Origin of the sequence: Pseudomonas fluorescens HK44 (assembly GCF_000217955.3) — a bacterium.
GTDB classification, from domain to species: domain Bacteria; phylum Pseudomonadota; class Gammaproteobacteria; order Pseudomonadales; family Pseudomonadaceae; genus Aquipseudomonas; species Aquipseudomonas fluorescens_AQ.
The window spans coordinates 114,669-172,339 of sequence record NZ_AFOY02000027.1; the positions used below are offsets into that span (position 1 = coordinate 114,669).

The following is a 57,671-nucleotide window of genomic DNA, read 5'->3' on the forward strand; positions in this document are numbered from 1 at the left end:
GAAACGCTGAGTATCGTCCGGTATGTCAAAGAACACTCGCAACCCAAAGCCGCATAAGCCGTTGCGGGACCCCGCCCTTCGCCAGCTGACGAAGGATAAGTTGATTGCAATCACCGGCGATGGTCTTAGGACCACCGCTCGGTGGCAAGCGGCAGTGATGCGCGCCATCAGCGAACTCATGCAATACAGCGATAGCGCCCACGAAGAAAACCAGGACCTGCGTATTCCCTTCGCCAAAGCACTCCATGACCTCTATGCAGGACAGAAGTCCGACGCCGAGTTGACGGAAATGGTGTTGCTGATGCTGGAAGTGGAAACCGCGCCTTTTCTTGGTAAGGGGGCCTAGGCGGGAGTGTGGTTTTTTCCAAACCCCAGAAACAACAAAGCCCCTGCATTTCTGCAGGGGCTTCGTTTTGTATGGTGCGGCACCAGACATAACTTAGAGTTGTTGCGACTACCGCTGAAGTTGGTGTGGTTATTGTTTTGATTCGCTGATCTGATATGGAGTGGTATCTTGGGCGTTATTAAAAAGTGATTGTTTTATAATATAAATCAAAATAATCGCTACAGGAAAAGAGAAAAATCTATCCATGTATGCTGGGAAGATAATCAGATGCAAAATAACAAATGCCAAGGATGCTGCGGAGACAAGGCATAAATCATTAAATTTTTTGCGCGCCATAAAGTTTCGGCAAAAAAATGCAAAGCCCATAGAGTAAACCAAAAGGTGGGGGTGGCTTAAAAAGGCCAAAGCTCCGCGAGCATATGCCTTTATGTAGTCAATCAGGTTGTTAGATAGCGCCATGCTGGCGGGGTATGGGTCAATACCTATCAAGGTGAAATTAAATATAGTCAGGAATCCATAATTGCCATTGATTTTATTTATTGCAAAATACAAGATCAAAGAAGCAATAAAGGAAATGATGGACCATAATTTTGAAAGGGAGTTAAAGCTAACTAAAGCAGCAAAAAATGAAAATAATACAAAATCAGTTCTTGCAAGAGGTAGAAGTGTAGCAAAAACAATCGCTAGCGGATTTCTCCTCAAAAAAAAGAAAATAAACGCCAGCGCTATGAAGCAGGCGGTGGAATCAGGGGTTGAGTATCGTGAAATATCAAAGATGCCCGAAAAAATAATTATTAAAGGAAGAAATATCTGAGGGATTTTTTGGTTAAAAAGTATTCCGGATATCGCAAGCACACTAAAAGAAGCAAAAAAATGCGCTCACTAAATATGTCGAAGATGAGTACGAGAATCCGAGATAATTAACAGCTTTCATTGCGAACAAATACATGGTTCTTATAGAGTAAAATGGTATTTGCTCTTCTAGCGAGGAGGGATTCTTGTACGTTATTGATTTGTATTTATCGTATGGTGAGTTACCCGTTAAGTATGAAAAAGTATCTGGGCTAACTTCTGTAGATAGGTCTTTAAATACTATTCTTGTTAACTCGCTCTCGTCGTTCCCATCAGATTTATATGCGGAAGCAACGTACCCGATTATATCCCAGTTGTAATAAGGTTTTTTATTCCTGTCGCTAAAACGGTGAAAAAGCAAATGGTAATTATCATGAAATTTATGTAATTAACCATATTGCCTGGAAAGAGAGCTTTGGTTTTATTTTCGATATTCATGCTCACCTACTTTTCCCCCGAAAAAAATCGCACCGATTCCTACTGCAAACCAAAGTGTTGCCAAACGAATTAAAACTGTCGCGGCAATTGCATTGGCACTAGGCATGCCTTTCCACACCAGCAGTGCGACCATCACTGCTTCGGCGCCACCTAGGCCGCCCGGCATAAAACTTAGCGCGCCAGCGAGCATAGAAAGCGCATAGACAAAAACTGCAAAAGTCAGCGGTATATCTGCTCCCATCCAGTTCAATATCCAGTGAAAGGCCAGTGCTTCAGCACTCCAGGCAAGCACGCTCAATAGTGTTGACCCTAGTAGCAGACCTAGACGATGGCATCTCTGTGCTTCCAGCAGCACATTGAATAGGTGGCGTAAAAGCCCGACGAGCTTCCCGCCCTGTTCAGGTACAAAGTGCGCGAGCTGCTCAATTAATCGGCGCTGCGAAAGTACCGCGAAACCCACCGCCACCAGTGCAACACCCACCACAATAATTGAACGCGCATCTGGATACAGGCTGAGTCCGAATAGCGTCATTAGCACTACCGCAAGCAGGTCAGACAGGCGCTCACTGAAGAAGGCCGCGAAACTCTGCGTGTATGGCACCCCCCAGCGCTTAAGCAAGACGCCGCGTAGGGCTTCACCAGCTTTGCCGGGCGTAATGGTCAGGGCAAAACCAGAAAGATAGATCTGCAAGCTGGCCTTCCATGGTACGACATGCCCCAAGGCCTTGAGGTAACCCTGCCAGCGCAGGAAGCGCAGGCCGTAGTTGGCCAGTGACATCAGCAGGGCAATGGCGATGCCGAGTGCTCCGACTTTGCCAATTGCACTGCTGACCTCCTGCCAGCCGCCCCATAGGGAAAAGCCCAGATAGCCCAGTGCGGAAAATACCACCGAAAGAATGACGGCCCGATACCGCCAACCTGACAGATAAAGGCCTTCGTTCACAGGTTAAGTCTCTTGAAGATCGGTTGCGGAATACTGCGAATGATCAGCATGATCAGTGCCCAGAAGCCCGGAGCGTAGAGAGTGCCAACCTTGAGCTCGATCCCTTTGACGATACGCAGGGCGACCTGCTCCGGCTTGGCCACCAACGGTGCCGGCAGCGGCAGGCCCTGGGTCATAGGGGTATCGACGAAGCCAGGCTTGATATCAATGACATGCACGCCGACCTTGAACAGCCGGGCTCGCAGTCCTTCACAGAAGGTGGAAACAGCGGCCTTGGCGGTACCGTACAGGTAGTTGGAAGGCCTTCCCCGATCACCGGCCACCGAGGAAATTACCGCCAGGGTACCGCAATGCTGGATCTCGAACTGATTGGCGAGATGGGTCAGCAGAGCAATAACCGAGGTGCCATTGTTGGCAAACTCCTGAAGGGCCACACCGGCATCCAGTTCACAGGCTTTCTGGTCGGGAAGGGTGCCATGGGCAATCAGAGCGATGTCGATCTGCTGCAAAGCGCTCAAGCAACTCTCCAGCATCGCTGGGTGTGCGGCAACGTCGGTGGCGTCCATGCTATGCAAGGTCACTGCTTTGGCACCGCGAACTCGCAGATCGGCCGCCGTCTGCTCCAGTTTCTCATTGTTGCGAGCAACCAGGAAAAACTCACTTCCTTGTGCGGCCCACAGGCGTGCGCAAGCCGTAGCAATGGCGGAGGTAGCGCCAATAATCAGAATTCGTTTCATGCGGCGACTCGTTTCCAGAAGCGGGACATTAGGGACGGATCACGCAGTACTTCCAATTGCTCCCAGGCCGGGTAGGCCTGCCGGAAGTCACTGCCACTCATGTGGGCATCCTTGGCTGGGTACAGCCGGCCACCGGCCTCGCGCACAATGGCGTCCAGGCGGGCGAACAGCGGTGCCAGGTCGGTTTTCTGTGGAAAATCCAGGGCTAGCGAGGTGCCGGGCAAAGGGAAGGACAGTAGGCCGGGTGAGGCAATCTCGCCACAGCGCTTGAGTACTGCAAGGAAAGATCCCTGGCCGGAATCGGCTATGACACCCAGCAGTTCGCGCATGGACACCTCGGCCACAGCATCAGGAATCACGCACTGGTACTGCTGGAAGCCCTTGCGTCCGTAGATACGGTTCCAGTGAAGAAGGCGATCCAGCGGGTAAAAAAACGGCTCGTAGCTCTCCCATTTGCGTGTACGTGTCGTGGGATGAATCCGCCAGTACGCTTCATTGAACGCGCGCAGGGACAGATTGTTGATCAGGGAAACTGGAGGGGTCAAAGGTACGCACAGTTTCGGTCGCGCATCCACGTCCAGTGAGCCATAACGGGCATGATCGCCGACGATAAACACACCGCGGCCCGCTTGAGCACCCTTGGCCATGCAGTCGATCCAGGCCACGCTGTATTCGTGCTGATGATCCAGCTCAGCGGACAAGGCGAAGAACTCGGACAGGTTGTCGAAACGCACCACGGTACTGTCGATCTGGCTGGAGCGAATAGGGATCAGCTGGATTTCCGCCCAGGTGATCACGCCTGTCAGCCCCAGGCCACCGATGCTGGCGGCATACAGCTCGAAATTTTCGCTCTTCGAACAGGTCCGCAATTCCTGGCCATGACGCAACAAACCAAAGCTACGAACATGGTTGCCGAAAGTGCCTCGCAGATGATGGTTCTTGCCATGGACATCATTAGCAATAGCGCCGCCCAAGGTGGCGAACTGCGTACCGGGGGTGACCGAGAGAAACCAGCCCTGAGGAATTGCAGCAGCCAGGATTTCGGCCAGGGTTACACCCGCCTCAGCCTGTACCGTGCCATGCTGCCAATCAACCTGCATGAAACGATCCTGAGTGCGCATGTGCAGTACCTGGTCACTGGCGGCCAGGCAACTGTCGCCGTAACTACGGCCATTGCCATACGGTAGGGTGCTGCCATGAGAGGTGACGACTCGCCTCAACAGGTCGGGTGTGTCGCTACGCCAGCTGCAAGCATGTGCATCCTGCGGGGCGCGGGGGTAGCGCCCCCAGGAGTCAAGGGGGGCACTCATGTCGCGACCCAGAACACAGCGCAAAACAGCACACCGACAATCAGACTGACACGGTCACGGACGGCGAATACCACTGGATCGTCATGCATTTCCCCGCGATAAGTCAGCATCCAGACACGGGTAATCCAAAATAGTAGCAGCGGACAGGCCAGCCAGATCACTTGGGGATTGAGATAAAGCCCTGTCGTATCTTGCCCATGGATATACAAAGCCAACACCATCACCGACAGGTAACCAGACGAGGCACCCAGCGACGAGATCATTTCTAGATCACCCGGATAGTAACCACGGCCACGGGTTTTCTCGGTTTCCCCCTTGCTGCGTGCCTCGCGCAATTCGGCGTAGCGTTTAACCAGCGCCAGACTGAGGAAGATGAACATCGAGAAGGCTAGTATCCAGAAGGTCAGTTCAAGTCCGCAAGCTGCCGCACCGGCGATGATGCGCACGGTATAGAGCATAGCCAGCGCGATGGCATCGATTGCCATATACCGTTTCAACGACATCGAATAGGCCAGGGTCAGGATGTAGTAGGCAACCAGCACTCCAGCAAATTGCCAGGGCAACAATAAGGCTGCACCATCAAATGCCATGACCAGCAAGACAGGGAAGGCTATCAACCCTGACTTGATCGACAAGCGCCCCGCCGCAAATGGACGATTGCGCTTGGAGTGGTGATGACGATCATCCGCCAGATCGAGCAAATCATTGAGCAGATAGACGCTGGAAGCACACAGCCCGAAGAACAGGAAGGCTAGTAGACCTTGCCACAGCAGTAAAGGATTGGTTATCTGATGCGCAGCCAGCAAAGGCACGAAAATCAGCGTATTTTTCATCCATTGGTGCAGGCGCAGCGCCTTAAACCAATCCTTTATTCCTGATGGATTGGAACGAATAACCTGTTCGACATTACCCTGCTTTTGCGCCCGACGCTCCACACCTGGCTCAGGATTGACCACATAAGCGTGCCGGGCTGCAGCCCAGACTGGAATGTCGTCATGAGAGTTACCGGCGTAATCAAATCCCTTCTCTCCATAATGCTCGACCAGCAGATCACGCTTGCGATGCGCTGACAGGTTTCGCTCGGCATTGGTAGCCAGTACCTCGTCGAACAGTTGTAGGTGATCGGCGATACGCTTGGCCAGCGTATAGTGACTGGCTGTTGCCAAAATAATGGAGCGGCCTTTGCTTCGTTCCGCTTTGATCAGCGCGATGATTTCAGGGTCATAGGGCAAAAGACTGACATCAATATCTGTCGCATGAGCTAAGCCTTCTTTCAAGGCGGTCTTGCCTTTGGCCAGCCAACCAAGCGGTTTAAATAGGCTTAAAGGCTTATGCCTGACAAAGGCCATACCGGTTTCCAGGAGCAGGTTGGAACGCAGTAGGGTGCCGTCGAGATCGACAACGAAAGGGAGGGCAACGGGCGTAAATTCAGTCATAAGAACTCTTCCCAGAGGGCTGATCCAGCGAAGTTGACCCATAAAAACAACATAGCAGGTAAAGCAGGTTTCGGCTGACAATATAGCGCTCTGGCGGCACAGGTTATGGCAAAAAGCTACCGGTGGTCGGGCATTTAAGCGCAATCAGCTCACCGCACGCTCTCGGACAGCGGTAGCCGCTGCCGAAGGCTGCGCTCGACCGCAACACGGGCGCAAAATCTCAAGTCCGTAGAAGGCCCGGCGGACCTTGGCGCAGTCTGCGGCAGCGGCATCTTAGGTTGACTGAATTCGGTAGTGGGGCATCCTCTTCCTTAACTGGACTTGGTAGCAACCAGTGCATCACGATCCGGTCTCCGGTAGGCCCCCCCACTCTCTCTATGCGCGGGCATTGGCGATCAACCTTGTCGAAATTGTAGATCGTCGCGGTTTTCTTTCAGTGCGAGAGAAGGAAGAAATTTTGGCCGCCCGACAAACCGCTCCTATGCAGGTTTCCAGGGTGATCAAGGAAATGAGGCTTTCCAAGTGCAGCCTCGCGCATGATGCTTTGCAGGTAGTTTTGTACCCTTAAAGCGACGTCAATTGTGCCGCGCTTCTGGATCGCTTCCAGAGGTTGCATCAGGTCATGGGTGTCCAGATCCCCGGTGTCAGGATAGTTGTCGCCTCTCCGGTTTTTCCTAAAAAGCATACCGGGGGCGGAAAGAGATTGGTTGTGCCGTACTATTCACCTGAACGCAGAGCCGCATTACTCAAGATGCTGCTTCCCCCACTGAACCTGTCGATGGCCGAGGTTTCCCGGCGCGAAGGGGTCAGCGAAATGTCTTTGTCCAACTGGCGCAAGCAGCTCAGTTCTGAAGGAAGTGCAGTGTCCGAAAACAAGTCACCGGCCGAGAGTTGGTCAGCCGAAACCAAGTTTGCTGTCGTCCTTGAAGCGGCCGGCTTGTCCGAGATCGACCTGGGCGAGTATTGCCGCCGCAAAGGCCTTTACCCCGAGCAAATCACTGCCTGGCGACAAGCCTTCATCACCGGCCAGAAATCGGAAAAGGCCCAGCAAAAAGAAGATCGGGAGCAGTCTCGCAAGGATAGAAACGCATCCAGGAACTTGAGCGCGAACTGCGTCGAAAAGACAAGGCACTTGCTGAAACAGCTGCGTTGTTGGTGCTGCGAAAAAAGCTCAACGACTACTGGGGGACCGACAACGAGGACAACTGACGACTTTGCCAGAACGGCAGTTACTCGTTGGCTGGCTGAGCAACGCGGTCGTGGCGGGAGCCAGAAAAATCAGGGCCTGCCGGGAAATCGGACTATCGCTGCGGACTTTGCAACGGTGGACTGAAACAAACGTTATCCGCACCGATGCCCGAACGACTGTCACACGGCCAACGCCGCGTAATGCGCTGAGTGAGGTCGAGCGCCAGGCGATTGTGACGCTGTGCAACGGCGCTGATTATGCTCACTTGCCGCCCAGCCAGATCGTGCCGCGCCTGGCCGATCAAGGGCGTTATCTAGCGTCGGAGGCCACGTTTTATCGCGTCTTGCGTGCGGCGGGTCAACAGCAACATCGAGGCCGTTGTCAGCGCCCCAGGCGGTACGCAGCACCGACGACTCATGCGGCCAAAGCGCCCAATCAGGTCTGGTCGTGGGACATCACGTATCTGCCGTCGCCGATACGCGGCAAGTACTACTATCTCTATCTGATCGAGGATATTTACAGCCGCAAGGCCGTGGGCTGGGAGGTCTACGACGCGGAAAGCGGCGAGAAAGCCGCCGCACTGCTGCAACGCAGCGTGATCGGCGAGCAGTGTTTACGCGAACCGCTGGTGCTGCACTCGGACAACGGAGCGCCGATGAAATCGGTGACGCTGTTGAGCAAGATGTACGAGCTGGGCATCACGCCCTCGCGGGGACGACCACGGGTGAGCAACGACAATCCCTACTCGGAGTCGCTGTTTAGAACGCTGAAGTACTGCCCGCAATGGCCACAGGATGGTTTTGCCAGTTTGGACGCCGCACGAGCTTGGGTGAGGGATTTTTATGGCGTTGGTATAACCACGAGCACCGGCATAGCCGGATCCGTTTTGTCACGCCAGTCGAGCGGCATCGAGGGCTGGATCATCAAGTCTTGGCCCTGCGACATGAGCTGTACGAACGAGCCAAGGGGAAAACCCCGGAGCGCTGGTCGGGTCAGACGCGTAACTGGGAGCCGATCGGTACCGTGTTTTTGAACCCGGATCGAGAGCAACAGGTCGAGAAAAGAGCGGCATAGTTAGACGGTTGACGCGACAACTACCTTGAAAAACGCCGAGATCGACAATAGAGCGAGCGCCGACCAGCGGGAAGACATGGGTTTTGAGGCGGCTCAGAACCGTCTTGGCATGACCCGGTGCCCATTTGGCAGACATCGCGTTGTGCCATTCCAGTGCAGCGCTTTCAAAGGTACGGCCTTTGATTGCGGCCTGCGTCTTGGCTTGGTGTTTGGTCTCTATGGGGTCGATGCCTTTCGCCAGCATCCGCTTGACCTCCAGGCGCTTGTTGCGCGCATCGGCGAGGCCGACCACGGGGTAGTTGCCGAAGGAGGTCAGTCCTTCACGACCATCAGGTTTTACATACCTGAAACGCCAGCCTTTGCGGCCATTGGGTTGGACTAGAAGGTAGAGGCCGTCGCCGTCGAATAGCTTGTAGGCGCGGTCAGTGGGCTTGGCTGAGCGGCAAGCCGAATCGGAGAGTGGAGCAGTGGTGCGCGACATAAGGGTACTCCCCCTTTATCGAATTACCTTACCCCTAAAACGGATGGGATCCACCAGATTTTGACGTAACCCGACAGAACCCCAAAACGAAAAAACCCGCCAGAACAGACTGTGTGAAAACTATTCGAGCGCCAAACACCGATCAATAAACGATCAAATTTGGCGTTCTCTCGCTCTTTCTGAGCGACTCAGCTCGTAAAAGCTTTAAGGAAACTCTGAAAAAGACTTCCAACTCTGGTGAAATACCCCCTCACACGAATCGACCGGTTGAGCCCCGATGAAACAGATGTCCTTCGCCGATGCCGAGTATGCCGGCAAACGTAAGCAAACCCGCCGTGAGCGCTTCCTGATCGAGATGGATCAAGTCGTGCCCTGGAAGGGGTTGATTGCCTTGATCGAACCGCATTATCCAAAGGGTGAAGGCGGTCGTCCGGCGTATCCGTTGCTGGCCATGTTGCGGGTTCATCTGATGCAGAACTGGTTCGGCTACAGCGATCCGGCGATGGAGGAATCGCTGTATGAAACGATGATCCTGCGTCAGTTTGCAGGGCTGCATCTGGATCGAATTCCTGACGAAACCACGATCCTCAACTTCCGCCGCTTGCTGGAGAAGCATGACCTGGCGGGCGGGATTTTGCAGGTTATCAACGGTTATCTGGGTGAGCGTGGATTGATGTTGCGCCACGGAACGATAGTGGATGCGACGATCATTCATGCCCCCAGCTCAACCAAGAATAAAGACAAGAAACGCGATCCCGAGATGCATCAGACCAAGAAAGGAAATCAGTACTATTTTGGAATGAAATCCCACATTGGCGTCGATGCGGATTCGGGCTTGGTTCATAGCGTGGTCGGTACTCCTGCCAACGTGGCGGACGTGACACAAGTGGATCAACTGCTTCATGGGGAAGAGGTTCACGTCTGTGGCGATGCCGGTTACACCGGGGTGCAGAAGCGCCCGGAACATCAGGATCGCAAGATGATCTGGTCGATTTCTGCACGGCCCAGTTCGTACAAAGAGCATGGCAAAGACACGGTGATCGGCAGTGCGCTACGCGGAATTGAGTATGCGAAAGCGCAAGTCAGAGCCAAGGTTGAGCACCCATTTCGAGTGATCAAGCGCCAGTTTGGCTATACGAAAGTGCGCTTTCGTGGTCTGACGAAAAACATCGCTCAACAGACGACGTTGTTCGCCTTGTCGAACTTGTGGATGGTGCGAAAACGATTGTTGAATGCAGGAGAGGTGCGCCTGTAATGCGGGCTAATCGCCCTGAAACAGCGCGATTAGAGGAAAAATCATGAATTAAAGAGTGGAAAGGTCTGCTTTTCGACCAAATCAGCGTTTTTTGAACCTCACGCAGAGAAGGCATCAAAAATCGGTGGGTACTTCAGAACTTCCTTAAGGATTTCGCGTAGCAACGCGAACCTTAGAGCTGAGCTGGAGTTTTCACACAGCCTGAGAAGGCGGGTTTTTCGGGGGTTTCAGAGATTTTGAAAGCCTTCTCTGGAACCTTGTGGCACTAGGAGTCGAAGCAAGGTAGTAACTATCTGTAAATAAACGAAATTATCTAATGGTAATTGTTATTCTATCCCTAAAACTATCCTGAGGCTGGAAGGTGCTTCTAGATGAAGGACTACCTAAGGAGGATGTACGTGTTCGACGCCTTAGCATCGTTAATTACATACGTACAGCTCTTTTTCGTTATGTCAATGGGTCGAAAGTCTCAATCATGATAAGAGCCGTTATCAGCATCAAGTGGTCAGTTGGGGGCTGTAGTTTTCAAACGGGCGAAGATTTCTCGTTTAGTGGTGGGGGCTAGCTTGCATTCGTGAAATTGCTATGGCTTGATTAAGAGCGCGCGATTAGTTCTTGGAAATATATCAAATAACGTCCTCCCCTCCCCATACAAGCTCAGTGGGCCTATCGACCGCCTGTTGTTAGCAAAGGAGTGCATATGAGTTACTCGGCAACGTTTACCGACTGGAAGGGCTTACGCCTTGAAGATTTAGTAGTCGCCTATCGTAAGGCAAAAGCTGATTGTTTTTTTGAAAATACATTTCCAACCGCTATAAAGTTTGCCGAGTACGAACAAAAATTATTAGAAAATCTGAAAGATTTACTAGTTAGAGTGCAACTTAATCGAGGGTTTTCCGAAGATAAGAAATTACTTGGTGAGTTTCGTTTGTTACCTAAAAAGCTTTCTGTTGAGCCGAAGAGAGAGAGCGCAAATGGGCATATTCACTTTTCTTGTCCAGTAAGGGCGTTTGAAAGTCTTAAAAGTAATAATGACTTAGTTCCTGAGTTTCGTATTGTTGGCGATTTTCCTGTGGATGCGCATATATTATCTGCGCTTTGGATAAACACCATCGGGCATAAGTTTGACGCTTGTTTGGGTAGGGATTGTTACGGTGCACGATTAAAACGTATTAGAAATGATGATAGTTTGGACAGGAACGCAGATAAGCCTTTTCACATAAGTGCAATAGGTTCCTTTACGCCATATTTCCAACCTTATCAAAAGTGGCGTAATGATGGTCTAAAAGCTATTCGGTTTGAGCTTGAGAAAGATCGTGACGTGGTCGCTGTATCGCTTGATTTGAAAAGTTATTATCATTTTGTGGACCCGTTGGCAATTGCATCTCCGTTGCTACAAAGCAAACTTGGACTTGAACTATCCAAGGCGGAACAGCTATTCACTAAAGAATTGACTAGGTTCTTAGCTAACTGGTCCGAGGGCGCGCAGGAATTTAGTAAGGGGTTAGTAAAGGGTGAGGCGGATATCCCAGGCGGCTTAGTCATCGGTCTAACAGCTACACGCATTATGTCTAATGTTCTATTGCATCATTGGGATACTCTTATAAGAGAAAAAGTCGCGCCAATTCATTATGGGCGTTACGTCGATGATATGTTTATGGTTTTGCATGACACAGGTTGTATAAATAATACAAAGGAGTTCATGGTTTTTTTGCAAGATCGTTTGGGCGATGATTGTATTTTCCAAGAAGAAACTGAGCTGGCAGATAGGTCGAAGAAAAAAGAGAAGCTCTGGGAGATTCAGCAGGGAAAGGAATTACAAGGTAGTACTCGGATAAAGTTGCAGGCTGAAAAGCAAAAGTTATTTATTTTACATGGTCGAGCTGGACTTGACTTGCTCGATAGTATCGAGAAGGAAATTTATGAACTTTCCAGTGAGCACCGTCTTATGCCCTCGCCTGATCAATTGGAGGATTCTACGGCGGCTCGAGTGCTCTCAGCAGCGGGAAGTGTAGGCGAGCAAGCAGATACGTTACGCCGCGCCGACGGCTTGACCATTCGCAGGCTTAGCTGGTCGTTGCAATTACGTCATGTCGAGACATTGGCTAGAGATTTGCCACCAAGTGAGTGGGTAAAACAGCGCGAGGAGTTCTACCAGTTTGCCCACAATCATATTGTAAGACCTGAAAACTTGTTTGCTCACTTTACATATTTGCCGCGGCTCCTTGGGTTTGCAATTAGTATGAATGAATGGGCTCAAGCTGAGCAAATAGTAGTACGTGCTTTCGCATCTATTGACCAATTAGCAGGCCATATAATTCCGGGTCGGGAAATTGGCATGAATGGGGCCAAGGCAAAAGCAGGCAAGGAGTTATGGCGATATGTCAAAGGTACGCTGTCATGGATGTTTGTTGATGCAGCTGCTCGTTGTTATGACCCTAGAAGGTTGTTAAACAGTAATCGCTCGAAAAAAGAAGCACGCTTGGCTGAATTATTTCTGCAAACTATTATTGAAGCACTGACTGGTGTCGAAGATATTCTAGATTTTCGAATTGGATCGGAAGATTTTTACAAAAAAGCTCCACTCATCGCGATGGCAGATTTGGCTAAGGAACCTTACAAACGAATACTAAGCACTCGTTCTGCACAAACTTTAATCGGTAAGCGAGACGATAAGGTCGAAAGACTGCTCCTTAAGTGCTTCGAGCGAACTCAGTTATTAGATGTTGACGCATTAAAAAGCTTTCTGAAATCAACCCGCGTGTCTCGACTCGGTTTTTTTGAGGCGGGGGGGCGTAAGACAGAGAGCTTTCTTCCTTACATCTTTCCGACTAGGCCACTAACACCGGCCGAAATAGCAGAGCTTGCGCCGGAATGCGTTGGTCTGCCTTGTAATAACCACAAGATCTCTGAGATAAACCCTGCAGTAATTTGGGCGCAATATGCTCAGGCCCTGAGAGGGGTTTGGATCAAACCGACCTTGCTTGCTTTAGAACAAGACAAGGATGGAGGTAGCTTACATAAACGCTCCACTAAATATTTATATATTGGAACCGAGCGTAGCAAAAAAATTGTTGTTGCTCTGACTAACCTTAAGACAGATGATAGCGATTGGGCTGCTATGGCATGTAACAAATCAAATCTGTCTCTTGATCGGTACAGCCGCATCGCAGAACTGGTAAATCAGGCTATAAGGCTCAATCCTAAACCTCATTATGTTTTGTTTCCGGAATTGTCGTTACCTTTGAAGTGGGTTGATAGCATTGCTGCAAGACTAAGTGCTGTAGGTATTAGTTTGATTGCTGGTACTGAATATCGACATTTTGAGGGGGATGAAGTAATAAGTGAGGCATGTTTGGTGTTGTCCGATAATCGGCTTGGCTTCCCTGCTTCAGTTAAAATCTGGCAACCTAAACTACAACCGGCGGTGGGGGAAGATAAATTACTTACCTCAATGTACGGGAAGCAATGGGCATACAGTAAAGTAGCCAGTCTGAGAAAAAAACCTGTTTATGTTCACAATGGCACATGTTTTGGTGTCATGGTTTGTTCTGAACTACAAAATAGTAAGGCCAGGGTTAAGTTTCAAGGTGAGGTTGATGCACTTATGGTTTTGAGTTGGAATCAGGACTTAGAAACCTTTTCAGCACTTATTGAGTCCGCTGCACTCGATGTTCATGCGTATACCATTTTGGTGAATAATAGGAAGTATGGGGATAGCCGTGTTCGAGCTCCCGCCAAAGAGTCATTCATGCGTGATTTAGCCCGTGTGCGTGGTGGTGATAATGATTTTGTAATTGCAGCAACGTTAGATATTGACGCGCTTCGTGCATTCCAGAGTAGAGCGAAGCGCTGGCCTCAAGAGCGGGATGTATTCAAACCACTGCCGGAAGGATTCGTGCTCAGCCTGCGTCGTAAGAAATTACCACCGAGATAAAAGTCATAATTAAGAGATGATGAGTTAAGTGGCGAAAAGAAGATCGAAAAGAGGACTGATTTATTTGTTCTGCAATAGCTGACCGGGTTATGTTCTCCAGTTATGACGGAATTTTGGCGAATAGGGCCTTGCCGGTTGTTAAAGTGGAATTGTAAGTTTTTAGGCTCCATGACTATAAAGGTACTGGAGCCCATTGAGATTGATCGATACTATTTCAAGGCTTACTATTGCGAGTCTGTGTTTCGACGCCATCAAAAAAGTAATCTAGGATGTATAAATCGAACTCATCCAGTTCGCCGATAAGGTGGTTGAGCCCTTGTGTATTCAAGGTTTGTAGTTTATCAATCGCTTGGTATATGTTTAATTCTTCAGAGTTGAAGTCTATAAGGCCCGCATGATGAATTTGCTTGGAGATGTTTCGTGGGAGTCCATATTCTTCTAGTTAATATACGACTTTCGGGAGAAAGGCATGAGATAGTTTTGATACAAACGGTGAAATGTCTTGTGCACTATCGCCGAGAATTTCTTTTTGTATTATAGATACGTCATTGAAGAGGGCGGCAAGTTTAAACGTTACAGTTCTTTCTAATTTGAAGAAGTCGTCAACTCCAACATCAATGTCGTTGAGCTGCTGTAGAAGTTCCGGGATCGTGTTTACCCAGTTTTGGGAAAGAATTTTTACAAATTCAACTACTTTCGTATAGTCAGTTCCCCAGCCAGCCGGCTGAAGTCGAATGACTTTGTATAATAATCTTTCCCAGTTTTCTGGGTTTGGTGAATTAAGGTATCCGAGTCCGTTCCATGAGGCAGGACTGTTTTTGAGGTCTTTAACGATATCCATAATAAGGAACGAATTGCTGCTTTGAAGCATGCTATTGTTTTTTATATCTTTATAGCTCTTCTCCCCAATGAGCTCTGACATTTCCTCTCGGTAGGCAATAATTTTAGCGATTTGTTCTGGAGTCAGTTCTTCAGAGGCGACTCTACTTTCCAAGTCAGAAACTAGTTCGTCCGGGATTTCAAGATTGAGTGCGTTATCTGTCTCTTTTGGTGGTTCTTCAAGAATATAAATTTTCCCAACAAAGTGGCGAAGCATTCGTCCACCTCGGCCTATAATGTTTTTATAGGTGAAGTCAGTTATTCGCGCTCTGCCTTTTCCACTTAAGTTACTCCATAGTATTACGTTTTGGGCGGATGTATTAACTCCTTCTATAATTGATGAGGTGGAAATTATGGTTTGAAGTGCATCCGGCTCTTCAAAAAGCTTTATCTGGATTTGGCTTAGGGATCTGTGTAGCTGGCCATTGTGAATTCCAGTTCCCCGCAGAACCATGTGGGTGAGTCCCCAGTTAGGGTCATAATTCTTAGCAAGCCATTTACTGAAATTGCTAAGTAGCTTGGTGTTTTGTTTGTTTCGATTGCTTAATATGAGAGTGGATAATTTTTCAATATTTGTATAGGTGCCCGCGTAGATCAAAGTTTTGCCAGTAGTGGAGTCCAGTATTCGTAGGAGCTCCTGGCTTTTTTTGGTTTCGTCTTTTCCTATTTCTTTGTATAAATTTTGTTTTTCTAAAAAAACGGTATTGAAATCAAGGCTGCAAAACTCCATACCCTTAGTAAAGATATTATCTTTCAACTTGTTTATGTTGGGGGCTAAAAAATATCGCTGCGTTGCCTTGTCGCCGAGCTTCAAAATAGCCTTTAGCAGGGATGGAGACCTTTCTTTATCAAAAACAGAACTTGCTTTATAAAATTCATCAATAACAAGCATATCCAACACGTCAATTTTATCTACGTAAGATATTGATCTTTCTTGAGGGAATATGAAAATGTTTTGATCGGAAAGCTCTTGGTCTGATGTGGTAATTATTTTATAGTCTAGTCCGAACTTTCTTTGTAGTCGACGTCTTGTTTCATCGGTGAGGGCAATTGTTGGAACGATTATGGCAATATTTTTGGGCTTTTTTATTGAAATAAAAGAGTCAATAACAAAACTCTTTCCGAAACTTGTTGGTGCGCTTACCGCTACACTTTTTCCCGAGAGTAATTTGCTAAGAAGTAATGACTGCTCACGGTGCAAGGTGACTAGCTCTGGTGCTCCTGTGTCTACCTTAAAAGATTCGTGCACATACCTATCTTGCCAAATTGAGCTGCCAAGTTCTAGGTATGGGTACAGACCAGTTTGTCTAATTAAGTTGTTTAGAAGTGGAGTGTATTCTAGCTTCTGGCGTTGGAAGTAATCGAGTAGTTTTATAAGTTCATTGCGTGCTGAAAATTCATTACCCTCGGTGATCAGGTTGTTTATTCTTCCACATTCTTCAAAGATTTCCATTTCTTAGTCCTGCTTTTTTTCGGTTTTTTATAATGTTCCGCGTCGCTTACGAATGCCTCTATTATGGGCTCCTTCTCAGGCACAGGGAAAAGAATTATGTGAAATTTTATTTTTTCGTAGAAATGTATATTGGCCAGGCTCTTTATTTGTTTCTTGAAATAAGAGTTTGCTCGCTCTGAGTGGAATGCGATTATTTTTTCTTTGTAGTCGTCAGAGATCTCTGTTGATGCACTTGTGATGCCGCACTCGTGTAGCAGTAATATTGGTATGTTGATCTTCGGTTTTAATGTGTCAATTGAGGCTTGATGCGATAGCGAGTCTTTTATTTTTTTCTTCAGCTGATCATTTATTTCTAAGAGATCAATATCAGCGATATTGGTGATTATACTGTTTTCTTTCTTTAGTTTATCTGTTTTTAATGAGTTTCCTACGGAGGTAATAATGCTTGGTAATCTTGAATCCTCAATACTGTTGAAAAATTTAGCTTCCCCGAACCATAAAGAAAAATCGTCGTCCCCTTCCAGAACAATATGGACGCTATCCGCGCCCTTGGCATTGTCTTGAGCATTTTGTTTGTAGAATATTTTTGGAACAACAGGTAGGGCATTGTATTTATGCTTCATGATGGCATATAGAACAATTTCTGCTAGCTCACTACCCTTGCTTATATCTTGTTCCTTATCTGTGAGTCTTAGGTTCTCTGCCGCACGCTTTAGGGTTGACTGTGATTTGTGTTCAAGATTTTTACGTTCTTGATGAGATAGCGCGGTTTGTGCGATGTTGTCCCAAATGAAATTACTAAATTTTTCGTAACGCCAATCACCGTCTTCAAAGTCATTTATTATGCTAAGTACATGTTTGTTTTCTATTGGGATTAGTTTAGGATCTATATTTAAATTAATAAAGCTGCTGTCAATTAGAACTTCAAAGTCCATTTCACAATCCCTGCTGGCGAACTACTTTCGTCGCTACTTACGCGAGCTGCGGTAGCTCCTGGTGATGTCGTATGGCCATGGTGCGATTTTTTCGTGCTGCCGTCGAGCTTTGTATTCGACATGGGTATACGAGTCTTAACCCTCCGAGGTATCTGCTCTCCTTGAGATACCTGGGCGTGGGTTATCCAACCGCCAGGGTCTACCCATACGCATCACGATGTACCTGCTTGTTAGATAGTAAGAGTAAACAGTGACGGCTTTCCGATTTCGAAGGTAACTGTTCAAGAACCATTTCAGATGCTTTTCTTTCCACTTCCATGGATTCTCTAGCTGCCAACGTTTCAGAATTGCTGCTTGGATATTTTTTGCCTGATGAAAGTGCCTTGCTCGTGTTGTCGAGGTGCCATGAACGATCCCGGAAATCAAGAGTTCCATGCTGAATGGTTTACTCATATCCGACCGCCGATGTACGCCGATACCACGTCGATTCGACCGTGTCCCAGCTCATAACTGATTTGTAAGCGTGCCTCTCGATCAAGGCGTGGATCGAGGCGTCTGCACCTGCCACCGTTGATGGGCGCTAGGTGATGGGTGATCTGCTCATAGCGTTCGCACGCATAAGCCGCGCGCAGTTCGTGGAAGCCTTTGAGGTTGTGCGTATGGAGGATATCTCGGGCGGGGCGGACGATTTCCCGTTGGAAATCGAGGTAGCTCTCGTTCGGTGCCAGCAGGTTGCGGCTACCGTCGGGAGAGACCTGTTCGGCGTACCTGAGCGCTTCGTGAATATGGTCATCCACCGTGATCCAACGAGGCGCGGTTGCGCCGCCGCGGCCACCTTTGGTGCCGTCCTGGATGTTGATCTTGTCGTAGTGTTCGGCCTCTCTTCGCAGGCGCGGAAGGTCGGCCAAGATGGCCTCGCGCAAGCGCATGCCGGTGGCTCGCGCCAACTGGGCGATGGCCGCCGCGCGCGGCATTTGGTGTTCGCAAAGCTCGTCGACGATCCGCTTCACGTGTTCACGGTATTGGCCTTGCGGCACCGATTGACGAACACTGGTGCGCCGCATTCCCAACGCCTTGCTTGGACTCGGCACTTTCACATACTGATCACCGCGAAGCGCCGCCATGGTCCGGTTCACGCTAGACAATCGGTTTTGCGCGGTGGCGATGCCTATAGCGCCTTGTTCAACTTGCTGACGCAGATATCCGGCGTATTCCAGCAAGGTCTGCCGATCAATTTGCCGTGCATCGTTAAATCCTGGTCCATCCTCCGAGCGACACCACCGAACAAACGCCTGCCAGCGATCACTGTGCGCTTTGACCGTGCCGTAATGTCCGCCGCCAAACAGATCGCGCAATGCCTGCGGCCCGGCATAGCTCAACTGCCGACCATAGCCAAAATTGCGCCCATCTCGTTTACCGACCAACGCCATGATCAAACTCCTCTCGAAGCCAAAATCTTTGAAACCTTCCCCACGTCATCCCGCCTAGGATGTTGAGTGTTATCAGGGATCAAGGCCCCTGCGACCTGTGAGGGTTGTCCACTAACGCGGGACTGGCGGCTCTTTACGACCGGGAGCTTGGGCATCTCAAGATCTAGCCTCCTGAACACTTCCGAAGAAGTGGGCGGGTGGAGGCTGCACTGTCTGACGAGACCAATGCCGCGAGATCCTGAGTCAGGTGAAGGCAGTGAAGCGATGACCGGGGCATGCCAGACTGTCAGTCAGGTGCAGTCCATTCCGTGGGCTGCGGCACCATCATCTGCATCGCTGTTGCTGGCGACTTCGGTGTTTGTCACGCCGATTGTCACTAGGGGGAATGCCGCAAAGCCTTGTACGAGTTGGGCTGCAGCTGCGGTAGGAGCGCCCGTCTCTTTCCGGAAGAAAGAGACGGGCGCAGGTTGGCGCAGTGAAATGGCCAAGCGGATAGGTTGCTGCAGAGCAGCTGGGTCGGGGGATGTATTTGCCGCAATGGCAATGATCTGAAGTTGGCATCCATCACTCGGTGAGTGACCGTGCGAGCCGCCGGACGCTAATCGCACTTTGGGAGAACCACCACGGTGTGGCGTAGCCTTAAAGGTTCTGGCTACCTGGGTTGCTGTCAATGACAGCGCTTTGCCCGATCTTTTCTACGCCTGTGGATAATTCGGGTCAAGACTCTAATTTTCGGGAGTTCTGCGGCTGTGGATGAAATTATCCACCGGTGGAAATCTGTGGTTTTCCACAGACAGTTGCATGGGTTTTAGATTTTTTAAGTGAGGTCCATCCAAGCAGGGCGGCTTTGCAGCCCTGCTTGGATGGACCCGCGTGGACAAGCGGATCATCGAGATTTCGAGAACGTACGCTTACTTTGCTGCGCCGCGATTGGCGATTGGCTTTTGGCCGTGTGACTTGCCTACGCGGGAGCAAGTGTTCGTAGGTCCGCTGCAGAGCTCCGAACATTACGCCAGCAGCTCCGAACATAACGGGGCTAGCTCCGAACATAACGTCGAACTGGATATGCAGCGAAACGATGATGGCTGCTTGTTGAGCAATCATATTGACGCGCCGATGATCGATGCTTGGGACAGACTTATGAAAGGCAGGCGTACAAAGCGCACATGGGTGGACAGGACGAGGAGTAGGTTAACGGCCTACTCCCTCAAGCGGCTTTTCGCCTTGAGCCGCGTGACGTTCGTCCCGGTCTGGTTTGCAAATTCGTGTGGAGTAACATGTTCCTGCCGGTTGGCCTCCAGATATCGGCTCCACTAGTTCATGATCAGCCTGCGCTCCTCGATGAACTCGGCCTTGTGGATGTAAGCGGCGCGGACGTTGTTGCGTTCTTTGTGGCTCATCTGCCGTTCAATGGCTGTCTCCGACCACAATCCTGACTCGATCAGTGCGCTGCAGGCCATCGAACGAAACCCATGTCCACAGATATCAGTTTTGGTGTCGTATCCCATCGTCCGAAGCACGTTATTCACGGTATTTTCGGACATGGGCTTCCAGGGTTTGGCATCGCCTGCGAAGACCAATGCGAATTTGCCTGTGAGTGCATGGATTTTTTCGAGTAGCGCCACTGCTTGCGGCGATAAGGGTACTAAATGGATATCCCCTGCCATCTTCGTACCCCTTGTGGAAAAGGGTACTCCCTCCAACGCGGGTCGAGTGTCCGGTATCTCCCAGGTGCCGCGCTTGAGGTCGAACTCACTCCAGCAGGCGAAACGCAGCTCGCTGGATCGTACAAACACATGCAGCGACAGCATCACCGTCAGACAGGTAAGTGCCCGGCCTTTATAGGTGTCGATCCGCTCCTGCAGTTCTGGCAGTCGCGATAAAGGTAGAGCGGGGCGATGTACCACCCGTGGGGCTTTGATCGAGCCTTCGAGATCGTAAGCAGGGTTTATGGTGATAAGCCGGAGGCGCTTTGCCTCGCGCATGATGCTCTGCAGGTAGTTTTGTACCCTTAAAGCAACGTCGATCGTTCCGCGCTTCTTGATCGCTTCCAAGGGCTGCATGAGGTCATGGGTGTCGAGGTCGACAATGGCGCGGGCGCCGATCAGCGGGAACACGTGGGTTTTGAGGCGACTCATTACAGTCTTGGAGTGGCCTGGTGCCCACTTGGCCGACATTTCCGTGTGCCAGTCCAGCGCAACGCTTTCAAAGGTTCTGCCTTTGATCACGGCTTCCGCCTTGGCTTGGTGCTTGGTCTCTATGGGGTCAATGCCATCCGCCAGCATTCGCTTGATCTCCAAGCGCTTGCGGCGTGCATCGGCGAGGCCAATGACGGGGTAGTTGCCGAACGAGGTCAGTCCTTCCCGTCCGTCAGGTTTGACGTAACGGAGCCGCCAGCCTTTGCGGCCATTGGGTTGGATAAGAAGGTAGAGGCCGTCGCCGTCGAATAGCTTGTAGGCGCGTCAGTGGGCTTGGCTGAGCGGCAAGCCGAATCAGAGAGTGGAGCAGTGGTGCGCGACATAAGGGTACTCCCTTTTATCGAAGTGACCTTTACCCCAAACTCTACCCTTAAACCGGTTGGAATCCACAAGGATTCACCGGAATTCGACAGAACCCCAAAACGAAAAAACCCGCCAGAAGGCGGGTTTTTCGGGGGTTTCAGAGATTTTGAAAGCCTTCTCTGGAACCTTGTATGGTGCCGGCACCAGGAGTCGAACCCGGGACCTACTGATTACAAGTCAGTTGCTCTACCAACTGAGCTATACCGGCGTGTTGGGCGACGATTATAGCGATTGGCGGGCTTCTGTAAACCCCTGATTACTGACTATTTTTCAGCGGGTCTCTGATAAGGCTCGTGTCCTTGTGTGTGCTTGAGCGCACGAGCGCCGCTCATGATCAGTTCGCGGTTATCGCGCTTTGTAAAACGTGTTGCCCGCCAGGATACTTTTGTTGACGAATGACATGGCTCCAATCGCGACGTTGTCGTCGCAGGCCAGGCCCGCCGAGGGTTCGACGGGCCTGGTCTCGCGGATGGCGTTAGCCGGGTCACACGCCGTTTTTAACAGCGTTGATCAGGGCCTGGCTCAGAACTTGGGCAGGAGCCACCTGCACGCTCTGGGTATAGAACGGCGGCAGGTTCTGGGCCAGTTGCGACAGCGCCTGGGCCGTGGTGTTTCCTGGCAACAACACGTATTGCAGGTTCGACGGGTAGCTTTGCGGCACCGGGCCTTCCATGGTCGAGCCGTACGCGCCGAAAGTCATCACTGCTTGAGGGGTGGTGGGGTCTGGTGCGTAGAGGAACACGAAGGTGCCGTATTTTGGGTGCGTCAGGTACTGCTCGGCCTGGGCACGTACCGCCGGGTCCGGGTCGTTCATCAGGGTCCAGCGCATGACCGCATAGCTGCGGGTGGTTTCCATGAATGCCGTGCGAATCGGCGACTGGTTTTCCACGCCGCCCAGGCACACCAGCAGGTTGCCGAAAGGATCAAGCAGGGCCACAGAGTTGAATACACTGGCCTGCTGGGCCGTTTTCAGCAGGGGCGGCGCCAGTTCCGCACCAGGGTCACGCGGGTCGCTGGAGGTGACCGTCAAGGCGAACGGACTCAATTTGGTCAATGCCTGGCGTACCGGGCTGTTCGCCGGCAGCGTGGCCGGGTTTTTCAGTTTCGAAGGCTCAAGACCGCTGTTGTTGCTCGCTTTGCGCACAGTGTCGACGCTGGCAGAGAAGATCGAGCTGGTGAGGTAGTACGCCGCCGAGTCGATGGTCTGGCCACCAAACACCGGGCTCATTGAGCCTTGATAAGCACGGCTGACAGGCGCGGCGACCGCGTAATAGCCCCAGGTTTTTTGCGCTTGCTGACGAATGTGCGGCGGCAACGACGGGAAGGTGAACTGACTGTTGTAGTTGATCCCCGCGTAGTCATCGATCGCACTCACGGCGACGTTGAATCCAGCGGTGAGCAGAGCGCCGGCGCACATGGCGCAAGGGTCGAGCGTGGTCACGATGGTCAGTTTATTCGGCGGCGGAAGCTTCAGCGATTCCGCTTTTGCGTAGTACCAGTCCACCAGCTGTCGCTCACCATGGGCGGTCGGGTCATGGGGGAGGAAGTAGGTGGTGCCGTTCCCCGGAAAAGGCATTAACACGTTGTTGTGAAGTGCGGCGATGACTTCGCCAGTGGCGTTGTTGATGATGGCCCCGCCCACGGCGAAGGTTTGTTGAATGGCCGCGAGGATGGCCTCGTTGGCGACGGTATCGACCGCTTCCTGTGCACTCTTCAATGTGGTCATTGTGTCCCAGCTCCTTGCTGTCCTGAGCGCCAGAGATTTCTGACGCCTGGCAACGATAGTTCAAGCGAAGGAAGTTGGTTATGACCATTCGGCTTAATGCTTATGCACAACGGCAGGTGGTTTCGCTGCGTTTACGGCTCATTTTGTGGAGCCGTTCTCAATAAATCGCAACTGGCTGTTTTTTCGTCTGTTTTTTAATGTGAATAAAAAATGACCAAACGCTTTTGCGGCCTAAAAGCCATGGATCCAAAGGCTTTCGCCAAGTTTCATCAACAGACTTATCCACAGGCTGATGGTCGGTGTGGAGGGGGTTATCGACGCTCGGCGAGCAGCATCAGATTGCGTGGTGTCAGTGGGGTTTCGCAGAATAATCCCAGGCGCACCGAGTAACCCCGTTCTTCGAGAAACAGCGCTCGGTCGAGTACCAGCCACAGCTCCAGCGGGCGCCGGAACAGGCCGCGTAGCAGTTCCAGATTGCGCACCTGGGCCAGGCGTTTCCAACCAGCGCCTTCCAGCGCCGGCCAATCCTGCGCCGGGACTGTGGATAAGTCTTTCAGCGCGGCCAGGTCGCGGCAGTAATCGGCGAAGGGTTTATCCAGCCAGGCGCTGGGCAGCGACGGTGTGGGCAGGTAGTCGTCGCAGCCGCGCAGTTGCCGTTGCAGCAGATCAAAGGCCAGGCGGCGGGCCATGGACGTGTCGCGTTGACGTCGGACGCGGGCACCGGCGGTGATGGTTTCGCTCATCGGTAGCGCCAGATCGTCGAGGGAAAGCTGTAGGCCGGAACCTTTAGCTGCGTCGGACAGCGGCTGATACTGGCGAGCGCTGATGCGGTTATAACAGCAGGGCGCAATGGCCAGTTGTTTGCAGCCGGCCGCGCTGGCCAGTTGCATCAGCCGCACATGTAAATCGCCGCAGGCGTGCAAGGCGACGGGTGTCTGATCGGCGCTCAGGCGCGCTGCCGCATCGGCGGCCATCACGTCTTGTTGAAGATGATTGACTGCGAGGTGATGGTGCTGACTCAGCGCCTGACCGCTGGCGATCAGCGCCGGGTCATATTCCAGACAGGTTAGTTGTTGGTCGGCTTGCAGCAGGCGTCGTCCCAAATGACCTTTGCCCGAGCACCAGTCCAGCCAGTGTCGAGGTCTTGCGGCAAATTGCAGGCAACCGGCGAACGCTTCAATCTGCCGCCATTTGCGCCCGGGCACGTCGACGTTCAGCCTTCGGGTCGAAGGCTCCGTTGTATGAAAGGGCAACTCGCCTACAGCGCTGAGCGCGATGGCCTGCGCAGCCAGTCCTGGAAAAGGCGCGGGTGCCAGCAGATGCTCAGGATGGTTGTGGCTGGTTTCCGCGTCTTCCAGCGAACGCTGGCGTAGCCAATCTGCCAGTTCGGGACAGGCCGCTTCCCACGGCAGTTGCCGATGGGTAAACGGCCGCGGTCGCCAAAGCGCCTGATGCTCGGTCAGGAACTCGTCCAGTGCCTTGAAGCGGGCGAGCAACTGCTCGCCCGCAAGCACCGGCCGATCAGCGTCCCTGGCAGGCATCGACGCGCAACCAGCGCTCCAGCAGCTTGAAGCCACGCACCAGGATGTAGGCCATCAACAGGTAGAACATGCCGGCCGCGAAGAAGATCTCCACGGGCAGGTAGGTCCGGGCAATGATGGTGCGGGCCATGCCGGTCAGTTCGAGCAAGGTCACGGTGCTGGCCAGGGCGCTGGCCTTGAGCATCAGGATCACTTCGTTGCTGTAGGCCGGCAGGCCGATACGCGCGGCACGCGGCAGCATGATGTAGAGCAGCGCTTTGGGCCGCGACATGCCCAACGCCCGTGCGGCTTCGACCTCGCCCTTCGGGATGGCCTGGATCGCCCCGCGCAGGATCTCGGCGATGTAGGCCGCAGTGTGCAGGGTCATGGTGGCGGTGGCGCACCAGAACGGATCGCGCAAGTAGGGCCACATCGCGCTCGCGCGGACCGCATCGAACTGCGCCAGGCCGTAATAGACCAGGAACAGTTGCACCAGCAACGGCGTGCCACGGAAGAAGAAAATGTACGCGTATGGCACTGCGCGCACGTACCACAGGCGCGACGAGCGGGCGATGCCCAGCGGAATCGCCAGCAGCAAGCCGAGGACGACGGCGATGGCCACCAGTTCCAGGGTCAGGGTCGCGCCCTGTGCCAGTTTCGGCAGCCACTTGATGATGACTTCCCAGTTCATTGCGTGCTCCTCGCGAAGCCGCGAGCGGCACGTTTTTCCAGCAGGTGCATGCCGGTCATGGCCAGAATCGTCAGGCCCAGGTACATGAAGGCTGCGACCATGTAGAAGGTGAACGGCTGCTTGGACATGGTGACGCCGTTTTGCGCGTGACGCATGATTTCTTCCAGGCCGATCACCGACACCAGCGCGGTGTCTTTCATCAGGATCATGAACAGGTTGCCCAGGCCCGGCAGGGCGATGCGCCACATCTGCGGCATGATCAATTTGGTGAAGATCCGGCATTTCGACAAACCCAGCGCAACACCGGCTTCGCGGTGACCTTTGGGGATTGCCAGAATCGCGCCGCGAAAGACTTCCGTGGCGTAGGCGCCAAAGCACAGGCCCAGGGCGATCACGCCGGCGGCGAAGGCATTGAGCGCGAGATCGGGGTTGCCGAAAAACTCGCCCAAGGCACGCATCAGGTTGACCGTGCCAAAGTAGATCAACAGCACCCAGAGCAATTCCGGGATACCGCGAACCAGGGTCGAGTAAGTGCCGCCAAGCCATTGCAACGGCTTGTACGGGGAGGTCTTGGCCAAGGCGCCGAGCAGGCCGAGCACCAGCCCCAGGCACAACGCCGAGAGAGCCAGTTTGACGGTCATCAGCGCGCCAGCGGCGAGCGCCGGGCCAAATCCGTAGAGATCGATAGTCATGGATTTCTTTTCAAATCGCGGCAGGCTTTGCCAAGGACCGGCGCACGGTCAGAGAGCGGCGCCGGCCAGGCCAGTCAGAATCAATAGATGCTGAACGGGAAGTACTTGTCGTTGATCTTTTTGTAGGTGCCGTCAGCGACGATTTCTTTCAATGCGGCGTTCAGCTTGTTACGCAGTTCATCCTGACCCTTGCGCACGGCAATGCCGATTTTGTCGCTGGCTACCACCGGATCACCTTTGAACTCGTAGTTTTTGCCGGCATCGCTTTTCAGCCAGTCGTAGTTGGCGTATTTGTCGGCGAGGATCGCATCGACGCGACCGGAGGTCAGGTCCAGGTAGGCGTTTTCCTGAGTGTCATACAGCTTGATGGTGACGTCGTCGCCGTAATTGTCCTCAAGCCAGGTGCCGGCCAAAGTGGCGCGCTGAGTGCCGATGATCTTGCCTTTGAGCGAGGCCTTGTCGGTTTTGAGATCGACGTTTTTCGGCGCGATGAACTGCAGTTTGTTCGAGTAGTACGGGTCGGTGAAATCAACGGCCTGCTTGCGCTCCTCGGTGATCGACAGCGAAGAGATCAGGAAATCGAACTTCTTGGCGTTCAGTGCCGGAATGATACCGTCCCAGTCAGAGGTGACGACTTCGCATTCGACCCGCATCTTGGCGCACAGCGCGTCGCCGATGTCTTTGTCGAAACCGACCACCTGGCCGCTGGCATCTTTGTTGTTGAATGGTGGGTAAGCCGCTTCGATGCCCATCTTCAGTGTTTCGGCGGCCATTGCGTTGACCGAGAACACCAGTGTGGCGGCCGCAGCCAGGAGGAGTTTTTTGTAAGTCTGCATGTAGATAGCTCCGTTAGCGGTTGCTGGACATGAATTGTTTGCAGCGCGCCGAAAGCGGGTTTTCGAACACCTGCTGGGGTGATCCTTGCTCTTCTATGAGCCCCTGGTGAAGGAACACCACTTCACTGGACACCTGACGGGCGAAGCCCATTTCGTGGGTGACCAACAGCATGGTGCGACCTTCATCGGCCAGGGCGCGGATCACGTTTAGTACTTCCTGAACCATTTCCGGGTCAAGCGCGGACGTCGGCTCATCAAACAGAATGACTTTGGGTTGCATCGCCAGCGTGCGGGCGATGGCGGCGCGTTGTTGCTGACCACCGGAAAGTTCTGCAGGGTAGGCGTGACGTTTGTCGGCGATGCCGACCTTGGCCAGCAGGGCTTCTGCCACTTCGATGGCCTCGGCCTTGCTTTGCCCGAGCACGCGGCGAGGCGCTTCGATGATGTTGTCGAGCACGCTCATGTGCGGCCACAGGTTAAAGTTTTGAAACACAAAACCGATTTCGCTGCGCAGGCGATTGATCTGCTTGCCGTCGGCAGCGACCAGTTCGCCGTTTTTCGAAGGCTTGAGCTTAAGCTCTTCGCCGGCCACCAGAATCTGGCCCTGGTGTGGGTTTTCGAGCAGGTTGATGCAGCGCAGGAAAGTGGACTTGCCGGAACCGGAGGAGCCCAGGATCGAGATCACATCGCCGTCGCGTGCGGTCAGCGAGACGCCTTTGAGCACCTCAAGCGTCCCGTAGCGTTTGTGCAAGTTGCGGATTTCAAGCGCGGGCGCGGCCTCAGCCATGTGCGGTCCTCATTGTGTCTGTTGTGCTCCTGCTGTTGGCCGGGCCTTCCTGGCGAGGCGCCAAGCTAGCATAGCGGTCGAATGGCGGCCAACAGCCCCACGGGGCGTAAACGGGCAGTGCGTTGCGGGTTGTCGCCTCAGCACAGCAGACTGTCGCGCCATCAACAACCCATCCCCCCGTTGAAGCCATGTCTGTGCGGGTGTCGCGTAAAAAAAGGCGCGATGGTGCCAGCTTTGGCCGGGTGTTGGAAGCGCTAACCGGACAAACGCTCCCGATCTGCACTTTTATTGTGCGCAAGCCGTTTTTTTGGTGTGTTTCTGGTGCATGACTTCGCCCACAAAGTGTGTGGCAGGGTAACGTTCTGGCTAAGTGCTATCAATTTCAATGACTTGCGATGACTGTCCGGTCAAGGCGAGATCGCCGGGGTAGAGGGGGTCTGAAACATTTTGGCGCAATTATTGCGTGCAGAATCCAGAACGCCCCGTTGGCTTCTTTTTACGAGAAGGACGCCAAGCGGGATGGACGCAATCGCTTATCCTTATAAAGGTAGTTTCAATGAGCAGTACCCAAAGCTCTAATGACCTCGAACAGGGGCTCAAACCGCGCCATGTGACCATGTTGTCGATTGCCGGCGTTATCGGCGCCGGCCTGTTCGTTGGCTCGGGTCACGCCATCGCCGCCGCCGGCCCGGCCGTGCTGTTGGCCTACGCCGCCGCCGGTATGCTGGTAGTGCTGGTCATGCGCATGCTTGGCGAAATGGCCGTTGCTTCTCCGGACACAGGCTCCTTCTCGACCTACGCCGATCGCGCCATCGGTCACTGGGCCGGTTTCACCATCGGCTGGCTCTACTGGTGGTTCTGGGTTCTGGTAATCCCGCTGGAGGCCAACGCCGCCGCGACTATCCTGCATGCCTGGTTCCCTAACGTGGCCATCTGGGCATTTACCCTGATCATCACGTTGCTGCTGACAGTGACCAATCTGTTCAGCGTGAAGAACTACGGTGAGTTCGAATTCTGGTTCGCTCTGATCAAAGTCCTGGCGATCATCGGTTTCATTGTCCTTGGTGTCATGGCGATCTTCGGCTTCCTGCCAGGCAGCCAGGTCAGCGGCGTTTCGCACCTGTTCGACACCCAGGGCTTCCTGCCAAACGGCATGGGCGCCGTACTGGGCGCGATCCTGACCACCATGTTTTCCTTCATGGGCACCGAGATCGTGACCATCGCGGCCGCGGAGTCGAAGAACCCGGGCCAGCAAATCTCCAAGGCCACCAACTCGGTGATCTGGCGGATTGGTTTGTTCTACCTCGTATCGATCTTCATCGTTGTGGCGCTGGTGCCATGGAACGACCCGGTTCTGGCCAGCGTCGGTTCCTATCAGACCGTGCTTGAGCGCATGGGCATCCCGAACGCCAAGCTGATCGTCGACCTCGTGGTGCTGGTTGCTGTGACCAGTTGCCTGAACTCGGCGCTGTACACCGCATCCCGCATGATGTTCTCCCTGGGCAAACGTGGTGATGCACCGGCCGTTTCCCAGCGCACCAACAAGAGCGGCACGCCGTACTGGGCCGTCATGTTGTCTACCTGCGCGGCGTTCCTCGCAGTGTTCGCCAACTACGTGGCCCCGGCTGCGGTGTTCGAATTCCTGCTGGCCAGCTCCGGCGCCATTGCGCTGTTGGTGTACCTGGTGATCGCGATTTCGCAACTGCGCATGCGCAAACAGCGCATGGCACGCGGCGAAAAAATCGCCTTCAGCATGTGGCTGTTTCCGGGCCTGACCTACGCGGTGATCGTATTCATCGTGGCGGCCCTGACCATCATGCTGTTTCAGGATGCCCATCGTGTGGAAATCCTTGCCACGGGGCTGTTGAGTCTTTTGGTGGTGGCTGCCGGTTTGTTTGTGGCTCGCCGTCGCAAACTGGAACAGCGTGGCGCGGTAGCGTTGAGCTGATTCGCCCTGCGTAATGAAAACGGCCGCTGTCAGGGATGACAGCGGCCGTTTTTGTTTTCGCAAGCTTCAGGGGCGGGTTATTCGGCTTTTGCCTCTGGCTCTTCCAGCGACTCGCGGTAGCTGTCCAGCGCATTGCCGAAGTCGGTGATGAACTGCGGCTCTGTCAGCCAGGCCTGGGCGGCCTCACGGTCCACGCCATCGGCCCACATGCGGTAGTCGATCAGCATGTCGGCGGCCAGGTGAGTGGCGGCCATGGCTTCGTTCTCGGCGTTTTCCATGTCCAGCAACTCTGGATGGTCGTTGATGATCTCGCTGAGGTTCGACAGCAGGGTCAGCAGCATGTCGTTACGGCTGATGGCTTGCGCCTCACGCATTTTGCTGAACATCGCCAGAGTGTACTCAGGCATCTGCTCGGCTGGCGCGTTCGGGTCGTCATGCATGGCGATGGGTTTTCTGCCGCTGATGCGAATCTGCTTGGCTTTGATCTTGGCGCGTTTGGCGCGTTTCTGTTGCTTGTTCGTGGCGGCCATCTACTTTGTTCCGTATTCGTGTGGGAGAGCGCAGTCAGGTGGGTACGCTGCGCGGTACCAACCGTCCTGGCGTGTCGGGATGCAATTCGCCGTTCTGTAGCCAGGACAACGCAATGGGCCATAGTGTGGCTTGGTACGGGCTGCGAAAAAAGGCGAAATGTCCGACCACCACTTCGCCAATGTCTTCTGGGGCGATTCGCAGGTGCGTGTTGGAACTGGCTTTGAAGTAGCCGAGCAAGCGCTCGATGGCAGAAATCGTACCGTATGGATCGTCGCTAAGGCTGATAGCCAGGGTTTGCGCGGTGACGGCGGCGAAGGGCAGGCCTTGGGCTTTTGCGGCGATTACACGGCCACTGGGCCGCTCTTCGTAGCGAGCGGCCGGCGTGCTCCAGTCGTGGACGACGCCGGCTGGCGTATCTTCGAGCCAGCCAAGACGTTTGCCGGGAAAGTAACCGTAGAACTTCGTCATCAGCGGCATGAACAGATGCCATTTGATGAGCATCCGCCAGCGGCTGTCTGACGCGTAGTCTCGCCAATAAGCGAACTGCGCGCCTACGGTGACCAGGCGCCGGATCACCTCTGCGGAAGCGGCCAACCCTGCCGCACAGCCACCGAAGCTATGAGCGACTACATCGATCGGTTGGCCTGGAAATTCCCGTGTCGCCCGTTGCAGCATCGCTTCGAAATCCAGCGCACCCCAGTCCGACCAGGACGCCTTGAATCCGCGTAATGAGTCGGGCCGGGATTCACCGATACCGCGGTAGTCGTAAACCACGACGTCGAAACCGTTGGTAAACAGGTAATCGGCGAAACGAAAGTAATGCCGGCAGCGCACCGAAGTTGCCGCGTTGATGATCACCACCGGGCGATTGGGATTTTGCAGGGAATGGCGCCAGGTAAAGCCGCCGAGGACAAAACCATCGGCGGCTGGCTCTTTGAATGATTCGCTGGGGCCGGTGGTTGGTGGCGGCAATTCCATCCGGGCTGGCGACGACGGTGCCGGTGAGGGCGTGTTCGACAGAGTCATTGGGGGCAGGCCTGGGCGCGGTTTGCTGCCAACGATAGTCTTCATGCAGATCATGAACAATCTACCGGGGTATCCGATTGCTCAGTCGCTCTTCAAGCAGCACCTGTTCGCGATCCAACTCCTTGCGCAGTTCTTCTTCGCTCGGCAGTACCAGCTTGTATTTGCTGGCAAATAGCTGCTCGTTACCCTCCAGGACCGAGTAACGCACTACTGATTCATCTTTTTGTGCGCAGAGAATGATCCCGACGGTGGGGCTATCGTCGGGGCCGCGCTTGAGGTCGTCATACATACGCACATACATGTCCATCTGGCCCACGTCCTGATGAGTCAGCTCGCCGCGTTTGAGATCGAAGATCACGAAGCACTTGAGCAGGTAGTTGTAAAACACCAGGTCAATGTAGAAGTCCTTGCTCTCGGTGCTGATGCGCTGTTGCCGTGCAACGAAAGCGAAACCTTTGCCCAGCTCAAGCATGAAGCCCTGTAGCTGATCGATGAGCGCCTGTTCCAGACCGGTTTCCTGCAAGACGCCAGCGTTGGGCAGCCCAAGAAATTCGAGGACCACCGGGTCGCGAACAAACTCGCGTGGGTTTTTAGGCAATGCCTTGATGTCGGTTGCTGCTTCCTGTTTGACCGCCGGGCGATCCTTGCTGGTCAGGAGACGTTCGTAATAGAGCGTGCCGATTTGTCGTTCCAGTGCCCGAGTTGACCAGTTCAGTGTGGCGGCTTCGTCCATGTACCAGCGGCGTGCGCTGTCGTTTTCTACGCGTAGCAAGGTGCGGTAGTGGGTCCAACTCAATTCGTGACGCAGTGCGTCACAAATTGGAAATGCATGGAAAAAGAGGCGCATGTATCGAAGATTGGAGGAATCAAATCCCTTGCCAAACTCTGTAGTCAGCACTTTGGCGAGTGTTGGCAGCAACCGCTTGCCATATGCCGCCCGCTCAGCGCCATTCTGCTCGAATTCGACGATATGTCGGCCGATCTGCCAGCAGGTTTGCACTTGAAGTGTGTCGACCGCTCGTAGTGCCTTGTGGCGTGCCTGGCGGATCAGTTCACCGAGGTTGCTTAGCAGTGGTGTGAGGCAGGAATCCGGCTGGAGGGTGGGTGTCGGTGATTTCATGCAATCTCCCGCGGTCATGGTTGAGGTGCGCGGTCGATTGATAGGAGTCGGCCGGCAGGCATCAAAGGATGCCTGCAATCGGCCATTCGGCTTTGCAGGACGCGTCCGGTTGATTGGAAGGAAAGGGCTATTCCGTCAGGACGCTGAGAGGCTGGGGGCGGCTAACAGCAAAACGGCCACTGTCATCGCTGGCAGTGGCCGTTTTTTCGAACCGCAGAAATTATCGTGGTGCTTTCACCAGCGCCTCGGAGGCGGCCACGTAGTCCGCCTGGAACTGCGGGCTTTCGATCCATGCCAAAGCCTTGGCTTCGTCCGCTTCGGTCGACCACTGGCGATACTCGATCAGTGCCGCGAGGATGAAATCGGTGGCGCCTTCTTCGCCTTCCTGTTCAAACACGATTTCGAGCAGCGGGTCTTCCAGGAAAGCCGTGCACAGCGCTTGTTGGCTGGTCTTTTCGGCATCGCGCATTTTTATGAACAGCTCGGTCAGGTCCACCGACTCAAAGTCGATACGCTCATCGTTCGGGTCCAGTTCGACCGGAGCACTCGCGCGCTGCACGCGATTTTGTTTGGCCTTGGCTTTCGCGCGTTGGGTTCTTTTGTGCTGCTTGTTCGCCGATGCCATGGGCTTCGATCCTTAGTTCAGGAGCAAGGGGGAGGGTGCTATTGAAGCGCAGGTCGATGAATTTCCCAAGGAGCGATTGCCCGGTTGTCCGCGATAGTGGCTTGGCGGGCGAATTGGCTGACAACCAGTAGTCGTATCGGCGGTGGTTTTCACAACCAATTGATCTAAACGAAGGCTCTGACCGGGAAGTCATAAAAGTGTAAGCAGTATTCTTACCGGTTTTCGGTTTGAGCTGTGATGTAGGGGATAGCACCGGGTGTCACCGTTTTATGGCATCGGCTTCATGGGTGGCATCGCATTCGTTGGACTCGTTACGGGTCCGGGAGTCGTCATCATGAGATCCTTGCGTTTACTCGCGCTATCCGGCGTTGCCCTGCTCGGGCTCGCTGGCTTGCCTATTTCCAGTGTTCAGGCGGAGGTCTGTCGTGACCCGATTGACCCGCAGGGCGTACAGCTGGAGCAGCAACAACAGAACGGCGTTAACTTCATGTCCGGTGGTATCGGTCAGGACGAATCGTGCGCCATTCAACGGATCGGAGGCTATAACCTGCACATGACTTTTTCCACTGGACCGTCCAATGAGTACGTGCCTGACGTCAAGGTGGCCATTCAGGGGCCCAAAGGTCATGAAGTGCTGACGCTGAATGAAGCGGGCCCGATTGTGTTGACTCGGTTGCCCGCTGGTAAGTACGTCGTCGTGACAGTGCGCAATGGCCGCGAACTACGTCACACGATTGACCTCAGCGATAGTGGAGTTCGTACGCTGAACATCCATTGGGCTGATGCAAGCTGACCTCAGGGATTGCAGGTCAATCAAAAAACGCAGACAACAAAAAACCCGCACGAGGCGGGTTTTTTGTTGGGCTTTCACGTGATGCTGACACCACATGAAAGCTGAATGTGGTGCCCAGAGACGGAATCGAACCGCCGACACGGGGATTTTCAATCCCCTGCTCTACCGACTGAGCTATCTGGGCAACGGGGCGCATTAAACGGGTTTTTCAGGGGGTCGTCAAGCAAGTTTTCAAAAAATATTTAATTATTACCGTCGCTTACGATCCAACCCCCGTTTTTACGGGATTACTCGGCAGGTGGAACGTAGCCTTCGGCCTTGGCGTATTCCTCGCCGGAGAAGTACTTGTCCATCTCGCCCTGAAGATATTTGCGGTCTTCGGCGTTCATCATGTTCAGGCGTTTTTCGTTGATAAGCAGGGTCTGGTGTTTTTGCCAGTCGGCCCAGGCCTTGGCCGAGACGTGGTCAAAAATGTCCTGACCTTTGGCGCCCGGGAACGGGGCGCGCTCCAGGCCTGGCAATTGTTCTTTGTACTTGCGGCACATGATGGTGCGGGTCATGACGACTCTCCTGCGTTCAATGCATCGGCCGCGCGCTTCAGCAGTTTTTTCACCGGGGCAGCAAGGCCCAGGCGCGGCGGGGTGGCGAGGTTATACCAGAGCCAGTCGGCCTCGGCCACGTGATGGCCGGCCTCCTGGACCTGGATCAGCCAGGGTTCGATAGCCAGTTGGAAATGGCTGAAGGTGTGCACCAGGCTCGGCAGTTCAACGTGCTTGCCCAGTTCCAGCGAGTGTTGCGATGCCAGATGTTCAAGATCGCCGAGGTCGTCGAGTTCCGGCAGGCTCCACAAACCGCCCCACAAGCCCGTGGAAGGGCGGCGGTAAAGCAGAATGGCGCCGTCGCGGTTGGCGAGCATCGGCATCAGCGTGCGCTTCTGTGGCACGGTTTTACGCGGTTTGGGGATCGGGTAGCGGGTCTCCAGGCCAAGCATGTGCGCTTCACAGCCCTTTTCCAGCGGACACAGCAGGCAACTTGGCTTGCTGCGGGTGCAGAGCGTAGCGCCCAGGTCCATCATCGCCTGGGTGTAGGCGTTGACCCGATCGTAAGGCGTGAAGCGCTCAGCGTTGGCCCACAGCTGTTTGGCAACCTTCGGTTCGCCGGGGTAGCCCTCTTGCGCGGTAAAGCGTGCCAGCACCCGTTTGACGTTGCCGTCGAGGATCGGCGCGCGCAGGCCCATGCTCAGGCTGGCGATGGCGCCCGCAGTAGACAGGCCGATGCCCGGCAAGTCGGTGAGTTTTTCGACATCCCGAGGAAACTCGCCGCCGTACTCGGTAACGACGATCTTCGCGGTTTTTTGCAGGTTGCGGGCGCGGGTGTAGTAACCCAGCCCGGTCCACAGGTGCAGCACTTCATCTTCCGGCGCGGTGGCCAGGGCTTCGACCGTTGGCAACGACGCCATGAAACGGTCGAAGTAGTTCAGTACGGTGCTGACCTGAGTTTGCTGCAGCATGATTTCGGAGACCCACACCCGATACGGGGTGATGCCCTGTTGCCAGGGCAGGTCGTGGCGGCCGTGGCGGTCGTACCAGTCCAGCACCGCGGTTGAGAACTGCTCGGTTTTCATCGCTTGAACAACCCCTTGAGGGCGTTTTTCAGTTCTGGACTGACTTTGTCGCCGAGTTTCTCATCGATTTTTTCGCCGAGCTTGTCGCCGGCCAGTTTGCTCGCCATCTGCCCGAGACGCTCATTGTCCAGGCGGCAGGCCTTGGCGCCGAGTTCCAGCGGGCCACGGCAGCGCAATGGCCACTCGATACCGGCATAGCGCTCGTTGACCTGGCAGGCCGGGTCCGGCATGTCACTCTTGTCACCTTCGACGATGATGCCGATGCGGTAATCCATGCCCAGCACACGCAGGTCGACGTCACCGTTGCCGTTGACGGTCATGCCCGGGATACGGACTTTCAGGTCTGGATTGCTGGCCACGCCATTGCGCAACGTCAGGTTGCCCTTGAGCTCCTGGAAGGGGGTGTCCTTGCCGTGCGGTTCGCCGCTGAGGGTTTTGTGGTTAAGGGTGGCGATGCCTTTGCACAGCTGTTGCTCAAGGTTGGCGTTGAGCAGCACGCCGTTATTGAGCACGAAACTGGCCGTGCCGTTGAGGCTGTCGATCAGTGCTTTCTGGCTGTTGCCGTTGGCGGTCAGGTTGCTGTTGAGCGTGACCAGGCCTTTGACTGGCGGTTTTTTCCCTTGGCTTTCGAGAATGTTCTCCACCGGGACTTTGCTGATCTGCGTCTGCAGGCTCAGCGACGGTACGGGTTGGCGTACATCCAGCGTGCCCTTGGCAGCGAAGTTGCCGTTGTAGAGATCGCCACGCAGGTTTTCCAGCGTCAGCAGGCCGCCCTGGCCATTGGCTTTCAGCGCGGCATTCTGGATCGACAGCTTGCCGAGGGTCAGCTGGCTGAAGGTCAGGTCGGCGTCCAGATCCAGTTTGCTCAGGCGTTCCGCCGGAATCAGTTTGTCGTTGCTCCAGGCGCCTTTGGTGGGGGCGTTCGGCAGTGGCGTGCTGCCAGCGCCGGCCAGTGCGTTGGTCTCGGTGCTGCTGACTTCCGACTGACGAGCAACCGCAGCGCTGTTGGCTTCGGCGGATTTTGGCGGCAGGTAGCGATCAGCGTTGAAGGTGTCGCCCTTGAGCTGCACGCGCAACGATTGCCTGGCGAAATCCTCGACGGCGATACGCCCGCTGAAGCTGCTGTCATCGACTTTAAGGTTGAGATCGTCCAGCACCACGCTGCTCGGGGTGCCGGCCAGACGACTGACCAGTTCGACTTTGCTCAGGCTGCCCTCGGCCATGGCCGGGAGTTTCTGGCCGATGCTGTCGACAAACTTCGCCAGGTCGAATTGGGCAATCGACACGCCGCCGCTGATTTGCGGGGTTTTGTCCAGGTCGTTGACTTTCAGTTCGCCGAGCGCGCGCAACTGGTTGGCAGAGATCTTGATGCCGGTCCATTCGGCGATGTTCGCTGCTTTATCCAGCAACAGTTGGCCTTGAGCGGCATAGGTCACGATCTTGCCTTGCAGCGGTTCGCCGGAGATTTCGCCCGCCAGTTTCATGTCTTCGAACTGGTAGCGCTGGAGGGCGCGTTCAAAACGCAGCTCGCCGTTGAGTTCGGTGCGCACACGTACGTCCGGCTGGTTGCTGGCCAGGAATGCCGTCAGCTTGACCTGAATGTTGGTCGCGTCGTGCACCGGGCCGGTGCTCAGCTGGATGCTTTCGGCGCTGAACTGCTTGCCGGTTCGCTCATCGTTGTATTCAACCCGCGCGTTGTTCACGGTCAGGCTGTCGATGTCGAGACGAATCGGTTGGGCCGGTTTTTCCGGGGAGGCAGGTATTTCGGCGGCCGGCTCGCTGGTGCTGCCGGTAGCTGGCGCACCCGCCTTTGCGGCGACAGGCGGGACTTTGCCGATGTCTTCCCAGTTACCGTGGCCATTCTTGTCACGGTTGAGGCGCAGGTTCAGGCCCTCGACGCGGACATCGCTCATCTGCACTTCACGGCGCAGCAACGGCAGCACCCGCACGGACAGGCCAAGCATTTGCAGGTCGGCAAACGGCTGGGTTGGATTGGCCAGGGTTGCGACGCCGGCATCGTGCAGTTCAAGTCCGAGCCAGGGGAACAGGCTCCAGCCGATATCGCCATTGAGCGTCAGCTCGATGTGGGCCTTGTCGCGGGCAATTTGGCGGATCTCGTCTTTGTAGTCGTTGGGATCGAAGAAGTGGGTCAGGGCAAAGCCCAGCGCCACAATGATCAGCAACAACCCGAGAAGCACCAATCCCAGGATTTTGCCGAACGCTTTCATGGGCGAGTCCTTGTAATGAGTCAATGTCGAAATTTAGCCAAGGAGTATAGCGCCCCGAAACCGACGACTGGTCAGTGATCGACTAGAGCAGATCCAGCGGCAATTTGAGCTTGGCGGCCAGTGCCTGGGCTTCGAGGTGCCCGGCCGGGGCCTGCAGGTGCAATTTTGCCCCCGCGAGCTCGGCCATCTTTTGTGCTTCGCAGACCAGGCGTTCAGCCACGCCGCGGCGACGGGTAATTTTGCGCACGCACAATTGCGACAGGTGCCAGATGTCCTGCTGCCGATGCAGGCGTGCCGCCCCGAGCAGGCGGTCATTGAAGCGTCCAGCGATCAGCGAGCCGTCGCGCAGGCTGTGTTCAATCAATTGCAGCTCATCGTTGAACGGCGCAATCAGCCAGCGTGGGGCGTCGTGGTAGATCTTCTGCAGATCCTGCTGATCCTGATAGCTGGGTTCGTTCAGCGATTCAACGACGATGGGCATAGGGGTTCCTGTGAATGGGTTGTTCGGACATTGCCGGTCAACGGGTGAAACGGTTTTTTAGCGTGTGATCGGAACAGATGTCACATAAAGGGTGATATCTGTTTGGTTTTTCTGCCACGGGCAAATGGTAATCTTTGTCCGTTCGTCGGTCCTTCTGCGACCTGTCGTCGCACCCGAACGGAGCTCTACTCAATAAAACGGTCATGCCGGCGTGCAACAAGGCCGAGAGTGAAGAGTGTCTGGCGAACCATACTAATAATTGGGGGAAACACAAATGAGCACGAGTACCGAGGCGGGGATTATTCCCGCCCAGTCAGCGTTCCTGTCCAAGGAGCGGATCATCGCCAGGCCCGGTTTCAACCGTTGGCTGGTTCCACCGGCCGCGCTGGCCATCCACTTGTGCATCGGCATGGCCTACGGTTTTTCGGTGTTTTGGCTGCCGCTGTCCAAAGCCCTCGGCGTGACTGCGCCGATGGCTTGCGCACCCGACATGAGCTTTATTGCACAGATTTTCTCGTCCCAGTGTGACTGGCCGATCTCGATGCTCGGCTGGATCTACACCCTGTTTTTCATCTTCCTCGGCTGCTCGGCAGCGATCTGGGGTGGCTGGCTGGAACATGCCGGGCCACGCAAGGCCGGTGTCGTCTCGGCATTGTGCTGGTGCGGCGGTCTGCTGATTTCCGCGTTGGGGGTGTATACCCACCAGATCTGGCTGATGTGGAGCGGCTCCGGCGTCATCGGGGGGATTGGCCTGGGGCTGGGTTACATCTCGCCGGTTTCGACCTTGATCAAGTGGTTCCCGGACAAGCGCGGCATGGCCACCGGCATGGCGATCATGGGCTTCGGCGGTGGTGCGATGGTCGGTGCTCCGCTGGCAGCAGCGCTGATGGGTCATTTCGCTTCGCCGGCTGGCGTGGGCGTGTGGCAGAGCTTCCTGGTGATGGCTGCGATCTACTTTGTGTTCATGATCGGCGGTGCGCTGTCGTACCGCGTTCCGCCGACCGGCTGGAAGCCTGAGGGCTGGACCGCCCCGGCGAAAAAAGCCGCGAACGCGATGATCACTCACCGTCACGTACACGTTAACGTCGCCTGGAAAACCCCGCAGTTCCGTCTGGTGTGGCTGGTGCTGTGCCTGAACGTGTCGGCCGGTATCGGCATCCTTGGCATGGCGTCACCGCTGTTGCAGGAAGTATTCGCCGGTAAATTGCTCGGTAACGATCTGACCTTTGGTCAGCTGGATGCCTCGCAATTGGCGTCGATCGCCGCAATCGCTGCCGGTTTCACCGGCTTGCTGAGTCTGTTCAACATCGGTGGACGGTTCTTCTGGGCGTCGTTCTCCGACTACCTGGGCCGTAAAAACACCTACTTCGTGTTCTTCGCCCTGGGTTTTGCCCTGTATGCGTTGATCCCGAACCTCGGCCACCTGGGCAACATCGCGCTGTTCGTGGCGGCGTTCTGCATCATCCTGTCGATGTACGGCGGTGGTTTTGCGACGGTGCCGGCGTACCTGGCGGACCTGTTCGGTACGCAGATGGTCGGTGCGATCCACGGTCGCCTGCTGACCGCCTGGGCCGCTGCCGGCGTGCTCGGCCCGGTGTTGGTGAACTACCTGCGTGAGTATCAGTTGAGCATCGGCGTCGAGCGCGCGGCTGCGTATGACATCACCCTGTACATCCTTGCGGGCCTGCTGGTGCTGGGGTTCCTCTGCAACCTGCTGGTGCGTCCGGTGGCGGACAAGTACTTCATGACCGACGCCGAACTGGCCGCCGAACAGGCGCTGGGTCACGACAAAGGCGCGAACAGCACCACGGTGCTGGAGTGGAAAGCCTCCTCGGGCAGCGTGCCGTTGGCCATTGCTGCATGGCTGGTGGTGGGTATTCCGCTGGCGTGGGGCGTTTGGGTGACGTTGCAGAAAACAGCCGTCCTGTTCCACTAAACACATGACTCCCCTTGTAGGAGCAAAGCTTGCTCGCGATGAACGATAACGCGGTGTGTCAGGCGTACTGTCATCGCGGGCAAGCCTTGCTCCTACATGTCATGACAGGTATGTCCCCGGCGGCATTGGGTTCAGCCCGTCAGGGATATCACCTCGCGTGTTTCTGTTTGGCGTCCGCGCCCCTATAATGGTTGCCTTTTTCGCCCAATGATTTTGCGGAGCTGGTGATGGCCGAACGTAAGGCGTCAGTCGAGCGCGACACTCTGGAAACCCAGATCAAAGCCTCGATCAACCTGGATGGCACCGGAAAGGCCCGATTCAATATCGGTGTTCCCTTCCTTGAGCACATGCTGGACCAGATCGCCCGTCACGGGCTGATCGACCTGGATATCGAGTGCAAGGGTGACCTGCATATCGACGATCACCACACGGTGGAAGACGTCGGTATCACGCTGGGTCAGGCTTTCACCAAAGCCATCGGCGACAAAAAAGGCATCCGTCGTTACGGCCACGCCTATGTGCCGCTCGATGAAGCGCTGTCGCGCGTGGTGATCGACTTCTCTGGCCGCCCTGGCCTGCAGATGCACGTGCCATATACCCGCGCCACTGTCGGCGGCTTCGATGTCGACCTGTTCCAGGAGTTTTTCCAGGGCTTCGTCAACCACGCCAACGTCAGCTTGCACATCGACAATCTGCGTGGGCACAACACCCACCACCAGATCGAAACCGTGTTCAAGGCCTTCGGTCGCGCATTGCGTATGGCTGTCGAGCTGGATGAGCGCATGGCCGGGCAAATGCCTTCGACCAAGGGCGTGCTGTAATGCAGACGGTCGCGGTTATCGATTACGGCATGGGCAACCTGCACTCGGTGGCCAAGGCCCTCGAGCACGTCGGTGCCGGCAAGGTGCTGATCACCAGCGATGCCAACGTGATTCGCGAAGCCGACCGGGTGGTTTTCCCCGGCGTGGGCGCGATTCGCGATTGCATGGCGGAGATCCGTCGCCTGGGCTTCGACTCGCTGGTGCGTGAAGTCAGCCAGGACCGTCCGTTCCTCGGCATCTGCGTGGGCATGCAAGCCTTGCTCGAGCGCAGTGAAGAAAACGATGGCGTCGACTGCATCGGTCTGTTTCCCGGCCAGGTGAAGTTTTTCGGCAAAGGTCTGCATGAAGACGGCGAACACCTGAAAGTCCCGCACATGGGCTGGAACGAAGTGAAGCAGACGGTGGATCACCCGCTGTGGCACAACATTGCGGACCTGGCGCGTTTCTATTTCGTGCACAGCTACTACATCGCCGCCGGCAATCCGCGGCAGGTCGTGGGTAGCGGTCACTACGGCGTCGACTTCGCCGCAGCGCTGGCCGAAGGTTCGCGTTTCGCTGTGCAGTTCCACCCGGAGAAGAGCCATACCCATGGCCTGCAATTGCTGCAGAACTTCGCTGCGTGGGACGGTCGCTGGTAATGGCCGTCAAGAAAAAGCCGCCGATCCTCACGCTCACACCCGAGCAAGAGAGCGAGGCCAACAGCAAGATCAAGCGTTTCATGGAGGATCGCTTCGAACTTGACCTTGGCTCGTTCGAGGCAGCTGAAATTCTTGAGCTGTTTACCCGCGAAATTGCTCCGCACTATTACAACAGGGCGATTTTCGATGTGCAGACGCACCTCAAAGAGAGGTTCGAAAGCATCGAAAGCGACTTGTGGGCGCTCGAGAAAAACTGATTTCCGAGCAACGCTGAAAAATCGAATTTAAAGGTTTGCCAGATGCTGATTATTCCCGCTATCGATCTCAAAGACGGTGCCTGTGTACGTCTGCGCCAGGGCCGCATGGAAGATTCCACAGTGTTCTCCGATGATCCGGTGAGCATGGCTGCCAAGTGGGTGGAGGGCGGTTGCCGTCGTCTGCATCTGGTCGACCTGAACGGCGCCTTCGAAGGCCAGCCAGTCAATGGCGAAGTGGTCACGGCGATCGCCAAGCGTTACCCGAACCTGCCGATTCAGATCGGTGGCGGTATCCGTTCTCTGGAAACCATTGAACACTATGTGAAAGCGGGCGTGAGCTACGTGATCATCGGCACCAAAGCGGTCAAGGACCCGGCCTTCGTCGCCGAAGCTTGCCGTGCCTTCCCGGGCAAGGTGATCGTCGGTCTGGATGCGAAGGACGGCTTCGTGGCCACCGACGGCTGGGCTGAAATCAGCACCGTGCAGGTCATCGACCTGGCCAAGCAGTTTGAAGCCGACGGCGTGTCTGCGATCGTTTATACCGATATCGCCAAAGACGGCATGATGCAGGGCTGCAACGTGTCGTACACCGCAGCACTGGCCGCCGCCACGCGGATTCCGGTGATTGCGTCCGGCGGTATTCACAACCTGGGTGACATCAAGTCGCTGCTCGACGCCAAGGCGCCGGGGATCATCGGCGCCATCACCGGCCGGGCGATTTACGAAGGCACCCTCGACGTCGCGCAAGCGCAAGCTTTCTGCGATTCGTACAAAGGCTGAGGACTTACCATGGCGCTGGCCAAACGCATCATCCCTTGCCTGGACGTGGATAACGGCCGGGTCGTCAAAGGTGTGAAGTTCGAGAACATCCGTGACGCCGGCGATCCGGTGGAAATCGCCCGTCGCTACGACGAGCAGGGTGCCGACGAGATTACCTTTCTCGACATCACCGCCAGCGTCGATGGCCGCGATACCACGTTGCACACTGTCGAGCGCATGGCCAGTCAGGTGTTCATCCCGCTGACCGTTGGCGGTGGTGTGCGCAGCGTGCAAGACATCCGCAACCTGCTCAATGCTGGTGCGGACAAGGTCTCGATCAACACCGCGGCGGTGTTCAACCCTGAATTCGTCGGCGAAGCGGCGCAGCATTTCGGCTCGCAATGCATCGTTGTCGCCATCGACGCCAAGAAGGTTTCACTGCCGGGCGAAACCCCGCGCTGGGAGATCTTCACCCACGGCGGTCGCAAACCTACCGGGCTGGATGCGGTGGAGTGGGCGAAGAAGATGGAAGGTCTGGGGGCCGGCGAAATCCTGCTGACCAGCATGGACCAGGACGGCATGAAAAACGGCTTCGACCTGGGCGTCACGCGTGCCATCAGCGATGCGCTGGGGATCCCGGTGATCGCCTCTGGCGGCGTCGGTAACTTGCAGCATCTGGCTGATGGCATTCTTGAAGGTCACGCCAGTGCGGTGCTGGCAGCGAGTATTTTCCACTTCGGCGAATACACCGTGCAGGAAGCCAAGGCCTATATGGCACATCGCGGCATCGTGATGCGATAGAAGCCAGTGGGCTGGAGAAAACGTTCCGGGTTGCCGTTATGGAGCAACCTGAGCGTTGGATGAAGTCGCCTTACGAGGCCCTGTCACGGGGTTGAGTAAATCGATCCTCGGTTCGGACGCCTGTCCCGATTTGTCGTAGGCAATGACACAAAGCTTCCCCGGAAGTTTCTCGCTCGCAATAAAGAAGTCCATTGTCATGTCTTCAATGTATTTTTCGGGCTTATGGCAATCCGTTGTTTCGACAGGACCAAACTTGATGGAGTAGGTCCGATACGGTTCTTCTTCTTTCGCTAGTGTTACAAAGACGTCGCTTTCGATGGACAAATTGGCCTGCGCGGTTGATGTATCCAATAATTCTATGGGTAAAGAAAGCGCGTTTTTTAAGAGTCCTCTTGACGAGTGCTGTGCAGCCGACTCCAGACCCAAAATACATAGAAAATAGAACCCTGGTTTCGTACCTATCTCAGAATTGATTTGTGCATCTGTTGAGCTTATTGGATCGCTGTAATTCTCAGGTTCCTCGCATTTCATTGCGGTGGAAACAGTTTTATGCCGATAGAAGGGAGCGCTGCTCGAAAATCGATAGTTCCAAGTCGGAATGACTAAGGAGCCACCATCGGACTTTTTGACTCTCTTGTACATGTCCAGCTCGGCTGCGCCACCGTCAACGGTAAAAGCCGGGTAGAGTTGGCAGGACGATGGTGGATTTGGAGCAATACGGCCTTGTGAGAAACACCCGTTGAGAGTCGCCGTGGGGTTGCCATACACATTTCCGTGTACTGCCACATAGTCATTTCCAACGCGCGTGCAGGGCGCATGATAGCGGCATGGGACAATATCCACCTCGAAATTGCCTGTGCCCACTACCCCTACGATCTCGTTTGAATAGCGATCCAGCACGGGGCTTCCGGAACTGCCGCCTCGAATGTCCTTGCAGCGAGTCATAAAGGTGTTCCGCCACACCCATGGACCTTCAACAATGTCCTGGGTGGGCTGCAAAGTACAAGCCGCCATGCGCAATGTAATTTGGTCGAAACCTTTTGGCGCCCCCACGATCAAGACATCGGTACCGTTCGCTGGTGTATCACGCGCCAGTTTCAACGGTTGTATACCCTCCTCAATGAGCTTTTGAAGGCTGACATCCAGTTCAACTATAGCCATATCAACACCTTGTATGCTCCGCCATATCGTCGTCTTCAGCGGATAGGCCTTGAACTTGGAGGTGTCGGTGAAATAATTGAATGTGATGGTGCCGCTGACCGGGCTGTCGGTCACGATGTTGCCATTGGTCAATTCAATGCAGTGTCCCGCAGTAAGTACGTAAGCGGGAGTTTCCGGCAACTCGATTTCATCGCGTGTATCCAGAAGGGCCGCGGTACAGCTACCGTGATTGATCGCCAGGCGCCCGATACCCTGCCAGTGGTCACGGGAGTCGTCGGTATTTTCAAGGATTTTGGAAGGGGTCAGGTTCTGCAGGCCTTCGCCATAATCGCTGTTGTTCGCAAAACTGGGTGCACACAGTGAGCACATTGCACTGGCAAGAAGTACGGGGATCGAATTCATTGAATGGTGCCTCTGATTAATTGAAGAAACGGCCTGTCGCCGGGTATTGGCAATTAATCAGGTGAGGCTGGGTGGAGGGTGGTAACTATCTACCACGGTGACTGTGATACCCATTATTTTAATGATGTATATAAGGCCGTTATCGAAAGGCCAGTAGACAGTATGGCGGGCTCAAGGCACTCTTGGGCACGCCATGGATTCCGGTAGCCCGACATGCTTAAACGTCTTCTTCTTGTCCTCGCCAGCGCGTCTCTATTGCTCATCAACGGGGCTCGCGCCGAAGAAGGTCCCGGCACCGACCTGGTGTTGCTGACGGAAAACTTCCCGCCTTACAACATGGCGAAGAACGGCAAGAACTTCGCTCAGGAAAACAATATCAATGGCATCGCCGTGGACATCGTCCGCGAGATGTTCAAGCGCGCCGAAATCACCTACAGCCTGACCCTGCGTTTTCCTTGGGAGCGAATTTACAAGCTCGCCCTGGAAACTCCTGGTTATGGGGTGTTCGTCATGGCGCGGTTGCCGGACCGCGAGAAACTCTTCAAATGGGTAGGCCCCATCGGCCCGGACGACTGGATCATGCTGGCCAAGGCTGACAGCAAGATCACCCTCGAATCGCTGGCGCAGGCGCGCAAATACAAGATCGGCGCCTACAAAGGTGATGCGATTGCCGAGACGCTGGCCAAGCAGGGTCTGAAGCCGATCGTGGTGCTGCGCGATCAGGACAACGCGAAGAAACTGGTCAACGGCCAGATCGACCTTTGGGCGACGGGAGATCCTGCCGGCCGTTACCTCGCTCGGCAGGATGGTGTGACCGGGCTCAAGACCGTACTGCGTTTCAACAGTGCGCAGCTTTATCTGGCGCTGAACAAAGACGTGTCCGACGAAATCGTCGCCAGGCTTCAGGCTGCGCTGGATCAATTGCGCAAGGAAGGCGTGGTGGACGACATCATGGCGCGGTATCTCTGATAGCGTTCAGTGCATTTCGAGCAACTGATGTGCGCTCAACAAGGTAGACCGCCCACGTGAATGCATTGCGTAACAATGCAGTGGTGATGGGTTGTTCTGCGCTATCGACTCCAATGATACACAGCACATGGACACCGGTTTGAGACCCTATGGTCCGATTGATATAGGGCGTGGCGGAGTCAAACGCTGCACTGTAATGACTGGGTATACGGCAGTCTTTTGCATTGCGTGTTGTTTTGTATCGATAGAAGGGTGAGCTGATAGAGAACCTGTAGTTCCAGGTTGGCAAAATATTTCCCTGGCCAGTGCTCCGGTCCATGTAGACGTGGCTTCGGATGTTCCAGGGCTCTTCGATTGCGATGTCCACAGGTTGCAACAGGCAGTTTGTCGAGTTGCCGTCGAACACACCATTGATAAAACAGTAATGCAGAAAGTTGGCGACGTAGCTGTAGTTGTAGGTGCTCGCCTCGCAGGAGTCGCTGTAACTGCACTCTGATCGGTCTGTTCCGTCGGCAGCCAATGCGTACTTGCTGACGATGCTGGTGATATCACTGTTGCTACGATCCAGCATCGGACTTCCGGAGCTGCCGCCGCGGATTGCGTCGCATCGATTTCTGAATGCCTGGGGAAATACGCCCGGATGCCCGATAAAGCTACCGGCCGATTGTTCCGAGCAAGCGCTCATGCGCAGGCCTTGTTCGGTGAACCCTGGTGGAGCTCCAATGTTCAGCACGTCGCGACTCTCGTCGCTCTGGTGGGCGGCGAGTTTGAGTGGTTTGATACCTGAATTGATGAGGCTCGCCAGTGAGTGCTCAACCTTTATTACGGCGAGATCGGTGCCGACAGTGCTGCTCCAAAGGGCGGTGCGTACCGGGTAGGTGATCTGCCGCTCAGGTTCGTCATAAAAGTAGTTGAAGGTGATGTTCGCAACGATGGGCACGTTGGTGCGTGCGGTACCGTATTCGAAGAGCACGCAATGACCGCTGGTGATCAGATACGCAGGCCCTACGGCTTTGCCTTCGCTGTTTCGGGTGTCGAGCAGGGAGGCGGTGCATGAAGCGCCGGAACTGAAGGTCAGGCGTCCGATACCGCTCCAGAGTGCGTAGCGCTTATCGCTGTTTTGCAGTGCCTTTGAGGCTGATTCGTTGGCGGCACCTTCTCCCAGGTCCCGTGCTTGCAGGCAGGTGCTGGTGATCAGCAGGCAGTAAAGGGTTAGATGATGGATGTATTTCATGGCCATTCCTTGGGGATGAAATTCGGAGCGAGCTCTATCCTGGCACGTGCCTGAGTACCTGAAGGCATAGATAGTTATTGCATCGCAGAAGGCCTGAGTCCGAGGCTCGGTGGTGCGTTTCAGCGGGTGCGGTAGTTCCCATCGGTGCCATGGGCCGCTGTCGCGCGATTGCTGCGCACGCTGATCATCAACTTGATATCGATCCAGTCGATGCCCTGGGCCTTGAGCTTGGGCAGTTCGCGCTCAAGCACCGCCAGGGTTTGTGGATAAGGGTGGCCGATCATCACCGCAGAGCCTTGCTTGTGGGCCAGGCTGATGGCGGTCTGTAGCTGAGTGAAGATTGCGCCCTCGGTGCGCTCGTCATCGAGAAACACATCGCGCGAAACACTCGCCAAACCGATCTTCTGCGCCTCGGCGGCAGCGACTGTCTGAGCGCTGGTACGGCTGTCGACAAAGAACTTGTGCCGACGTTGCAGCTCGGCCATCAGCCAGGTCATGGCGGGTTGCTGGGCGGTCATGCGGCTGCCCATGTGGTTGTTGATGCCGCTGGTATAGGGCACGGCGTTGAACGCCGCATTCAGGCGTTTTTCCAGCTCTTCGATGGGGAGTTCGGGATGCCAGGCGAACGGGCCGGTAGCCGGATCCATGGGCATGTGCAGCATGACAATCTTGCCGGCGCGGTGGGCCTCGCGGGCAAATTCGGCAGCGTGGGGAGTATCGGGCATGATTGCCGTGGTCACCGGGCCGGGCAGTGCCAGCACGCGGCGGTCGCGTGGCAGGTTTTGCCCGAGGTCATCGATGATCAGGCTCAGGTAGGCCTTGTGCGGCGCCGCCGTCTCGGCAGGCGCCGCGTGAGCAGCACCCGCCAGACAGCACATCAGGCTGAGGATGACCCGCAAACGCATCTCAGTGGCCGCGAGTGATGCTCAGGCCCTTGAGCAGGCTCAGGGCCTGGGCCAATTGGTAATCGTCGTCCTGTGGCATCGGTTTGGCTTTGCCGCTGGACTTGGTTGGCTTGTCGGCGCCGCCGTTGCCATTGCCCAGGTGACCTTGCAGATCGGCTTCCTTGAAGTATTCGCCGTCCTGCTCGTTGGTGATCTTGGCCTTGCGCACTTCGATGTCCGGAACGATGCCCTGGGCCTGGATCGAGCGCCCGTTCGGCGTGAAGTACAACGCGGTGGTGATCTTCAGTGCGCGGTCATTGTTCAGTGGCAGCACGGTTTGTACCGAGCCTTTACCGAAACTGGTGGTGCCCATGACCACCGCGCGTTTTTGATCTTGCAAGGCGCCGGCGACAATTTCCGACGCCGAGGCGCTACCGCCATTGATCAGCACGACCATCGGCACTGCTTCGCTTTCGTCCTTGCCGGTGGCAGAGAAACGCAGCTCGGAGTTGGCGATGCGGCCCTTGGTGTAAACGATCAGGCCTTTGGTGATGAAGTGGTCGACCACTTCCACCGCCGCCTGCAGCACGCCGCCCGGGTTGTTACGCAGATCGAGCACGATGCCGCTGAGCTTCTTGCCATTGTCTTTGCGCAACTTGGCCAGGGCCTTGGAGACCTCTTCGCCGGTCTTGACCTGGAACTGGGTGATGCGGATGTAGGCGTAGCCCGAATCCAGCAACTGGCTCTTCACGCTCTTGACCTGGATGGTCGCGCGGGCCAGCGTCACGTCGAACGGCGCACCGCCGTCGCGGACCAGGGTCAGGGTGATCTTCTCACCGATCTTGCCGCGCATCTTGTCCACGGCTTCGGTCATGCTCTGGCCGCGGGTTGGCTGGCCGTTGATCTTGACGATGAAGTCGCCCGCCTGGATGCCGGCCTTGGAGGCAGGCGTGTCATCGATTGGCGAAACGACTTTGATGAAGCCGTCTTCGGCACCGACTTCGATACCCAGGCCGCCGAATTCGCCGCTGGTGCTTTCCTGCAACTCGGCAAAGTCTTCCGGGCCGAGGTAGGCGGAGTGCGGGTCGAGGTTGCTGAGCATGCCCTTGATGGCATTCTCCAGCAGGGTCTTGTCGTCAACCGGTTCGACATAGGCTGCCTTGATCCGGTCCATGACCTCGGCAAAGGTGCGCAGCTCTTCCAGCGGCAATGGCGCCTTGGTGGTCGCGGCCGTGCCCGCAGGCGCAACCGCCGGGGCCGGTTCAGCGGCAAACGCCAACGGCGCACCGATCACCAGAGCGATCGTCAGGGCCAGCGAATTGAGGCGGGACAAATGCAGCATGTCGAACGAACTCCTAATGTAGGTGACTCAACGCCTATCCTTGCGCGCGGCACCATTGTGCTGGATCACTCGGGTGACCCTGCTGACGAATAGCGAAATACAGCGCAGGTGTGTCCTGGCCACCACTGTTGCCGACAGTGGAGATGGATTCACCGGCCTTGACCACGTCACCGGCCGCTTTAAGCAGCGTCTGGTTGTGGCCGTACAAACTCAAAAAACCATTGCCGTGGTCGAGGATCACCAGCAAACCGGCGCCGCGCAACCAGTCGGCGAACACCACGCGGCCGCCGTGTACGGCATGCACCTGGCTGCCCGCGGAGGCGCTGATCATCACGCCGTCCCACTTGGTTCGGGCATCGTCACCACGTGTTTCACCAAAACGCGCAAGCAATCGACCATCGACAGGCCACGGAAGTTTTCCGCGGGCGGAAGCAAAGGGGCCGCCGAAGGACTCGCCGGCACTTGAAACCAGTGCGCCGGGTGCCGGTTTGGCGGGCTTGCGTGGGGCATCAGTGGCTTCTGCCCGGGCCTGAGCCTCACGTAAACGCTTTTTTTCGGCTTCCTGCTGGGCGATCAGCGCTTTTTGTCGCGCTTCTTCTGCCTCTCGTGCCTGGCGGGCCAGGGTTTCCTCAATGGTTTTGAGTACTTTAGACAGATCGGCCTGATCCTGCTCGCGGGCTTGCAGCTTCTGGTCGCGGGCTTTCACGTCGTCATTGAGCTTGGCCAGGACTTGCTGACGCTCCTGGCGGACTTTGTCGAGTTCGTCACGCTGGCTGTCGAGGCTGCTTTTCTGCACCAGCAACTGGGCTTGTTGCAGGGCGATGTCCTTCTCGACATTGGCCAGCTGGCGCAGGGTTTCGTTGAAATTCTTCAACTGCTCCAGGCGTGCCTGGCTCAGGTAGTCGTAATAGGTGAGGGTGCGGGCGAATTTTTCCGGGTTCTGCTGGTTGAGCAGCAGCTTCAGGTACTCCTGGCGGCCATTCTGGTAGGCCGCGCGGGCCTGAATGGCGATCAGTCGTTGCTGTTCAATGCGCGCGCTCTGGAGTTTTTTTTTCTCACCATCGAGTCGCTGTATCTCGGATTCGCTTTTCTTCAGCTCTTTTTGCAGGGCATCGACCTGCTTCTCGAGCTTGCCCATCTCGGTCTCGGTGCCTTTGAGGTCCTTTTGCACGCCGGACTTTTCCTCCTGCAACTTGCCCAGCAGCTTTTTCAGCTCGGCAATATCCTGACGCGTGGCGTCCAACTGTTGTTGGGTTTGCGCGCGTTCATCGGCAAACGCCGGATGGAGCAGGCAGGTCAGGGCAAGGGCAATCAGGGCGCGAAGCATAGAGGCGGGCGACACCAGGGGGAAAAGGACAGCCTAGTATGCCCGGCCAAGACTGTAAAAAAAACGTCCATTTCTGGCTGTGTGATAACTGGAGCAGGGGGCGAGGATTTGAAGGCAGGTTTTGTCTCTTGAAAACACCACAAACCACTGTGGGAGCGAGCCTGCTCGCGATGGCGTCTAAACATTCAACAGTGAAGTTGGCTGTCAGATTGCTATCGCGAGCAGACGAACGTCGCCCGGCTGCTCCCACAGGGTGTAGCAGCGTTTGAAAGACTTGATTACACCAGGATCGACGTGCCCGTCATCTCGGCAGGCTTCGCAAGCCCAAGCAGCTTGAGCATGGTCGGTGCCACGTCTGCCAGTACACCGCCTTCACGAACCTTGAGGTCGCGTTTGCCGACGTAGATGAACGGTACCGGTTCAGTGGTGTGAGCGGTGTGCGCCTGGCCGGTGGATTCGTCGGACATTTGCTCGACGTTGCCGTGGTCGGCGGTGATCAGTGCTTCGCCGCCGACTTTTTCCAGGGCATCGACGATGCGGCCGACGCACAGGTCCAGGCACTCGACGGCTTTCACTGCGGCATCGAACACGCCGCTATGGCCGACCATGTCACCGTTGGCGTAGTTGACCACGATCACGTCGTAGCGCTGGTTTTCGATCGCGTCGACGATCCTGTCGGTGACTTGCGGTGCACTCATTTCAGGTTGCAGGTCATAGGTGGCGACTTTCGGCGACGGGATCAGGATGCGTTCTTCGCCCGGGAACGGTTCTTCGCGACCACCGGAGAAGAAGAAGGTCACGTGAGCGTATTTTTCGGTTTCGGCGATGCGCAGCTGGGTTTTGCCGTTTTTCGCCAAATAGTCGCCCAGCACGTTTTCCAGGCTGCCCGGCGCAAAGGCCGACGGTGCAGGAATGCTGCCCGCGTATTGGGTCAGCATGACGAAGCCGGCCAGTTTCGGCTGGCGCGCGCGTTCGAAGTCCTTGAAATCGTCTTCGACGAAGACCCGGGTCAGCTCTCGGGCGCGGTCGGCGCGGAAGTTCATGAACACCACGGCGTCGCCGTCTTCGACCTTGACCGGCTCACCGATGGTGGTGGCTTTGACGAATTCGTCGCTCTCGCCACGTTCGTAGGCGGCTTGCAGGCCCTGCTGGGCGGTGGCGGCGTTGAATTCGCCGTTACCGTCAACGATCAGGTTGTAGGCCTGGGACACGCGATCCCAGCGGTTGTCGCGGTCCATGGCGAAGTAACGGCCAATGATGCTGGCGATCCGGCCTTTGCCCAGCGTCTTGAAGGCTTCATCCAGCAGTTCGATCGACGACTGTGCACTTTTTGGCGGCGTGTCGCGGCCGTCAAGGAAGGCGTGCAGGTAGATCTTCTCGGCGCCGCGCTTGAAGGCCAGTTCGGCCATGGCGATCAGGTGATCCTGGTGGCTGTGCACGCCACCATCGGACAGCAGGCCCATGAAGTGCACGGCTTTGCCGGCAGCAACGGCTTTATCCACGGCGGCGCAGATGGTCGGGTTCTCGAAGAACTCGCCATCGCGGATCGCTTTGGTCACGCGGGTGAAGTCCTGATACACCACGCGGCCGGCGCCGAGGTTCATGTGGCCGACTTCAGAGTTGCCCATTTGCCCGTCCGGCAGGCCAACGTCCATGCCCGAGCCCGAGATCAGGCCGTTCGGTACGGTGGCGTACAAGCGGTCGAGGACCGGCTTTTTGGCCGCGAACACGGCGTTGGATTCCTGGCTTTCACTGTGACCGAAGCCGTCGAGAATAATCAGGACCAAAGGTTTAGGCGTGGTAGTCATGGATTCCACTCGTGGCTGAATTAAAGGGGCGATGGAAAAAGGGAGTGGCAGTTTAAAGGCAAGTTCATTCCACGTCACCGCCGGGCGGGGTTTGGTCGTCCATGGCGGCTGTGTATACTGGCCGACATTTTAACGCCCTGGAACCTCCTTGATGGTTGCTCACCTGATTGAATTTGCCACTAACCACTATCTGCTCGTCGGTATCTTCGTCGTTCTGCTGGCGTTGTTGATCGCCCGCGAAATGAGCCGTGGCGGCCGCAGCCTCAGCACCGCCGAGCTGACAGCGCTGGTCAACAAGGACCAGGGCGTCGTTGTCGACATCCGTCCAAGCAAGGATTTCGCCGCCGGTCACATTGTTGGCGCGCTGAACATTCCGCAGGACAAACTGACTGCACGCGTTGGCGAGCTGGAAAAGCACAAGGCCAAGACCATCATTCTGGTCGACGCCCTGGGCCAGCACTCCGGTACCCACGCTCGCGAGCTGTTGAAGTCCGGTTTCACGGCAGCCAAGCTGTCCGGCGGGATCTCCAGCTGGAAAGCTGACAATCTGCCGCTGGTGAAGTGATATGAAAAACGTCGTCGTCTATTCCAGCGATTACTGCCCCTACTGCTCGCGAGCCAAGTACCTGCTCGAGAACAAGGGTGTAGCCTTCGAAGAGATCAAGGTCGATGGCAAGCCGCAGGTGCGTGCCGAGATGGCCCAGAAAGCCGGACGTACGTCCGTGCCGCAGATCTGGATCGGCAGCACCCACGTTGGTGGTTGTGATGATTTGTTTGCCCTGGACCGCGCCGGCAAGCTCGACGCGCTGCTCACGGCCTGACTGAACCCTTAAGATCAGCAAACCCTATAAGACCCCAAGATCAGAAAGGATCTGAGATGACTGACCAACAGAACACTGCTGCGAACGAAGAAGAAACTGCACCGCAATTCTCCTTGCAGCGCATTTACGTGCGTGACCTGTCCTTCGAAGCTCCGAAAAGCCCGGCGATCTTCCGCCAGCAGTGGGAGCCGAGCGTTGGTCTGGATCTGAACACCCGCCAGAAATCGCTGGAAGCCGACTTCCACGAAGTGGTGCTGACCTTGTCGGTTACCGTGAAAAACGGTGACGAAGTGGCGTTCATCGCTGAAGTCCAGCAGGCCGGTATCTTCCTGATCAAGAACCTCGACGAAGCCTCGATGAGCCACACCCTCGGTGCTTTCTGCCCGAACATCCTGTTCCCGTACGCTCGCGAAGCCCTGGACAGCCTGGTGACCCGCGGTTCGTTCCCGGCCCTGATGCTGGCTCCGGTGAACTTCGATGCCCTGTACGCGCAAGAAATGCAACGCATGCAGCAAGACGGCGCACAGACCGTTCAGTAAGCGTTCGCTGCAACAACGAAAAAAGCGCCTTCAACGGCGCTTTTTTCATGGGCTGAGGAAACCGTTGATCGTTCCCACGCTCCCGCGTGGGAATGCAGCCCGTGACGCTCCGCGTCACTGGACGCGGAGCGTCCCTTGAGGCATTCCCACGCGGAGCGTGGGAACGATCTGGTGAGGGTGGTGTTATTTGAAGCCGAGCTGGCGCCAGCCTTCGTATACGGCCACCGCCACGGTGTTGGACAGGTTCAGGCTGCGGCAGCCTTCGCGCATCGGCAGGCGCAGGCGCTGTTCGGCGGGCAGGGCGTCCAGCACCTCGGCGGGCAGGCCACGGCTTTCCGGACCGAACAGGAAGGCATCACCCTCGGCGAAGCTGGCGTCGTGGAACGGCCGCGAGCCCTTGGTGGTGAAGGCGAACAAGCGCGGATGGCCAAGGCTTTCCAGACAGCTGGCAAGGTCGGCATGGCGCTGCAAGGTGGCATACTCATGGTAATCGAGGCCGGCGCGGCGCAGGCGCTTGTCGTCCATCTCGAAGCCCAGCGGTTCGATCAAATGCAGGTGGCAGCCACTGTTGGCGCACAGCCTGATAACGTTGCCGGTATTCGGCGGAATTTCTGGTTGAAAAAGGATGACGTGAAACATGCACGGCTCCGAAGGTAAAGATGGGCAGCATTCTACGCCTGAAGTGGACCCGCGACCGAAGCTATTCCCTCGGGTGATGGCCTCATTGGCGATCGTCGGCGTCATGGTCGGCATGATGATCGGTCGCCTGACCGAGCCCGACCCTACGGTATTGCAGCAGGTTGAGGTCGAACCCGATGGCTTGGTGGTGTGGTTCAACAATGAACCGAAGACCCACGGCGAGTTCATCGACGGCAGCGTCGCGTTGCTGTTCGAAGCTGAAGGCAAGGCGCAAAACGGCCAGTTGAAGCTCAACGACAAGGACGTGAACTGGCGGGTGCGATTGAGTGACAAGGGCTTGTTGCTGACGCTGGTGGCGGCCCGCCCCCTGAAGGGTGAGTGGGCCGGCAGCGAGGTCAATGACCGCTGGCGGTTGGAGATCCATCTCCAGGAGCAATAAAAGAGGGAATCCCCGGCCTGCCTGTACCAAGGTTCCCCAAAACGGGAGGGGGTTCGTCGCGGTCTGCGTGATGAACCCCGGGTGTAAAGAGGGGAATCCCCGGCCTGCCTGTACCAAGGCCCCCGAAACTGGGTAGTGAATCGAATCACTGATTGGACTATTGCAGGGGGCGTGCCAGGTTTAGAAATGTTGCAGAAAATAGCTTTCATGCAGCGCTGAAAGCCCCGTAAATCGGGGCTTTGGCTTTTTTGTATTAGGGGTTTTTGTGTTGCCGGAGGCGGGGTTTTGCTTCCCGTGGAATGCGCGATTGCGGTTCACGGTGCATTGAGGCGGTGCATACAGGCCCTAAAAGCATCGTCGGATCGCCGCCCGGAGCAAGCTCGCCCCCACAGTGGATTTCAGTGTTCCATCATTGTGTGAATACCATTGAACCCTGTGGGAGCGAGCTTGAACGCGATTGAATCTGGAGATCAGCGAAGATCTAACGGCTGCTTAACCCTCATCCCCTTCATCGTCATCGCCGCTATCGACCTTCATCCCCAGCTCCTTGATCTTGCGGGTCAAGGTGTTGCGGCCCCAGCCGAGTAATACGGCAGCGTCGCGGCGGCGGCCGGCGGTATGTTTGAGGGCGGTTTCGATCATGATCCGCTCGAAGCTCGGCACGGCGCTGTCGAGCAGGCTCGATTGACCACGCGCCAACGCCTGATCGGCCCATTGACGCAGCGCTTGCTCCCAGTTGGTTACCGGCGCCGAATCCTGCGGCAGGCTCAACAGCTCGGGAGGCAGGTCACTGATGTGCACTTCGCGACCCGACGCCATCACCGTGATCCAGCGGCAGGTGTTTTCCAGCTGCCGTACGTTGCCTGGCCACGGCAGGTTCTTCAGGTATTCCTCGGTTTCGCTTTTCAGCAGCTTCGGCTCCACCGCCAGTTCTTGTGCGGCGCGGGCGAGGAAGTGCTTGGCCAGGGTCGGAATGTCTTCGCGACGGTCCGACAGGCGCGGAATGTGGATACGGATCACGTTCAGACGGTGGAACAGGTCTTCACGGAATTTCCCGGCGTGTACCAGGGTTTCCAGGTTCTGGTGAGTCGCGGCAATGATGCGCACATCGACCTTGACCGGCACATGACCGCCGACGCGATAGAACTCGCCATCGGCCAGTACCCGCAGCAGGCGCGTCTGGGTGTCGGCTGGCATGTCGCCGATTTCATCAAGGAACAGTGTGCCGCCATCCGCTTGTTCAAACCGTCCACGCCGCAGGTTGGCCGCGCCGGTGAACGCGCCTTTTTCGTGACCAAACAGCTCGGACTCCATCAGGTCCTTGGGGATTGCCGCCATGTTCAGCGCGATAAACGGCGAGGCCGCGCGCGGGCTGTGGCGGTGCAGGGCGTGGGCCACCAGTTCTTTACCGGTACCGGATTCGCCGTTGATCAGCACGGTGATGTTGGAGTGGCTCAAGCGCCCGATGGCGCGAAACACTTCCTGCATCGCCGGAGCTTCACCGATGATTTCCGGGGTGCGGGCCAGGATTGGCGCCACTTCCAGGCCTTGCTGTTCCTGGGCATGCTGGTTGGCGCGCTTGACCAGCGACACCGCTTCATCGACGTCGAAAGGTTTGGGCAGGTACTCGAACGCACCACCCTGATAGGACGCGACAGCGCTGTCCAGGTCGGAATGCGCTGTCATGATGATCACTGGCAGCCTTGGGTGTTGCTCGCGAATCCGTGCCAGCAGGTCCAGGCCGCTGATGCCGGGCATGCGAATGTCGGAGATGATCACGTCCGGTTGTTGGCGCGCCAGGCGGCTCATCACGCCATCGGCGCTGTCGAAGCTTTGCGTGGTCATGCCTTCCTGTTGCAAGGCTTTTTCCAGGACCCAACGGATAGAACGGTCGTCATCGACGATCCACACGGTTTCACTACGGCTCATGTCGATGTGGCTCCTTGTTCCAGGGGCAGAAAGATCGAGAACGTGGTGTGGCCTGGATGGCTGTCACATTCGATCAGGCCCTGGTGCTGGCTGATGATGTTCTGGGTAATGGCCAGGCCAAGCCCGGTACCGTCCGGGCGGCCGCTGACCATGGGGAAGAAGATGGTTTCCTGCAGGTCTGCCGGAATCCCCGGGCCGTTGTCGATGATTTCGAGCTTGGTCACCAGGCGATGGCGAACGTGGCCAATGGTGAACTGGCGCATCGCGCGCGAACGCAGGGTGATGCGGCCCAGGCGCAACTCGTTCTGGGTGCTGATGGCCTGCATCGCATTGCGCACGATATTCAGCACGGCCTGAATCATTTGCTCGCGATCGATCAATACGTCCGGAATGCTCGGGTCGTAGTCGCGCACCAATGTGATGCAGCCTTGGCTCTCGGCTTCCACCAGATGACAGACGCGCTCCAGCACTTCGTGGACGTTGCACAGGGCAAGCGACGGCAGTTTGTTCGAGCCGAGCATGCGATCGACCAGATTACGCAGGCGATCCGCTTCCTCGATGATGACGTTGGTGTAGTCCTTGAGGCTTTCTTCCGGCAGCTCGCGGGCCAGCAACTGAGCGGCGCCGCGAATCCCGCCGAGCGGGTTCTTGATCTCGTGAGCGAGGCCGCGCACCAGCATCTTGCTGGTTTCCTGCTTGGAGAGCTGCGCTTCTTCTTTGGTGATGCGCAGCAAGCGATCACGCGGGTGGACTTCGAGCAGCAGCAGCGTGTCGCCATTGCTCAGGATCGGCGTCACCGCGTAGTCGACGGTCAGGGTCTGGCCGGTCAGCGCGGTGAGCATCGCTTCGCGCTTGGTAAACGGGTGCGCTTGTTCGACGGCCTGGCGCAAGGAGTTGAGGGCTTCGGTCGACTCGGTGAACAGCTCGCTAATGAACTGCCCATGGCTGCGCTGGCCGCTGATGGCCAGGAGCATTTCCGCCGCGGGGTTCATGTACTCAAGGCGCAATTGGGCGTTGAGCAGAATGGTGGCGGTCGTCAGGTTGTCGAGTAGCAAGCGGTGCAGTGCGTCGCTGATGGTCA

At 55.7% G+C, this 57,671-nt stretch carries 49 protein-coding genes, 2 tRNA genes and 3 pseudogenes (2 of these 54 cut by a window edge); 19 read left to right on the forward strand and 35 right to left on the reverse strand.

Translation table 11 applies throughout. The features are described from left to right. Positions 1–57: the 3' portion of a carboxymuconolactone decarboxylase family protein gene (locus HK44_RS27615; RefSeq protein WP_019691262.1), read on the forward strand. Its footprint begins 342 nt before the window's first position; the window shows 57 of its 399 coding nt (coding positions 343–399); the start codon falls outside the window, past its left edge; its stop codon occupies positions 55–57. A 100-nt stretch (positions 58–157) separates the two neighbouring features. Then, entirely contained in the window at positions 158–346 is a 189-nt protein-coding gene (locus tag HK44_RS27620; protein WP_019691263.1) for a hypothetical protein, read from the forward strand. 129 nt (positions 347–475) lie between these two features. Here the strand turns inward: HK44_RS27620 and HK44_RS27625 are convergent, their stop codons facing one another. Continuing rightward, complete coding sequence (locus HK44_RS27625; RefSeq protein WP_141651779.1) at positions 476–835, reverse strand: hypothetical protein; 360 nt, start codon at positions 833–835, stop codon at positions 476–478. A gap of 31 nt (positions 836–866) precedes the next feature. On the opposite strand from HK44_RS27625, the gene HK44_RS27630 reads away from it, so the two are divergent. After that, positions 867–1,160: a hypothetical protein gene (locus tag HK44_RS27630; protein ID WP_019691265.1), complete on the forward strand. Its 294-nt coding sequence runs from the start codon at positions 867–869 to the stop codon at positions 1,158–1,160. Positions 1,161–1,619: 459 nt separating this feature from the next. Here the strand turns inward: HK44_RS27630 and HK44_RS27635 are convergent, their stop codons facing one another. From HK44_RS27635 to HK44_RS27650, 4 genes are read right to left on the reverse strand one after another with little or no spacing between them, the layout of a single operon-like run. Continuing rightward, positions 1,620–2,579, reverse strand: a complete 960-nt coding sequence (locus tag HK44_RS27635; RefSeq protein WP_019691266.1) for a lysylphosphatidylglycerol synthase transmembrane domain-containing protein — start codon at positions 2,577–2,579, stop codon at positions 1,620–1,622. After that, on the reverse strand, positions 2,576–3,316 hold the full coding sequence (locus HK44_RS27640; protein ID WP_019691267.1) for an SDR family oxidoreductase: 741 nt from the start codon (positions 3,314–3,316) through the stop codon (positions 2,576–2,578). Before HK44_RS27640 ends, HK44_RS27635 begins: the two co-directional genes overlap by 4 nt. Continuing rightward, positions 3,313–4,626, reverse strand: coding sequence for an FAD-binding oxidoreductase (locus tag HK44_RS27645; RefSeq protein WP_024265215.1), 1,314 nt, complete (start codon positions 4,624–4,626; stop codon positions 3,313–3,315). The genes HK44_RS27640 and HK44_RS27645 overlap by 4 nt, the downstream gene beginning before the upstream one ends. Further along, positions 4,623–6,062 carry a UbiA family prenyltransferase gene (locus HK44_RS27650; RefSeq protein ID WP_019691269.1) on the reverse strand — a complete coding sequence of 480 codons (1,440 nt, stop codon included), beginning with the start codon at positions 6,060–6,062 and terminating at the stop codon, positions 4,623–4,625. The genes HK44_RS27645 and HK44_RS27650 overlap by 4 nt, the downstream gene beginning before the upstream one ends. 709 nt (positions 6,063–6,771) lie before the next feature. Between HK44_RS27650 and HK44_RS27655 the strand changes: the two are divergent. After that, positions 6,772–8,325: pseudogene (locus tag HK44_RS27655) on the forward strand (IS3 family transposase). 37 nt (positions 8,326–8,362) lie between these two features. On the opposite strand, the pseudogene HK44_RS27660 reads toward HK44_RS27655, so the two are convergent. Next, a pseudogene (locus HK44_RS27660) lies at positions 8,363–8,806 on the reverse strand (integrase arm-type DNA-binding domain-containing protein); the annotation flags it as partial. A 277-nt stretch (positions 8,807–9,083) separates the two neighbouring features. On the opposite strand from HK44_RS27660, the gene HK44_RS27665 reads away from it, so the two are divergent. Together HK44_RS27665 and HK44_RS27670 are read left to right on the forward strand one after the other, a co-directional pair. Then, a complete protein-coding gene (locus HK44_RS27665; RefSeq protein WP_024264756.1) occupies positions 9,084–10,061 on the forward strand; it encodes an IS5 family transposase in 978 nt (325 codons plus the stop codon). Between the two features lie 700 nt (positions 10,062–10,761). Next, a complete protein-coding gene (locus HK44_RS27670; RefSeq protein WP_019691271.1) occupies positions 10,762–13,998 on the forward strand; it encodes an RNA-directed DNA polymerase in 3,237 nt (1,078 codons plus the stop codon). Positions 13,999–14,440: 442 nt separating this feature from the next. Here HK44_RS27670 and HK44_RS27675 read toward each other — a convergent pair whose 3' ends face one another. The 11 genes and pseudogenes from HK44_RS27675 to HK44_RS27725 all read right to left on the reverse strand — a co-directional run bounded on the left by HK44_RS27675 (position 14,441) and on the right by HK44_RS27725 (position 27,508). Then, positions 14,441–16,330, reverse strand: coding sequence for a DEAD/DEAH box helicase (locus tag HK44_RS27675; protein ID WP_019691272.1), 1,890 nt, complete (start codon positions 16,328–16,330; stop codon positions 14,441–14,443). Then, on the reverse strand, positions 16,300–17,265 hold the full coding sequence (locus HK44_RS27680) for a HamA C-terminal domain-containing protein (protein WP_019691273.1): 966 nt from the start codon (positions 17,263–17,265) through the stop codon (positions 16,300–16,302). The genes HK44_RS27675 and HK44_RS27680 overlap by 31 nt, the downstream gene beginning before the upstream one ends. 449 nt (positions 17,266–17,714) lie before the next feature. Further along, a complete protein-coding gene (locus tag HK44_RS27685) occupies positions 17,715–18,695 on the reverse strand; it encodes an integrase domain-containing protein (RefSeq protein WP_019691274.1) in 981 nt (326 codons plus the stop codon). A 1,199-nt stretch (positions 18,696–19,894) separates the two neighbouring features. Further along, positions 19,895–21,216 (reverse strand): annotated as a pseudogene (locus HK44_RS27690) (tyrosine-type recombinase/integrase). 172 nt (positions 21,217–21,388) lie between these two features. Further along, positions 21,389–21,464 (reverse strand) — tRNA-Thr (locus HK44_RS27695). Between the two features lie 276 nt (positions 21,465–21,740). Beyond that, complete coding sequence (locus HK44_RS27700) at positions 21,741–22,982, reverse strand: nucleoside deaminase (RefSeq protein WP_019691277.1); 1,242 nt, start codon at positions 22,980–22,982, stop codon at positions 21,741–21,743. 311 nt (positions 22,983–23,293) lie between these two features. Beyond that, complete coding sequence (locus tag HK44_RS27705; RefSeq protein ID WP_019691278.1) at positions 23,294–24,523, reverse strand: methyltransferase; 1,230 nt, start codon at positions 24,521–24,523, stop codon at positions 23,294–23,296. Next, on the reverse strand, positions 24,504–25,193 hold the full coding sequence (locus HK44_RS27710; protein ID WP_019691279.1) for an ABC transporter permease: 690 nt from the start codon (positions 25,191–25,193) through the stop codon (positions 24,504–24,506). The genes HK44_RS27705 and HK44_RS27710 overlap by 20 nt, the downstream gene beginning before the upstream one ends. Then, positions 25,190–25,885: an ABC transporter permease gene (locus tag HK44_RS27715; RefSeq protein ID WP_019691280.1), complete on the reverse strand. Its 696-nt coding sequence runs from the start codon at positions 25,883–25,885 to the stop codon at positions 25,190–25,192. Before HK44_RS27715 ends, HK44_RS27710 begins: the two co-directional genes overlap by 4 nt. An 80-nt stretch (positions 25,886–25,965) precedes the next feature. Beyond that, a complete protein-coding gene (locus HK44_RS27720) occupies positions 25,966–26,721 on the reverse strand; it encodes an ABC transporter substrate-binding protein (RefSeq protein WP_019691281.1) in 756 nt (251 codons plus the stop codon). Between the two features lie 13 nt (positions 26,722–26,734). Continuing rightward, entirely contained in the window at positions 26,735–27,508 is a 774-nt protein-coding gene (locus HK44_RS27725) for an ABC transporter ATP-binding protein (RefSeq protein WP_019691282.1), read from the reverse strand. 556 nt (positions 27,509–28,064) lie between these two features. On the opposite strand from HK44_RS27725, the gene gabP reads away from it, so the two are divergent. After that, positions 28,065–29,456: a GABA permease gene (gene gabP, locus HK44_RS27730; protein WP_019691283.1), complete on the forward strand. Its 1,392-nt coding sequence runs from the start codon at positions 28,065–28,067 to the stop codon at positions 29,454–29,456. A gap of 77 nt (positions 29,457–29,533) precedes the next feature. Here the strand turns inward: gabP and HK44_RS27735 are convergent, their stop codons facing one another. The 4 genes from HK44_RS27735 to HK44_RS27750 all read right to left on the reverse strand — a co-directional run bounded on the left by HK44_RS27735 (position 29,534) and on the right by HK44_RS27750 (position 32,758). Continuing rightward, complete coding sequence (locus tag HK44_RS27735; RefSeq protein ID WP_019691284.1) at positions 29,534–29,986, reverse strand: hypothetical protein; 453 nt, start codon at positions 29,984–29,986, stop codon at positions 29,534–29,536. Positions 29,987–30,020: 34 nt separating this feature from the next. Then, on the reverse strand, positions 30,021–31,013 hold the full coding sequence (locus HK44_RS27740) for an alpha/beta hydrolase family protein (RefSeq protein WP_024265218.1): 993 nt from the start codon (positions 31,011–31,013) through the stop codon (positions 30,021–30,023). 61 nt (positions 31,014–31,074) lie between these two features. Further along, the gene (locus HK44_RS27745) at positions 31,075–32,133 is read right to left on the reverse strand and encodes a PDDEXK nuclease domain-containing protein (RefSeq protein ID WP_019691286.1); all 1,059 of its coding nucleotides are present in this window, start codon (positions 32,131–32,133) and stop codon (positions 31,075–31,077) included. Between the two features lie 220 nt (positions 32,134–32,353). After that, positions 32,354–32,758 (reverse strand): hypothetical protein, encoded by a 405-nt coding sequence (locus HK44_RS27750; protein WP_019691287.1) that lies wholly within the window; start codon positions 32,756–32,758, stop codon positions 32,354–32,356. Positions 32,759–33,092: 334 nt separating this feature from the next. Here HK44_RS27750 and HK44_RS27755 point away from each other — a divergent pair, with 334 nt between their 5' ends. Beyond that, complete coding sequence (locus tag HK44_RS27755; protein ID WP_024265219.1) at positions 33,093–33,551, forward strand: hypothetical protein; 459 nt, start codon at positions 33,093–33,095, stop codon at positions 33,549–33,551. Between the two features lie 108 nt (positions 33,552–33,659). Here the strand turns inward: HK44_RS27755 and HK44_RS27760 are convergent. The 5 genes from HK44_RS27760 to HK44_RS27780 form a co-directional block, all read right to left on the reverse strand. Next, positions 33,660–33,735: transfer RNA gene (locus HK44_RS27760), tRNA-Phe, on the reverse strand. 103 nt (positions 33,736–33,838) lie between these two features. Continuing rightward, positions 33,839–34,111 (reverse strand): oxidative damage protection protein, encoded by a 273-nt coding sequence (locus HK44_RS27765; protein WP_019691289.1) that lies wholly within the window; start codon positions 34,109–34,111, stop codon positions 33,839–33,841. Continuing rightward, the gene (gene mutY, locus HK44_RS27770) at positions 34,108–35,175 is read right to left on the reverse strand and encodes an A/G-specific adenine glycosylase (protein ID WP_019691290.1); all 1,068 of its coding nucleotides are present in this window, start codon (positions 35,173–35,175) and stop codon (positions 34,108–34,110) included. Before mutY ends, HK44_RS27765 begins: the two co-directional genes overlap by 4 nt. Further along, a complete protein-coding gene (locus HK44_RS27775) occupies positions 35,172–37,403 on the reverse strand; it encodes an AsmA family protein (RefSeq protein ID WP_019691291.1) in 2,232 nt (743 codons plus the stop codon). The genes mutY and HK44_RS27775 overlap by 4 nt, the downstream gene beginning before the upstream one ends. 82 nt (positions 37,404–37,485) lie before the next feature. Next, positions 37,486–37,884: an acetyl-CoA sensor PanZ family protein gene (locus tag HK44_RS27780; protein ID WP_019691292.1), complete on the reverse strand. Its 399-nt coding sequence runs from the start codon at positions 37,882–37,884 to the stop codon at positions 37,486–37,488. A 274-nt stretch (positions 37,885–38,158) separates the two neighbouring features. Between HK44_RS27780 and HK44_RS27785 the strand changes: the two genes are divergently transcribed. The 6 genes from HK44_RS27785 to hisF all read left to right on the forward strand — a co-directional run bounded on the left by HK44_RS27785 (position 38,159) and on the right by hisF (position 43,096). Then, positions 38,159–39,820, forward strand: coding sequence for an OFA family MFS transporter (locus HK44_RS27785; protein ID WP_019691293.1), 1,662 nt, complete (start codon positions 38,159–38,161; stop codon positions 39,818–39,820). 227 nt (positions 39,821–40,047) lie between these two features. Next, a complete protein-coding gene (gene hisB / locus HK44_RS27790; protein ID WP_019691294.1) occupies positions 40,048–40,641 on the forward strand; it encodes an imidazoleglycerol-phosphate dehydratase HisB in 594 nt (197 codons plus the stop codon). Further along, positions 40,641–41,279 (forward strand): imidazole glycerol phosphate synthase subunit HisH, encoded by a 639-nt coding sequence (hisH, locus tag HK44_RS27795; RefSeq protein ID WP_019691295.1) that lies wholly within the window; start codon positions 40,641–40,643, stop codon positions 41,277–41,279. Before hisB ends, hisH begins: the two co-directional genes overlap by 1 nt. Next, positions 41,279–41,536 carry a DUF2164 domain-containing protein gene (locus HK44_RS27800; RefSeq protein ID WP_019691296.1) on the forward strand — a complete coding sequence of 86 codons (258 nt, stop codon included), beginning with the start codon at positions 41,279–41,281 and terminating at the stop codon, positions 41,534–41,536. Before hisH ends, HK44_RS27800 begins: the two co-directional genes overlap by 1 nt. A gap of 42 nt (positions 41,537–41,578) precedes the next feature. Then, positions 41,579–42,316, forward strand: coding sequence for a 1-(5-phosphoribosyl)-5-[(5-phosphoribosylamino)methylideneamino]imidazole-4-carboxamide isomerase (gene hisA / locus HK44_RS27805; RefSeq protein ID WP_019691297.1), 738 nt, complete (start codon positions 41,579–41,581; stop codon positions 42,314–42,316). 9 nt (positions 42,317–42,325) lie between these two features. Next, on the forward strand, positions 42,326–43,096 hold the full coding sequence (gene hisF / locus HK44_RS27810; RefSeq protein ID WP_019691298.1) for an imidazole glycerol phosphate synthase subunit HisF: 771 nt from the start codon (positions 42,326–42,328) through the stop codon (positions 43,094–43,096). 36 nt (positions 43,097–43,132) lie between these two features. On the opposite strand, the gene HK44_RS27815 is transcribed toward hisF, so the two are convergent. Then, the gene (locus HK44_RS27815) at positions 43,133–44,659 is read right to left on the reverse strand and encodes a trypsin-like serine peptidase (protein WP_019691299.1); all 1,527 of its coding nucleotides are present in this window, start codon (positions 44,657–44,659) and stop codon (positions 43,133–43,135) included. 213 nt (positions 44,660–44,872) lie between these two features. Between HK44_RS27815 and HK44_RS27820 the strand changes: the two genes are divergently transcribed. Continuing rightward, positions 44,873–45,628 carry a substrate-binding periplasmic protein gene (locus HK44_RS27820; RefSeq protein WP_019691300.1) on the forward strand — a complete coding sequence of 252 codons (756 nt, stop codon included), beginning with the start codon at positions 44,873–44,875 and terminating at the stop codon, positions 45,626–45,628. Here HK44_RS27820 and HK44_RS27825 read toward each other — a convergent pair. From HK44_RS27825 to gpmI, 5 genes are all read right to left on the reverse strand, one after another. After that, complete coding sequence (locus tag HK44_RS27825; protein WP_019691301.1) at positions 45,609–46,862, reverse strand: trypsin-like serine peptidase; 1,254 nt, start codon at positions 46,860–46,862, stop codon at positions 45,609–45,611. The genes HK44_RS27820 and HK44_RS27825 overlap by 20 nt on opposite strands. Before the next feature lie 119 nt (positions 46,863–46,981). Next, the gene (locus tag HK44_RS27830) at positions 46,982–47,767 is read right to left on the reverse strand and encodes a divergent polysaccharide deacetylase family protein (RefSeq protein ID WP_019691302.1); all 786 of its coding nucleotides are present in this window, start codon (positions 47,765–47,767) and stop codon (positions 46,982–46,984) included. Between the two features lies 1 nt (position 47,768). After that, positions 47,769–49,088, reverse strand: coding sequence for a S41 family peptidase (locus tag HK44_RS27835; RefSeq protein WP_019691303.1), 1,320 nt, complete (start codon positions 49,086–49,088; stop codon positions 47,769–47,771). A gap of 34 nt (positions 49,089–49,122) precedes the next feature. After that, positions 49,123–50,415, reverse strand: a complete 1,293-nt coding sequence (locus HK44_RS27840) for a murein hydrolase activator EnvC family protein (RefSeq protein WP_019691304.1) — start codon at positions 50,413–50,415, stop codon at positions 49,123–49,125. 278 nt (positions 50,416–50,693) lie between these two features. Further along, entirely contained in the window at positions 50,694–52,223 is a 1,530-nt protein-coding gene (gpmI, locus tag HK44_RS27845) for a 2,3-bisphosphoglycerate-independent phosphoglycerate mutase (RefSeq protein WP_019691305.1), read from the reverse strand. Positions 52,224–52,374: 151 nt separating this feature from the next. On the opposite strand from gpmI, the gene HK44_RS27850 reads away from it, so the two are divergent. The 3 genes from HK44_RS27850 to secB are packed head-to-tail and all read left to right on the forward strand — an operon-like array spanning position 52,375 to position 53,583. Further along, entirely contained in the window at positions 52,375–52,788 is a 414-nt protein-coding gene (locus tag HK44_RS27850) for a rhodanese-like domain-containing protein (protein WP_019691306.1), read from the forward strand. A 1-nt stretch (position 52,789) separates the two neighbouring features. After that, on the forward strand, positions 52,790–53,044 hold the full coding sequence (gene grxC, locus HK44_RS27855; protein ID WP_019691307.1) for a glutaredoxin 3: 255 nt from the start codon (positions 52,790–52,792) through the stop codon (positions 53,042–53,044). A gap of 56 nt (positions 53,045–53,100) precedes the next feature. Continuing rightward, entirely contained in the window at positions 53,101–53,583 is a 483-nt protein-coding gene (gene secB, locus HK44_RS27860; protein WP_019691308.1) for a protein-export chaperone SecB, read from the forward strand. 183 nt (positions 53,584–53,766) lie between these two features. Here secB and HK44_RS27865 read toward each other — a convergent pair whose 3' ends face one another. Next, positions 53,767–54,222 carry a tRNA (cytidine(34)-2'-O)-methyltransferase gene (locus HK44_RS27865; RefSeq protein ID WP_019691309.1) on the reverse strand — a complete coding sequence of 152 codons (456 nt, stop codon included), beginning with the start codon at positions 54,220–54,222 and terminating at the stop codon, positions 53,767–53,769. Between HK44_RS27865 and HK44_RS27870 the strand changes: the two genes are divergently transcribed. Then, positions 54,221–54,661: a hypothetical protein gene (locus tag HK44_RS27870; RefSeq protein ID WP_019691310.1), complete on the forward strand. Its 441-nt coding sequence runs from the start codon at positions 54,221–54,223 to the stop codon at positions 54,659–54,661. The genes HK44_RS27865 and HK44_RS27870 overlap by 2 nt on opposite strands. Before the next feature lie 492 nt (positions 54,662–55,153). Here the strand turns inward: HK44_RS27870 and ntrC are convergent, their stop codons facing one another. Then, the gene (gene ntrC / locus HK44_RS27875; protein WP_019691311.1) at positions 55,154–56,590 is read right to left on the reverse strand and encodes a nitrogen regulation protein NR(I); all 1,437 of its coding nucleotides are present in this window, start codon (positions 56,588–56,590) and stop codon (positions 55,154–55,156) included. Beyond that, on the reverse strand, positions 56,587–57,671 hold the 3' portion of the coding sequence (glnL, locus tag HK44_RS27880; RefSeq protein ID WP_019691312.1) for a nitrogen regulation protein NR(II). Its footprint extends 1 nt past the window's final position; 1,085 of the gene's 1,086 nt are visible here — the last part of the coding sequence; its start codon straddles the right edge of the window (only 2 of its three bases are visible, at positions 57,670–57,671); its stop codon occupies positions 56,587–56,589. Before glnL ends, ntrC begins: the two co-directional genes overlap by 4 nt.

Coding starts and splice junctions, on each gene's coding strand:
- HK44_RS27700 (WP_019691277.1), bottom strand. CDS start 22,982: ATGACCACATTGAAGAGTGCACAGGAAGCGGTCGATACCGTCGCCAAC.
- HK44_RS27620 (WP_019691263.1), top strand. CDS start 158: ATGCGCGCCATCAGCGAACTCATGCAATACAGCGATAGCGCCCACGAA.
- gabP (WP_019691283.1), top strand. CDS start 28,065: ATGAGCAGTACCCAAAGCTCTAATGACCTCGAACAGGGGCTCAAACCG.
- HK44_RS27840 (WP_019691304.1), bottom strand. CDS start 50,415: ATGCTTCGCGCCCTGATTGCCCTTGCCCTGACCTGCCTGCTCCATCCG.
- HK44_RS27735 (WP_019691284.1), bottom strand. CDS start 29,986: ATGGCCGCCACGAACAAGCAACAGAAACGCGCCAAACGCGCCAAGATC.
- HK44_RS27800 (WP_019691296.1), top strand. CDS start 41,279: ATGGCCGTCAAGAAAAAGCCGCCGATCCTCACGCTCACACCCGAGCAA.
- HK44_RS27870 (WP_019691310.1), top strand. CDS start 54,221: ATGCACGGCTCCGAAGGTAAAGATGGGCAGCATTCTACGCCTGAAGTG.
- HK44_RS27835 (WP_019691303.1), bottom strand. CDS start 49,088: ATGCTGCATTTGTCCCGCCTCAATTCGCTGGCCCTGACGATCGCTCTG.
- HK44_RS27685 (WP_019691274.1), bottom strand. CDS start 18,695: ATGGCGTTGGTCGGTAAACGAGATGGGCGCAATTTTGGCTATGGTCGG.
- hisB (WP_019691294.1), top strand. CDS start 40,048: ATGGCCGAACGTAAGGCGTCAGTCGAGCGCGACACTCTGGAAACCCAG.
- HK44_RS27780 (WP_019691292.1), bottom strand. CDS start 37,884: ATGCCCATCGTCGTTGAATCGCTGAACGAACCCAGCTATCAGGATCAG.
- HK44_RS27745 (WP_019691286.1), bottom strand. CDS start 32,133: ATGAAATCACCGACACCCACCCTCCAGCCGGATTCCTGCCTCACACCA.
- HK44_RS27830 (WP_019691302.1), bottom strand. CDS start 47,767: ATGCGTTTGCGGGTCATCCTCAGCCTGATGTGCTGTCTGGCGGGTGCT.
- HK44_RS27680 (WP_019691273.1), bottom strand. CDS start 17,265: ATGGACTTTGAAGTTCTAATTGACAGCAGCTTTATTAATTTAAATATA.
- HK44_RS27665 (WP_024264756.1), top strand. CDS start 9,084: ATGAAACAGATGTCCTTCGCCGATGCCGAGTATGCCGGCAAACGTAAG.
- hisF (WP_019691298.1), top strand. CDS start 42,326: ATGGCGCTGGCCAAACGCATCATCCCTTGCCTGGACGTGGATAACGGC.
- HK44_RS27850 (WP_019691306.1), top strand. CDS start 52,375: ATGGTTGCTCACCTGATTGAATTTGCCACTAACCACTATCTGCTCGTC.
- HK44_RS27645 (WP_024265215.1), bottom strand. CDS start 4,626: ATGAGTGCCCCCCTTGACTCCTGGGGGCGCTACCCCCGCGCCCCGCAG.
- HK44_RS27785 (WP_019691293.1), top strand. CDS start 38,159: ATGAGCACGAGTACCGAGGCGGGGATTATTCCCGCCCAGTCAGCGTTC.
- HK44_RS27755 (WP_024265219.1), top strand. CDS start 33,093: ATGAGATCCTTGCGTTTACTCGCGCTATCCGGCGTTGCCCTGCTCGGG.
- HK44_RS27675 (WP_019691272.1), bottom strand. CDS start 16,330: ATGGAAATCTTTGAAGAATGTGGAAGAATAAACAACCTGATCACCGAG.
- gpmI (WP_019691305.1), bottom strand. CDS start 52,223: ATGACTACCACGCCTAAACCTTTGGTCCTGATTATTCTCGACGGCTTC.
- grxC (WP_019691307.1), top strand. CDS start 52,790: ATGAAAAACGTCGTCGTCTATTCCAGCGATTACTGCCCCTACTGCTCG.
- HK44_RS27775 (WP_019691291.1), bottom strand. CDS start 37,403: ATGAAAGCGTTCGGCAAAATCCTGGGATTGGTGCTTCTCGGGTTGTTG.
- HK44_RS27865 (WP_019691309.1), bottom strand. CDS start 54,222: ATGTTTCACGTCATCCTTTTTCAACCAGAAATTCCGCCGAATACCGGC.
- secB (WP_019691308.1), top strand. CDS start 53,101: ATGACTGACCAACAGAACACTGCTGCGAACGAAGAAGAAACTGCACCG.
- HK44_RS27715 (WP_019691280.1), bottom strand. CDS start 25,885: ATGACTATCGATCTCTACGGATTTGGCCCGGCGCTCGCCGCTGGCGCG.
- HK44_RS27820 (WP_019691300.1), top strand. CDS start 44,873: ATGCTTAAACGTCTTCTTCTTGTCCTCGCCAGCGCGTCTCTATTGCTC.
- HK44_RS27705 (WP_019691278.1), bottom strand. CDS start 24,523: ATGCCTGCCAGGGACGCTGATCGGCCGGTGCTTGCGGGCGAGCAGTTG.
- HK44_RS27725 (WP_019691282.1), bottom strand. CDS start 27,508: ATGGCTGAGGCCGCGCCCGCGCTTGAAATCCGCAACTTGCACAAACGC.
- HK44_RS27720 (WP_019691281.1), bottom strand. CDS start 26,721: ATGCAGACTTACAAAAAACTCCTCCTGGCTGCGGCCGCCACACTGGTG.
- HK44_RS27815 (WP_019691299.1), bottom strand. CDS start 44,659: ATGAATTCGATCCCCGTACTTCTTGCCAGTGCAATGTGCTCACTGTGT.
- HK44_RS27650 (WP_019691269.1), bottom strand. CDS start 6,062: ATGACTGAATTTACGCCCGTTGCCCTCCCTTTCGTTGTCGATCTCGAC.
- HK44_RS27825 (WP_019691301.1), bottom strand. CDS start 46,862: ATGAAATACATCCATCATCTAACCCTTTACTGCCTGCTGATCACCAGC.
- HK44_RS27740 (WP_024265218.1), bottom strand. CDS start 31,013: ATGACTCTGTCGAACACGCCCTCACCGGCACCGTCGTCGCCAGCCCGG.
- HK44_RS27640 (WP_019691267.1), bottom strand. CDS start 3,316: ATGAAACGAATTCTGATTATTGGCGCTACCTCCGCCATTGCTACGGCT.
- HK44_RS27670 (WP_019691271.1), top strand. CDS start 10,762: ATGAGTTACTCGGCAACGTTTACCGACTGGAAGGGCTTACGCCTTGAA.
- ntrC (WP_019691311.1), bottom strand. CDS start 56,590: ATGAGCCGTAGTGAAACCGTGTGGATCGTCGATGACGACCGTTCTATC.
- hisA (WP_019691297.1), top strand. CDS start 41,579: ATGCTGATTATTCCCGCTATCGATCTCAAAGACGGTGCCTGTGTACGT.
- mutY (WP_019691290.1), bottom strand. CDS start 35,175: ATGAAAACCGAGCAGTTCTCAACCGCGGTGCTGGACTGGTACGACCGC.
- HK44_RS27750 (WP_019691287.1), bottom strand. CDS start 32,758: ATGGCATCGGCGAACAAGCAGCACAAAAGAACCCAACGCGCGAAAGCC.
- HK44_RS27710 (WP_019691279.1), bottom strand. CDS start 25,193: ATGAACTGGGAAGTCATCATCAAGTGGCTGCCGAAACTGGCACAGGGC.
- HK44_RS27765 (WP_019691289.1), bottom strand. CDS start 34,111: ATGACCCGCACCATCATGTGCCGCAAGTACAAAGAACAATTGCCAGGC.
- hisH (WP_019691295.1), top strand. CDS start 40,641: ATGCAGACGGTCGCGGTTATCGATTACGGCATGGGCAACCTGCACTCG.